This window comes from Microbacterium sp. NPDC057944 (assembly GCF_042887445.1).
GTDB classification, from domain to species: Bacteria; Actinomycetota; Actinomycetes; order Actinomycetales; family Microbacteriaceae; genus Microbacterium; species Microbacterium natoriense.
The window spans coordinates 150,544-205,580 of sequence record NZ_JBHVPJ010000001.1; the positions used below are offsets into that span (position 1 = coordinate 150,544).

Sequence of the window (55,037 nt, forward strand, 5' to 3'; positions counted from 1 at the left end):
TACGTCACGGTCTCCCCCGCGACCAGCTGCGTCTTGTCCGCCGACTTCACGATCGTGATCGCCGGAGACTGCGTCGCCGTGATGCTCACCGCGGACGGAGCCGACACGACGGGATCACCCGTCGGAGGAGTGCCCGTCGACGTCGCGGAGTTCGTGATGCGTCCGGCATCCACGTCCGTCTGCTGCACCACGTAGGTGGCCGTGCAGTCCATGAACTCGTTCGGCGAGAGCGTCCGATCCGCCGGGCAGTCGACGGCCGAGAGCGCCCCCGCGCCGGAGAACGTCCCCTCCACGACCGAGGCGTTCGTCAGCGTCACGTTGCCCGTGTTCGTCACACGGAACGAGTACGTCACCGTCTCGCCGGCCACCAGCGTGCGCTTATCGGCGGTCTTGACGATCGACACCGACGGCTCCGGATCGGACGGCGTGCGCGTCGTCGACGGGTCGGAGGTCACCGGGGTACCGGAGGGCGGAGTGCCCGTCGCGGTCGCGGTGTTCTCCATGGAACCCGCATCGACATCCGCCTGCTGCACCACGTAGGTCGCCGTGCACACCATCTGCGCGCCGGGAGTCAGCGTCCGGTCAGCCGGGCAGTCCACGGCCGAGATCGTGCCGGCGCCCGTGAAGGAGACGTCCTGCACGGCGGCATCCGTCAGGGTGACGTTGCCGGTGTTCGTGACGACGAACGAGAACGTGACGGTCTCGCCCACGACGAGCACGGCGGTGTCGGAGGACTTCTTGATCGAGATCGCCGGAGTCTGCGTTCCGGTGATGTTCGCCGCGGAGGGCGCCGAGGTCACCGGGTCGCCGGTGGGCGGGGCGCCCGTCGCGGTCGCGGAGTTGTCGACCGAGCCGGCATCCACGTCCGCCTGCTGCACCACGTACGTGGCCGTGCAGTCCATGAACTCATCTGGCGAGAGCGTCCGATCTGCCGGACACGTCACGGCGGAGAGCGAGCCCGCGCCCGTGAAGGTCCCCTCCACCACGGAGGCGTCCGTCAGGGTCACGTTGCCCGTGTTCGTCACACGGAACGAGTAGGTCACCGTGTCGCCCGCGACGAGGTTCGTCCGGTTCGCGGTCTTCGCGATCGTGATCGCGGGAGCCTGCGCACCCGTGACCTTCGCCTCGGACGGAGCGGAGACCACAGGGGTCCGCGACGGCGGGGTGCCCGTGGCGGTGGCCGTGTTGTCGATCGCACCGGCATCCACATCCGCCTGCTGCACCACGTACGTCGCCGTGCACTCGAGCTCCCCACCGGGGGCGAGCGTCCGATCAGCGGGACACGAGACGGCCGACAGGGCGCCGGCGCCGGAGAACGACCCCTCCACCACAGCGGTATCGGTCAACGTCACGTTGCCCGTATTCGTGATCGCGAACGTGTAGGTGATCGTCTGACCGACGACGAGGTTCGTCCGGTCCGCGGTCTTCACCAGCGCCACCGAGGGCGTCTGCGCCGCGGTGAGGTGCGCCGCCGAGGGGTCGGACGTCACGGGACCGCCCGAGGGCGGGGTGCCGGTCGAGGTGGCCGTGTTGTCGAGCACGCCGGCATCCACGTCAGCCTGCTGCACCACGTACGTGGCCGTGCAGTCCATGAACTCGTTCGGGGAGAGCGTGCGGTCGGACGGGCACGTCACGGCCGAGAGCGAGCCCGCTCCGGAGAACGTCCCCTCCACGACCGACGCGTTCGTCAGCGTCACGTTGCCCGTGTTCGTCACCCGGAACGAGTACGTCACGGTCTGACCTGCGACCAGGGTGGCGCGGTCGGCCGTCTTGACGATCGACACGGACGGGTCGGGGACCGACGGCGTGCGCGTCGTCGACGGGTCGGAGGTCACCGGGATGCCGGAGGGCGGGGTGCCCGTCGCGGTCGCGGTGTTGTCCATGGAGCCGGCATCGACATCCGCCTGCTGCACCACGTACGTGGCCGTGCAGACGAGCTGTGCACCGGGGGCGAGAGTCCGATCAGCGGGACAGCTCACCGCCGACATCGTGCCGGCGCCGGTGAAGGCGGTCTCGTTGACGCCGACGTTGTTCAGCGTCACGTTTCCAGTGTTGGTCACGACGAAGCTGAACTTCACGGTCTCGCCGACGACGAGCACGGCGGTGTCGGAGGACTTCTTGATCGTGATGCCCGGGGTCTGCGTCGCGGTGAGGCGGACGCTGGAGGGCGTCGAGGTCACGGCGATGTCGTCGGGAGAGACGGCTCGCGCGGTCGCGGTGTTGTCGACGGCTCCCGCATTGACGTCGGCCTGGCGCACCACGTACGACGCGGTGCAGGTGGTCGAGGCTCCGGTCGCCAGCGGCTGGGGCAGCGTCGGGCAGCTGATCGCCGACATCGCTCCGGCGCCGGTGAACGCGGTCTCCGCGACGGAGATGTCGTGCAGGGGCACGTTGCCGTCGTTGGTGACCTTGAACGAGTAGGTCACCGTCTCGCCGGCGACGAGGGTCGAGGTGCTCGCCGTCTTCTGCAGCGAGACGTGCGGCAGCCGGGCGCCGTTCGTGAACGTGCACACCGCGGCGACGCCCTTCGGACCGCCGTCCGGCACGATGAACGAGCCCGTGCTGCCCGTGCCGGAGGCCAGGACGTTGCCGGAGTTGCGGTCGACGCAGGTCCAGCTCGAGTCGTACTTGGGCCTGCCGGTTCCCGTGCCGGTCTCGGTCACGGTGATCTGCTGGCCGGAGAGCACGAGGACGGGCCCGGCTTCCTGTGGCTGGACGCCGGAGGCCGTGCCCGCGGTGGTCGCCGTGTTGCCCTTGGTGATGCCCGCGCCCGAGATCGTCATGGTGACCTGGTCGGTGGCGGTGTGACGCCCCGCCGGGAAGTCCTTGACGATGGAGACGGTGTTCGGGGAGGCGCAGGAGGCCATGTCGACCGAACCGGCGGTGGAGAAGGGGACGTTGCTGATGACGGCGCCGCTGGTCGGGTTGACCTTGTACATGCGGTTGCCGCCCGCCACGTACAGGTAGCCGTCGCCCGCGAACGCGATGCCGTTGAGCGCCGTGCCGCCCGCGTCGATGCGGACGAGCTCGGTGGCCGTGATCGCCACGGGGGTGCCGGCGGTGGCCGGGATCTTCTGGTCGATGACGCTCACGACGTTCACGGTGCCCGCGCCGCTTCCGCCGGCGACGACGTAGAGGTTGCCCTGGCTGTCGAAGGCCCAGTCGCCGTTGCCGCCGCCGTTGGGGATCGTGCCGGTGGCGACGAGGCCCATGGACTGGTTGGTGGTCGTGTTGAAGCCGTAGACGTTCAGGACGTTGCCGGTGAGGCCGCCGTAGTAGTAGTGGCCGTTCGCCTGGTTGATCGCGCCGTGCGTGACGGCGGTGTTGGCCTCTCCCGCGCCGAGCAGCGTGGTCTGACCGGTGATGCTGGAGTACTGGTAGATGGAGCGGGCCGTGCCGGTGTTGGCCGGGAGCACGCCGATGATGATCTCGCCGTAGCCGTCGCGGTCGGCGTCGTAGATGCCGGTCCCGTTGAGGTTGCCGGTCGCACCGGCGATCGAGAAGGACCCGACGGAGGTCTGTGCTCCGCCGGTGCGCTCGATCTGCCAGATGTTCCGCGGGCTCGCGCCCTGCTGGGTGTAGACGTCACCGCACGACAAACCGCCTGCGGCCACCGCCGTTCCCTGATCGACCACGACCACGTTGACCGCGGCGAGCGCGGTCACGACGACCGCCACCACCGCAGCTGCAATGGCCCTCGAACCCTTGAGCTGTGTTTTCCGGGCGCGCCCGAATCCCCACTTCATCGGCATCCCGTTCTCCCCCGGTTACCCGTTGCTAAACATCCCCTGAACCAGGGGACCCACAACCCCCCACCCTAGGGGTTTTGCGCAGATCTTTTCAGCGAACGCTTAGCTAGCATCCCAGTTAGACCGATATTTCAGCTCGAGGATGTCGAATCCGCCCTTCCGCGTTCGTGGTACTGGTGAGAGAAAGGAACTCATCATGAAGCTCACCATTAGCCTGCAGGTCACGCTCGACGGAGTCGCGCAAGCGAACGGCGGCAACAACGAGGAGATGGACCCCGGCTTCACCCGCGGAGGCTGGGCGATCCCCTTCGGCGACGCGGATGCGGCGCAGTACATCCTCGACACCTGGCGCCGCCCCGACGCGTTCCTGCTGGGCCGGAAGACGTTCGGCCTGTTCGAGACCTACTGGGGCGAACGCAGCGACGACGGCGGGTTCGGCGAGGCGATCAGCTCGGCGCCGAAGTACGTGGTCTCGAACACGCTGACCGCGCCCGCCTGGTCGGGAACGACCGTGATCTCGGGAGATGCGACCGCGGCGATCCGCGACCTGAAAGCACAGCCGGGAGGCGAGCTCCTCGTCGTCGGCAGCACAGTGCTCGCACGCTGGCTCCTCGAGGGCGAGCTGGTCGACGAGATCAACCTCGTGCAGTTCCCCGTGATCGTCGGCGAAGGAGAGAAGCTGTTCCCGCAGAGCGGTCGCGACTTCGCCCTGGAGCTGGTCGACTCGACGGTGTTCAGCACCGGGATCATCGCATCGACCTATCGAGTGGGCGGCCGACCCGTCTACGCGCAGTGAGAGGAACGACCGCATGCACTACCTGGTCAACGTCATCGACCATCGCAGCGAGTCCGGCACCGAAGAGGAGGCCGTGGCGATCGACGCGTTCAACGAGAAACTGGTCGCCGGCGGGCACTGGGTCTTCGCCGCGGGCCTGGCCGATCCCACGGCGTCGACGGTCGTCGACGGGCGCGGCGTCGAGCCGGTCTTCACCGACGGCCCGTTCGCCGAGGCGAAGGAATGGGCCGCGGGGCTCTGGATCATCCAGGCCGCGGACCTCGATGTCGCGCTCGCGCTGATGGCCGAGGGTTCGAGGGCGTGCAATCGCCGACTCGAGATCCGTCCGATCCTTCCGCCGCCCGTGTGAACGAGGTCCGCGACGCCCTGTCCCGCGCCCACCGCGAAGAGTGGGCGCGGGTCGTCGCGACTCTCGCCAAACGCTTCGGCGACCTCGACACGGCCGAGGATGCGGCGGCCGAGGCGTTCGCGACGGCAGCCGAGCGCTGGCCCGACGACGGGGTCCCTCCCGCACCGGGGGCGTGGCTGACGACGACGGCGGTCCGCAAGGCGATCGACCGCATCCGGCGTGAGAGCACGCGGGATGCGAGGCACAGGGAGGCGATGCTCGTGTACGACGGCGAGACGACGCCACTCGGCGTGATCGACGATGATCGGCTGCGGCTCCTCTTCATCTGCTGCCATCCGGCGCTGGGGATGGAGTCGCGCGTCGCGCTCACCCTGCGCATGGTCGGCGGCCTGAGCGTGCCGGAGATCGCGAGCGCGTTCCTCGTGCAGGACACGACGATGGGCGCGCGCATCACCCGGGCGAAGGCGAAGATCGCGGCGAGCGGCATCCCGTACCGGATGCCGACGGCGGAGGATCTTCCCGTGCGGACGTCGGGAGTGCTGGCCGTGCTGTTCCTCGTCTTCAACGAGGGGTACCTCGCATCGGGCTCCGCTTCTCCTCCCCTGCGTCGGGAGCTCACCGCTGAGGCGATCCGCCTCACCTGTCTGCTGCGCGAGCTGCTTCCAGCGAACGGCGAGGTCGCGGGGCTGCTGGCGCTGATGCTGCTGATCGACGCGCGGCGCGCAGCGCGCGTCTCTCTCGCGGGTGAGTTGATCCCGCTGTTCGAGCAGGACAGGATGCTGTGGGATGCCGCGCTCATCTCCGAGGGGCACGCGCTCGTGCGCGAACGGCTGGCCTCCGGCGTCGCGCCCGGTCGGTTTCAGCTGCTGGCCGCGATCAACGCGGTGCACACCGACGGGGCGGCGACCGACTGGTCGCAGGTGGTGGCGCTCTACGATCAGCTGGTGCTGATCGACCCCTCTCCGATCGTGCGGCTCAGCAGAGCCATCGCCGTCGGGGAGGCCGAGGGTGCGGTCTCTGGTCTGGCTCTGATGGACGGTCTCGCCGCCGACCTCGACGGATACCCCCCGTTCCCCGCGGCCCGCGCCCTGCTGCTCGCGCAGCTGGGCCGCGACGACGAGGCGCGGGTGGCGTACGACGCGGCGATCTCTCTCGCGCAGAACTCGGCGGAGGTCGCCTATCTGAGGAGGCGCCGGGCCGAGCTGGGATCCTGACGCCCTTGATGCCGGCACGAGTCGCGCCCTGACGCAGAAGGCACCCTCCCGGCGCCACGTGCCAGGCCCGGCGCGTGGCTCACTCCGACCGCTGGCCCCCGCCTGCGCGGACGTGGGCGCGCTCTCCCTGACGACCGAACAGACTCAGCACCTCCGCGGGAGCGCCGTCTGCGCTTCCGAACCAGTGCGGCACGTGCGTGTCGAACTCCGCGACCTCGCCCGCTTCCAGCGTCAGATCGTGAGCGCCGAGGATGAGCCGCATCCGCCCGCTCAGTACATACAGCCACTCGTACCCCTCGTGCGCCCGCGGCTCCGGCCTGATCTGACCGCCGGGAATCAGGATCTTCCACGCCTGCACCGATCCGGGCTGCGGAGTGAGGGGGATGACCACTCGCCCGTTCACCCGCCTCGGCTTCAGACGCACCCGCGGATCGCCCACCTCCGGCGCTCCCACCAGCTCATCCAGCGGCACCCGATACGCCTGCGCGAGAGGAAGCAGCAGTTCGAGGCTCGGCCGACGCTGCCCCGTCTCGAGACGTGACAGGGTGCTCGTCGAGATCCCCGTGGCCGACGACAGCGCCGCCAGGGTCATGCCGCGCTGACCGCGCAGCCACTTCAGACGCGGACCCACGGCGTCCAGCGCCGAGTCGATCATCGCAGACGGATCCATCCCGTCAGTGTGACCCATCCATCCCGGAAACGGCAACGAACTTTGCCGAAACCGGTGCCGTCGATCGATCCTTGCCTCATGAACGACTACGACGCACTGATCATCGGCGGAGGCGCCGCAGGGCTCAGCGCAGCCCTCGTCCTGCTGCGAGCCCGCCGCCGGGTCGCGGTGATCGACGCGGGTCACCCCCGCAATGCTCCCGCGTCGCACATGCACGGGTTCCTCTCCCGCGAGGGGATGCCGCCCGCCGACTTCCTCGCCGCCGGACGCGCCGAGGTCATCGCGTACGGCGGTGCGATCATCCACGACACGGTCGTGGCCCTCACGCCGGGGTTCGTCGCTGAGCTCTCCGACGGCACGTCCGTGCGGGGGCGCCGAGTGCTCGTGACCACGGGTCTTCGCGACCGGATCCCCGTCCTTCCCGGCCTCTCCGAACGGTGGGGCAGAGACGTGCTCCACTGCCCGTACTGCCACGGCTACGAAGTGCGCGACCAGCCCCTCGGGGTCCTCGGCGGCGACGCGGACGCGATCGCCCACGCCATCCTCATCCGCCAGTGGTCGGACGACGTGATCCTCTTCGTCGGCGACACCCCTCTGGGCGACGAGCAGCGCGAACTGCTCGACGCGCGAGGCGTCCGGATCCAGTCGGGAGAGGTCCGCGGGCTCATCATCGACGACGACGTGCTCACGGCGATCGAACTCGACGACGGGCAGCGGATCCCCCGACGAGCCCTGTTCGTCCGCCCCCTCTTCGTCGCGAACGACGTGCTGCTGAGAGACCTCGGATGCGGTGTCGACGAGGCCGGATGGATCGTTCAGCGCACCGGCGGCGCCACGACCATCCCCGGCGTCTACGTCGCCGGCAACGCCGCGGACCCCCGCGCCCAGGTCATCACCGCGGCAGGCCAGGGCTCTGCGACGGCCATCGCGATCAACGCCGACCTCGTCGCCGATGACCTGCAGACCGCGCTCTCCCGAGCACGCACCGCCTCACCGTCGGAGCCCGCCGACTGAGCCGCCCCGCACCGCCCACCGAACGACACTGAAGGAGCACCCCCATGACCGCACGATCCGACACCCCGCAGACACCCGGCGCACCGGCCGTCGCGCCGCCCTCGAAGCATCAGCTCGCCCTCATGATCTGGATCGCCGTGTTCCCCACGCTCACGATCCTCAATCTGATCCTCGGCGACCTCCTCGCACCGCTCCCGATGATCGTCAGGACACTCGTCCTCGTCAGCATCGCCGTGCCCATCGTGATCTACGGCGCGATGCCGGTGCTGCACCGTGCTCGTCGCGCGATCATCCTGCGTCGCCGCCAGCGGGTCTCGACCGTCGGGGCGTAGACGGCGGCGTCCTAGGCGCGCACCCGCTCGTACAGTCCGTTCGCGGCCGCGGTGAACACGGCGACGTAGTCGATGCGCTCCGGCAGCGTCGACCACTGATCGCGGATGCCCTCGTTGAGCGCCAGCAGCTCGAGGATCAGCTGCTGCGGATCCGTGCCCCTGGCGATCTCCCCCTCGGCGATGCGCTCCTCGACGAGCGGGATGAGGGAGTCGAGCGCGGCTTCGAGGGTGCGCTGCGCCCTGCCCTCGACGGGGTGCCCTGCGATGCGCGAGGCGCCGGTGAGCATGACGCGGAAGCGCAGCAGCTCCGGCTCCTCGGCGGCCCGACGCACGGCCGCGATGAACTGGTCGAACAGCGAGCGCACCGAATCCGTCGGCAGCGTGATGGTCTGGTAGACCTCCTCGCGGCGCTCGACCACGGCCATGAACAGGTCGTGCTTCGTGGCGAAGTGGTGCAGCACTCCAGCATCCGTCACCCCGGCGGCGCGCGCGATGTCGGCGATGCGGGTGCTCTCGTACCCCTTGCGCCCGAACTCCGTGGTGGCCGCCGCCAGGATCCGCGTGCGTCGGGCGTCGCCGCGGGCCACGCGCTTGTCGACGTCGGTGGAGGACTCGGAGCTGCTCACCCTAGAACCCTACGAGATGTTCGGCCAGCGGAGACCCTGCCCGAAGCGCCACAGCGGATCGGCCGTGTCGAAGGGCACGTCCTCCCGAGAGGCCTCCACCGCCGCCATCGACCGAGGCAGGTCGAACGGCAGGCGCCCGGTGGTCGCGGCGCGACCGGAGACGGCGTCGAGCAGGATGCCGTCGTCGACGCCGAACGTGCCGAGAAGAATCACCCCGAGTTCGGCGAGTGGAGTCAGCACGGCGGGCCGGTCGAGGAACACGTCGATCACGGTCGGAGTCTGCGCTGCGATGCCGGAGATCCGCGCGACCTCCTCGTCGGAGAACTCCAGGCTGCCGCTGTGGAACCCCTGCTCCAGCATCCCCTCGCGCTGCTCGTACGGGGCCGCGAGGCGGAGGATCACGAGATCGGCGGATGCCGGGTCGTCGACGACGAGCGCGCGTCCGGCGAGGGCGTCGGTGTCCATCCCCTCGACGTACACGCGGGTGGTGGGGGTCAGCGCGACGGGCTCGCCCTGCAGCGCCACGGCGGACGCCCGCTGCACGCGCTCCCCGATCGCGAGGTGCTCGGGGACCGCGATGCGTTCGCGGACCTCGGCGGGGGCAGCCACGCGTGCGGCCGCATCGTCGAACAGTCCCAGCCGCTCCTTCTCGCGCAGGACGCGCCGCACCGACTCGTCGATGCGCTCCTCCGACACGAGGCCGCGGTCGAGCGCCTCCAGCACGGGCGCGGGATCGTCCTCGCCGCCGAACTGGTCGACCCCGGCGTCGAGCAGCCGCACGACGCGCTGCACGGGGTCGGCGTCCAGCATCCCCCACGCCCGCACGGGCAGCTCGACGCCGAGGCGGGGCAGACGCATGCCGTTCACGATGTTGAAGTCGGTGACGACCACCCCGTCGAAACCGAGCCTGTCGCGCAGAAGATCCGTGATGAGGCGGCGCTCGAACGCGAAGCCGACCTCGTCGTACTCCAGCCCGAGCGGCGCGGCGTAACCCGGCATCACCCGTACGACGCCGGCGTCGATCGCTGCGGCGAAGGGGCGCAGGTGGTCGTCGAAGCGTCCGCCGGGATAGACGGTGTGGGCGCCGCGCTCGAAGTGGGCGTCCTCACCGCCGCGCTGGGGTCCGCCGCCGGGGAAGTGCTTCACGGTCGCGGCGACGCCCGACTCGTTGAGGCCGGTGACGTACTCGCTCACGAGGAGGGAGGCGAGCCCGGGGTTCTCGCCGAAGGTGCCGGAGACGCGGGCCCAGCGCGGCTCGGTGGCGAGATCGGCCATCGGGTGCAGTGCGATGTGGATGCCGGCCGCCCTGAGCTCTGCGCCGATCATCCGCGCCGCCTCGCGCACGAGCGCGGGGTCGTGGGTCGCGGCGAGGGCGATGGGCTCGGGGAACGGCGTGAAGCCGCCGCCGCTCATCGCGACGTCGTGATTGCGGCTGCGGCCGTGCACGGGGTCCGACGCGACGGAGACGGGGATGCCGAGCCTGGTCGACGCCGCGACGCCTCGGATCGCCTCGCCCCACCTCGCCAGCTCGGCGACGGGGGCGGGGTTCATCAGCGTCACGTGCGAGACATGGCGCTCGCGCAGCAGCGCGGTGGTGGGGGCGAACCCGAACGGCGACTCGTCGTCGGCGCCCTCCCAGAGCGTGCCGCCGGCGCCGGTCACGATGCGCGCGACGAGCAGGCTGCCGACCTTCTCCTCGATGGTCATGGCGGAGAGCAGCGCGTCGAGGCGCGTCTCTGCGGCGGAGATCGTGGTGTCGGTCATGTCGGCGTCCTTCGTCGGCTCGGCGGCTGCGGGCAGTGGCATCCGCTCCAGTAGACCATAAAACCTAGTGACGACTAAGTGAATTTACGACGACCTCTTGCGCAGGGAGGAATCCGCGCGTTATCTTCGGCTGAATTAACTTAGTGGTCACTAAGTTTTTACCCCTGGGAAGGGAACGGCTGGTCCAATGAGGGACCACACGGACCGAGGAAGGACCCATGCACACCACTCCCCCCACCCCGCAGACGCGCGTGCCGATGTCGCGCATCTACCTGTTCGCGCTCATCGAGCTCGCCGCACTCGGCGCTCTCGTCACCCCGCTCGTCGTCTCGCTCTCCCTGAAGGTGCTCCAGCTCGTGCCGGAGTCGCAGAAGGAAGGAGCGCTCGGTCTCGTCACGGCGCTCGGCGCTCTCGCCGCCCTCGTCGCCAATCCGATCTTCGGCCACCTCTCCGACCGCACGCGCAGTCGCTTCGGCCGACGCCGTCCCTGGCTCATCGGCGGCGTGGTCGGCGGCGTCCTCGCGGCCGCGCTCATGGCCGTCGCCCCCAGCATCCCCGTCCTCGTCGTCGCCTGGGTGCTGTCGCAGGCGGCGTACAACGCGACGCTGGCCTCGCTCTCCGCGCTGCTCGCCGATCAGGTCCCCGAGGAGCAGCGCGCCAAGGCATCCGGCATCTTCGGCGCGATCGGCTTCCTCGGGATGGTGCCCGCCATGCTGGTCGCGGCGTTCTTCGCGTCGAACCTCACGATCGTCGTCCTCGCGATGCCGATCGTCGCCGTGATCATCGTCGCGATCGTGTGCCTCGTCATCCCCGACCCGCCGATCGAGCGGGTCGACGGAGAGCGCGGCTCGATCGGACAGGTGTTCCGCGCCTTCCTGTTCAACCCGGCCAAGGCGCCGATGTTCACGCTGGTGTGGGTGCAGCGGGCGACCATGCAGTTCGGGTTCACCGTGGTGTCGACCTTCGGACTCTTCTACCTGATGATCCGGCTCGACATGGATCAGGTCGCCGCGGCATCCCTCACCTCCACGGCGGCACTCGCCGGGGCGGCGCTGAACTTCGTCGCCGCGTTCGCGTGCGGCTACCTCGCCTCCCGTCGGGGCGACTACGCGCCGTTCATCATCGGGTCGGCGCTGCTCATGGCGCTGTCGCTGCTGCTCAAGGCGTTCACGCAGGACCTCTCGGTGTTCTGGGTGAGCACGCTGCTCGCCGGGTTCGCGCTCGGCGCCTACTACGCGGTCGACCTCGCCCTCGCGATGCGCACGCTGCCCGTCGGCGAGGAGGGCAAGTACCTCGGCATCTTCAACGTCGCCAAGACCCTGCCGCAGTCGATCGCCCCGGCCATCGCTCCCCTCGTCGTGCTGATCGGCGGGAGCGACCCGGTCGTCGGAGGAGAGAAGAACTACACCGCCCTGTACCTCGTCGCGGCCGCCGCCGTGCTCGCTTCGCTGCTGACCCTGCCGGGTCTGCGCCGAGTGCTGCGGCGCGATGTGTACGACGCAGGGCGGACCACCGCCGCGGCCAGCGCCGCGCAGAAAGAGGAGGTCGCGTGAGCGCCATCATCGCCGGAACCTACAACTCCCGAGACACAGGAGGCACGCCGCTCGCCACGGGAGGCGTCACCCGTGAGGGCGTGCTCTACCGCTCCGACGCGCTCGCGGGCATCACCGACGACGGCATCCGCACCTTGAGCGACAGCCCCATCGGCACGATCGTCGACTTCCGCAGCGACTTCGAACGTGTGGACGCCCCAAACCGACTCGGCACGGAGCGCTCGTTCGTCGAGGTCGGCCTCCCTCTGCTCGAGGGGTCGATGACCGGGATGCCGTCACCCGGCGATCTCGGAGACCTCGGAGATCTCGACGGCGAGGCCGCGCGGGCGATGCTCTCGCGCATCCCGTCGCTGGCGGATCTCTACGTGGGCATGCTCGGATCGGCCGCGGCGTCGTTCGCCGAGGTCGCGCGGCTCGTCGCACGACCCTCCGACGAGAGCCGCGGAGCCGTGCTCGTGCACTGCACCGCGGGCAAGGACCGCACCGGCGTCGCGACGGCCCTGCTGCTCGACGCGGCCGGTGCGGACCGCGCCGCGGTGATCGCGGACTACGTGCAGAGCGAGACGAACCTCGCCGGCGACTGGGCGGATCGGATGCTGGAGCGCGCCAGGAGCTGGGGCATGCCGATGGTCCCCGCCCTCACCGATCTCGTCACCGCGACGCCCCCGCAGGCGATCGAGGCCGCGTTCGCGTGGATCGACGAGCACGGCGGGTCGGCCGAGTACCTTCGCGGCGGAGGGCTGTCGGACGACGACCTCGAGGCCCTGCGCGCTCGTCTCGCCGGCTGAGGGGTATGACCCTCCTCGACACGGGCGCCCTGCTCCTCACCGCCGCTCTGGCGGCGGGGCTGGGCGCCCTCATCGGCCTCGAACGGCAATGGCGCATGCGCACCGCCGGCATGCGCACGAACGCTCTCGTGTCGCTCGGCGCCGCGCTGTTCGTCATCCTCGGATCGCAGGCGCTCCCCGGCGAGACCGCTGATCCGACACGTGTCGCCGCCCAAGTGGTCTCCGGTATCGGGTTCCTCGGCGCCGGTGTGATCCTGCGCGAGGGACTCAACATCCGCGGACTCACGACGGCGGCGACGCTGTGGTGCGCGGCCGCCGTCGGCTCCCTCGCCGGAGCCGGGATGCCGATGCTCGCCGCCGGAGGGGCGATCCTCGTCTCGGCGACCAACATCCTGCTGCGCCCGTTGAGCACTGCGCTCAACCGGAGGCTGCGGCTCAACGCCGAGGACGAGTCGACGGAGGACGGCACCGACGCCGGCGCCCCGCAGGACTTCGTGCTCGAGGTCACGACGGGCGAGAAGAGCGAGCAGCGGGTCCGCGCCCTGCTGCTCCAGGCCGCGACGCACCCGGAGCTCACCCTGCGTTCGGTGCGAGTGCGCCACGGCAAGAACACGGAGGTGCACGTGCGCGCGGAGGTCAGCATCGACGACCCGGAGAGCGTGGACGTGATCGAGCGCGCGATCTCCCGCGTCGGCACCGACCCGAAGGTGATCGGCAGCCGCTGGTGGCCGGTCGAAGAGGCCGGGTGATGATGGGGCTCGATCTGACACATTCCGCCAAGCGTGTTAGATGGGCAGATGGAGCACTCCCCCGCACACGATCCTGACGGAGGCCCGTCGGCGCACACCCGTCGACGCTTCCTGATCGCTGCGGGCTCGGGCGTCGCCGTCACGGCAGCGGGAATCCTGCTCGCCACGATCCCCCCGGGCGCAGACGGCGGGGCGCCTGCCGCGGACCCGGACAATCCGAGGGGGCTGCCCGAGTACGAACCCGTCTACGATCGCGCGATCAAGGGCCTCGAGGCGCCCCTCGGGTTCGCGGACTGCCGGAACCCCACAGTCCGGTCGACGCGTGACACCGCAGGGAGCGACCACCACGCGGTGACGCCGATCATCGACCGCTTCGTCATCCACCACACGGGCACGACCGAGGAGCAGCTGGACTTCCTCTCGCGCTGCAACAGGCGCTCCTCCGCGCCCACCTTCTATCTGCGGAACGACGGGTCCGTCTTAGAGCTCATCCGCCCCGGTGCGAAGCCGTCATCGACCGGCGCCGACTGGAACTGGCGGTCGCTGGCCGTGGAGACTCTGGACGCCACGGGCGCGCCGGACTACACCGTGACGGCGGTGCAGCTGGAGGAGCTCGCCCAGATGATCGCGTGGCTCGCGACCTACGACGGCAGGACGCTGGACGGCGTGCCGGTGTCGTTCACGATCGACAGGGAACACGTCATCAGCCACAGGGAGACCTGGTCGGGGACCGAATGCCCCGGACCGTACCTGCAGTCCCGGCTGGATGACATCGTCGCCCGTGCCCGCGAGATCTTCGCCGCACGCTGACCAGGTCAGGCGCGCGGTGAGCGCGACGCGGATGCCGGCAGCGGATACCTCAGCCGCGGGTCGTCTCGCCCTAGCCGCCGACCCGGGACATCCACCTGCTGAGCTCGGCGGCCAGAGCGGCAGGCGCATCGAGCTGGATGAGGTGCCCCGCCCCCTCGATCAGCGTCACCGAGGCGTGAGGGATCGCTTCTCCGAGACGATGCGCGCGGTCGCTCGGGATCCAGGTGTCCTCCGCGCCCCACACGATGTGCACGGGTTCGGTGAGTTCCGCGTAGCGCTGCTCGATCTCGTCGGTGAACCGCTCGTCGGCCTGCGCGATCTGCCGGTAGAAGGCCGCCTGCCCGGCGGCGTCGGTCCACGGCTCGGTGAGCATGTCCAGGTCGTCGGGGCGCAGCCCCCGATGGCTGGCACCGCTGATGTACGCCCCGATCGCCCCCCGGTGCACCGCCGGAGGCAACTGCTCGAATACCGCGGCATGTTCTTGGACCAGCAGGAAGAACGGAGATCCCCACGGCGAGAGCGCGACGACGTCGACGAGGCAGAGCGATCGATACTCAGCCCCGTGCAGCAGGCGCGCGCGGAGTGCGACGGCGCCTCCGAAGTCGTGCGCGATGACATGAGGATGCTCGAGCTGCCAGTGTGTGAGGAGATCGGCGAACAACTCGCCCTGCACGCCGAGATCCACCGCGTGCGTCGGGTCCTTCGAAGATGCCCCGTACCCCGGCATGTCCCAGAGATAGACCGTGAACTGGCCGGCGAGAGTCTGGGCGATCGGCCCCCACAGGCGAGAAGACCAGGGTGTGCCATGGAGGAAGACGACGGCGGGACCGGTGCCGTGTCGATCCCACCGAACGGTCCGTCCCCGCCAGATGAACTCCTGCGTCAGGGGCATGCTCACCGTTCCATTGTTCACCGTCATCGGCCAGTCGAGCTCCTACCGTCACTCACACGGATGCCGACGGCGTCACGCTCCACGGGTCTCCCCCGTGTCACTCAGCGAAGCGAGCCGTGTCATCGCCGCCGTCTCGATCTCCGCGATGCGCCGGAGCATCTCTGCCGCCTCGACCAGTGACTCCGCATCCTGCCCTTCGCCTGCCCGCGCGATCGACTCCGAGGCCCGTGTCCACAGCAGCGCGGATTCCGCGAACAGGACCGCGCTCTCACGGATGACGTCGGCATGAGCCTCATGCACGACGAGTTCTGCGCTCTCGGCCAGGAAGTCCCGGTACATGTTGCGGAACAGGGCCCCTCCGGTGCCGGCCCGCTCCATGAGCATGGCGATGACGGGGAGGTCGCGGGCGGGTTCGTCGACCCGGTCGAGCCAGGTCGGAAGGCGCGCGGCCGTGGTGAGGATGCCGCGATTGCCGAGGTTGGCGATCGGAGGCGCGAGGAACTCGTCGGCGCAGGCGGTGATCGCCGGGACGATCGACTCGCGGATCCGCTCGGGTCGTGCGGCAGCGGCGGGAACATCCACGACGAAGGCGCGGTGCCGGGCAGACATCGGGCCCCGCGCTGCCCGAGCGCGCGCGAGGCTCTGCAGACTCGTCGAGACCTCGCCTCCCTGCTGGGCCGTGTCGACCAGGTACGCCCTGTCGTGGTCGTAGCCGTACATGGCCACGACGTGGCCGGCGAAATGCACCCGAGACCCGAAGTACTCCAGATCATGGCTGTCGAGCTGCAGGCCGACGGGTTTTCCCTGATCGATCTCCGTGCGCAACCGATCCCACGCCTTCCGAGGCGAGGTGGTCTCCTCGACCCGCAGCTCGATTCCCAGGCGCGAGGTCAGGTTCTGCGTGAGCTCGAAGGGCTTCACCCGTCCGCCGAGGAACGGGAGATCTTGCCGCGCGGAATCCCAGTAGATGAACGACAGACCCGACCCCAGCCCGAACAGCATCGCTTCGGAGAGCGAGAGCCCCGCGTGCTCCAGCAGCACGCCGAGGGCCGTCGTCTCGCAGTGCAGTCCTCCCGAGGCGTCGATCCCGTAGATGATGGTCGCATCATCCCGTTCGCCACCGTGGCCCTGCCGCATCTGATCACTCATCGGACACCTGGACTCGCGCCGCGAGCCACGACCTCTCCGCCTCGAGGAGGCTCAGCGAATAGGAGAAGACCTCGCGCGCAGCCAGAGGCAGAGCACCCTGCGAGCGCTCGGCCGCGATGACGCCGGAGATCCGCTCGTCGATCCAGACCAGCCGTCGCTGCAGCGCGTCCGCGTACTCCTGCTCCGGGAGCAGGGCGAGGTTGGCGAGCCCGACGAGGGCGGGATGTGCGACGGTTCGCCGCTCGCCGATGAACGCGATGGCAGCCTCCTCCGCCGCGCGCCTGCCTGCGTCCGTCGCGTGGAACACCTTCCTCGACCTGGCGCCGGCCTTGGCGCCCTCGGACTGTATGAGTCCGCGACCCTCCAGCTTCGAGAGCACGTAGTAGATCGACGAGAACCCGATGTCGGCCCACCTACGGATGCCGCGCTGCTCGATCACCTGCTCGAGGTCATAGCCGTGCCGAGGCTGCTCGGCGATGAGCCCCAGGATGGTCAGCTCGGTCGGGGTCAGGTTCATGACGGTTACTCTAGCACTAGAATAGCGCCGATGGGGGACGGCCCAGGCGACAACTGATTCGATGCTGACCGCTCGAGATTCAGACGATTCCGGAACCCAGTAGATGGTTGCTGAAGTCGCGGATGTCCGGCATGTCTCCGAACGTTCGGGCGAGTTGCATCGCCGCAGAAAAGTCGGCGTCGGTCACCTCAGCGACGCTCTCCAGAGCGACACCGGCCGGGCCTTCGAGCCCGATGACCGTCACGTTTCGAAGACCAACTGCGGTCATCTCCTCCTGGAGCTCTTGCGGAGTGTGGAAGTGACCGCCCGGGAAGCGGAGAGAGGGAACCGGTGCGCCGTGTCTCAACAGGTCCAGCCACGCGTCGAGGGAGGCGTCGAGGAGGTCAGGATCGAGGGCCGCCGCGGCGAAAGCCAACATCCGGGGAATCGCCGCAGCGTGCACGATTCCGCCGGGTCGACACGCTCGGCGTGCCTCGCTCAGCGCTTGCAGGCGTTCCTCGCGCTCGGCCAGGTGATAGAGGGGTCCAGCCATGAGAACCGCATCGAACGAGTCCTCCGGAAAGTCGAGCTGTCGGGCGTCTCCGACCGCAGCGGTGAACGTCCCGATCTGTCGTGCCGCAGCAACCTGACTCTCAACAGGGTCGATCAACACCACTTGGTACCCGCTGCGTGCCAGCGCGGCCGCGTGAACACCGGTGGCCCCTCCGACATCCAGCACTCGCGCCGGTGCAGGGGTGGCGGTTCGAACGACCTCCTGTGTGCGCTCGAACTCGAGTCGCCCCTGCGCGGACCGCGCGGTCAGCCGCGCATGCTCGTCAAAAACACTGCCGTAGTACGCCTGTATCGCAGCATCGATTCCGTCTTGGTCCATGCCTCATCATCCTGCAAGACAGCTCCAATCGGCCGCTGCAGTTACGCGGTCCCGGCGAAGCCCTGATCGGCGAGAATGAGAAGAACACCCTCACCCCTCACAGATTTCCGTGATCAAACCGTTGCTTTCGTTACCTCGCCGTTATAGAGTGATCGCACGGTGAATGTTTGCTGTGGCATCCACCTCATGTGATTGCAGGACCTCTTGGTGCAAGGGACAAGGGCCGGTCGGAAGCCTCTCCGATCGGCCCTTACTGCGTCCGGTCACGCCGCAGCGGATCCGCCTCGTCAGCCGGCGTCGATGAGCGCAGCGAGTCCGTCGAGGGTCCGCGTGAGACCGAACCGCCAGGCCCGCCCGGCATCCCACGCGCTCCCCTGCGCCTCACCCGCGGCTGCTCCGATGCGCGCAGCCCGGGGATAGACCGCAGGGTCGAACGCACGCGCGAGCAGGGGCTGGTTGGCGGCCCACCACTCGGCGTCGCTGAGGGCCGTGTCGGTCGTCGCGCGATCGGCGTCGTGAGCCGCGCGACAGTGCGACTGCACGAAACCGAGCAGGTAGGCGAGAGCCGCATCGACGTCGACGTCGGAGAGACCGGCGCCGTCGAACGCCGACAGTTCGTGCTCGTACTTCGCCATCACCCCGGGCCCGAGCGGAGGGCGGCTGAGCGCGGCGACCTCGGTCATCCACGGATGCGCGGCCAGCAGCATCCGGTTGGACTCCGCCACCGCCTCGAGCCGCTCGCGCCAGGACTGCGCACCCCAGTCCGGACGCTCCATCGACAGGTAGAGGGCGTCGACCATGAGGTCGAGCAGCTCCGGCTTTCCGGGGACGTAGGTGTACACCGACATCGTCGACACCCCGACCCGTTCGGCGACGGCGCGCATCGTGACGGCCGCGAGCCCTTCATCGTCGGCGAGAGCCAGCGCCGCCGCGACGATCTTCGCCGCGGTGATCGACCGGGCCGGCCCCTTGCGCGGCTCGACCGGCTGACCCCACAGGAGGGCGAGCGTCCTGCTGGGCTCACCGGATCCGGTGCGTTCTGACGTCATGGGAATGATCTTGCCACGTGTGCGTTGTACCAGCTACATTGTACGCCGTACAACGTTACCGAAAGGGAGATCCCCATGCAGATCACCTCATCCGCTCTCTCACTCAACGTCCCCGATGTCGAGGCCTCCGCCGCCTGGGCGCAGACCCACCTGGGCTTCTCGGTCGCCATGTCAGCCGACGGGTTCAGCTCCCTCAGTCACCCGCACGCCGGCTTCCACCTCATCTACCTGCGCACCGGACTCTCCACCTTCAGGCCCGCATCGCAGGCCGGATCGGCATCCGGCCTCCTCGTCGTCTTCACCGTCGACGACATCGACGCGGACTACGCGCGGCTGCGCGAGATGGGCGTCGACATCGTGACGCCCATCGAGACCGAGCCGTGGGGAGAGCGCTACTTCCAGATGGCCGACCCGAACGGCGTGATCTATCAGCTCGTGCAGTGGATGACTCCCGAGCACGACCAGGGCTGACCGACAGGGGCCGGCCGGACCCTTCCGGTCGGCCCCGCCCGTGTCGGCGGCTCCCAGTACGCTGTTCTCCATGACCGATCGCAAACTCGCTCTCGAGGCATGGGAGAGCCTGTTCCGCGCGCAGCACGAACTGTTCGACGAGATGGTCCAGGACTTCGACGACGCCCACCTCACCCAGGCCGAGTACGACGTGCTGCTCACGGTCACCCGCTCCCCCGAGATGACCTCGCGGCTGCGCGACGTCACGGGCAACATGTTGATCAGTCAGCCCAGCGTCTCCCGCCTGGTCGACCGCATGGTCACCCGCGGGCTCATCGCCAAGTGCCCCGACCCCGACGACGGCCGCGGAGCCCTCATCAGGGCGACGGATGCCGGCGCCAGGGCGTTCCGCGCCCTCGCGACGGTGCACGGCCGCTCGATCGCCGACCGCATGTCGCGCCTCGACGACGACGAGCTCCGCACCCTTCGCGACCTCGCCGAGAAGCTGCGTCAACGCTGACCCACTGAACCGGGCACGCCGGCACGCCTCTTCTCGCCGAACGCGCGACCCTCTCGCCGACCGCGCGACGCTTACACTGAACGACCCTTCAGCGGCCCCCGCGCATTTCTGGCAGGGTGGAACCGAGTGCCGACATCTCCGCGTCGGCATCGCAGACCACCCCCGAGGGGGGCAAAGGGAGGTCATCCATGGAGATCGCCGGAATCGTCGGCATCCTCATCATCGTCGGGATCGCGGTCGTCATCGTCGTCGTCCTGCTCCTGATCCTGCTGCTGTTCGCACGCAGCTGGATCAAGGTCGCCAGGGCTGACGAGGCTCTCGTCATCTCCGGGCGCAAGCAGAAGGTGCAGCGCGCCATCATCTCGGCCGACGGATCGAGCCACGCCGAGATGGAGGAGTCCCCCGTCACGGTCATCGTGAACGGCAAGTCGCTCGTCAACCCGATCACGCAGCGCCACGAGATCATCTCCCTGCGCTCACGGCAGGTGTCGCTCAACGCCGAGGCGCAGTCGCTCGACAGCGTCACCCTCAACGTCGACGGCGTCGCGATCGTGAAGATCGGCTCCGACCCGCTGTACGTGCGCCGCGCCGCCGAGCGCTTCGCCTCGCAGGACAAGGCGATCGAGCAGTTCACCACCGAGCAGCTCGAGGGCGCCCTGCGCGGCATCGTAGCCACGCTCTCGGTCGTCGAGCTCATGCGCGAGCGCAAGAAGTTCTCCGACCAGATCGCCGCCGACGTCTCCCAGGAGCTCGCCGAGCAGGGCCTCATCCTCGACTCGTTCCAGATCAAGGGCATCACCGACAAGGTCGGCTACATCCAGTCGCTCGGCGCCCCCGAGATCCAGGCGAAGCGACAGGCAGCGGAGATCTCGCAGACCAACGCCGACCGTGCGATCAACCAGAAGAACATCGCCAACCAGGAAGCGAACCTGATCGAGCAGACCGCGCTCGACACCAACACCGCGAACGCGAACGCCGGAATCGGCCGGGCCCGCGCCGAGGCCGAGCAGGCCGAGAACCTCACGCGCGCGCAGACCGAGCAGGCGGTGCTCCAGCAGCAGGCCGAGAACAAGCAGGCCCAGCTGGACGCCGACGTCAAGCGCGTCGCCGACGCGCAGCGGTACGAGGCGGAGACCCGCGCACAGGCCGAGCTGTACACGCGTGAGCGTGCGGCGGAGGCCGCGGCGATCGAGCAGGTCAAGCAGGCAGAGGCCCGCACCCGCATCGCCGAGCAGCAGGCCCAGGCCGACCAGGCGAAGGCCGCCGGTGAGGCCGCGGCCGCGATCGCCCGTGCGACCGGTGAGGCCGACGCGCTGCGCGCCCAGGCCGAAGCGGAGTCCCAGGCTCGTCGCCTGCGCGCCAACGCCGAGGCCGACGCCATCCGCGCCGAGGGTGAGGCACGCGCGGCAGCCGTCGAGGCTGAGGCGAAGGCCATCGCGTCGAACCAGGACGCGTTCCTCTCGCAGCGCGTGCTCGAGACCCTCCCCGCGATCATGGCCGAGTTCGCAAAGGGCTACGCCACGATCGGCAACGTGTCGATCATCGGCGGTTCCGGAGACGGCGCATCGGATCTCGTCGGCGCCGACAGCGCCAAGGCGCTGAAGTCGGTCTTCGACAGCGTCAGCGCGGCGACCGGACTCGACCTCGCGTCGATCATCCAGGGTCAGGCCGTCGGACGCGGGATCGGCGCCGGCGTCGCCGCAGCCGCGCCCGCGCCCGCCAAGCGCGAGCCGAAGCCGACCACACCTCCGCCGCCCGCAGCGGAGTAGTCGAGCAGACACGCAGAAGAGCGGATGCCGCGGCCGGATCGGTCGCGGCATCCGTCGTCTACGGGTCAGGCCGGGCATAACGCCGGAGATTCGTCAACGTTCGCGCCGAGACGACGCACTGGGAATCCGCCGCACCCGGTTCTCCGGAGTTCTGGAGAACCGGCGCCCCCGAACCGGCAGACTGGAGGGATGACCTCCGCCGCTTTCGACCTCGCCGCCCTCGGCGCGGGGCTCTCGTTCGCGGCAGCCCTCGGCGCGCTCTCCTCCGCTCTCGACGAGAGCACCGCGGTGGTCGTGAGTGCCCCTCCCGGTACCGGCAAGACCACGCTCGTGCCGCCGCTGCTGGCGAATCGCTCCGCAGGGCGCGTGATCGTCACCCAGCCGCGCCGGGTCGCCGCCCGCTCCGCCGCCCGACGGCTCGCGCAGCTCGACGGCACGGCCCTCGGCGGCCGAGTCGGGTTCACGGTGCGCGGCGAGCGCCAGGCCGGGCGGGACACGCGCGTCGAGTTCGTCACCGCCGGAGTGCTGCTGCGGCGGATGCTGGACGACCCCGGCCTCGACGGCGTCGACGCCGTGATCATCGACGAGGTGCACGAGCGCGCGCTGGAGACGGACCTCCTGATCGGCCTGCTCTCCGAGGTCCGCGAGCTCCGAGACGACCTCGCTCTCGTCGCGATGTCGGCCACGCTCGACGCCGACCGCATCGCCGCGGTCATCGGAACGGATGCCGCGCCCGCCCCGGTGGTCGATCACGACGTCCCCGCCTTCCCCCTCACCGAGCGCTGGGCCCCGAGCCCGGCCCCGCGTCTCGACGATCGCGGGGTGACGTGGGCCTTCCTCGATCACGTCGCACGCACGACGGCATCCGCGGCCAGGGACCTGACCCGTGACGACCCGACCGCCGATGTGCTTGTCTTCGCCCCCGGCGCCCGCGAGGTGTCCGAGGTCGCTCGACGCCTCAGAGACGCCGGGGGCGGGTTCGACGTGCGGGAGCTGCACGGGCAGCTGCGCGCGAGCGAGCAGGATGCCGTGATCCGCGGTCGCCGCCCGGAGGAGCCGCCGCGCGTCATCGTCACCACCTCGCTCGCGGAGTCCTCGCTCACGGTTCCCGGTGTACGTCTCGTCGTCGACAGCTGCCTGTCCCGGCATCCGCAGCGCGACGCGGCGCGTGGGATGACCGGGCTGGTCACAGCGGCGGCATCCAGGGCGACCTGCGTGCAGCGCGCCGGACGCGCGAACCGCCAGGGCCCGGGGACCGTGATCCGCTGCGTCGACGAACGCACGTACGCGGCCGCTCCCTCTCGCCCGGCCCCGGAGATCGCGACGAGCGATCTCGCCGACGCCGCGCTGCTGCTCAGCTGCTGGGGCGCACCGGGCGGGTCAGGCCTGCGTCTGATCGACCCGCTGCCCGCCGATGCTCTGGACGACGCCCTGTCCGTGCTGCGCGGGCTCGGCGCGATCGACGACGACGGCCGTGCCACTGACGACGGTCGCGCGCTCGCCGGCATCCCGGCCGATCCGCGGCTCGCCCGTGCGCTCCGCGACGGGGGCCCGCTGGTCGGCGGCCGGCTCGCCGCCGAGGTCGTCGCGCTGCTGGGCGGCGACGTGCGCATCGCGGACTCCGACATCGCCAGGGCGCTCATCGACCTCAGCGGAGCCCGCAGCCCTGAAGCCCGGAGGTGGAGCAGCGACGTCGATCGCCTGCAGCGTCTGGTCGCCCCGGCGCCTGATGTCCGCTCCGGTCTCGACGGCGCCGGACTCGTCGTCGCCCTGGCCTTCCCCGAGCGGATCGCCCGCCGCGTCGAGCGCACGGCCGAGGGCGCGACGTACCTGCTGGCATCCGGCACCCGCGCCGGGCTGCGCGGCCCCCTGGCATCGGCCGAGTGGCTGGCTGTGGCCGACGTCACGCGCGCGACCGGACGCGCAGCCGCGGGATCCGGCGCCATCGTGCGGTCCGCCGCCGTGCTCAGCGAACAGCAGCGGGACGAGGCCGCGAGCCATCTGCTGACCGATCGCGTCGAGGCGGAGTTCGTCGGCGGTCGGGTGCAGGCCCGCCGCGAACGCCGCGTCGGGGCGATCGTGCTCTCCTCCTCTCCGGTGCGCGCGTCGGCCGAGGCCGGGCGCGAAGCGGTCCGTCGGGCGATCGGGCGAGACGGACTGAGCATGTTCACCTGGTCGGATGCCGCCGACGGCCTGCGCCGCCGCCTGGCGCTGCTGCATCGCGAGTGCGGGTCGCCCTGGCCTGACGTCTCCGACGCCGCTCTGCTCGCCACGCTCGACGGGTGGTTCGCGCCGGAGCTCGACGCCTTGGCCAGCGGCACCCCGACCGCGAGAGTGAACCTGGCCCCCGCCCTCCGCCGCCTGCTGCCCTGGCCGGAGGCCGCGCGGCTGGACGAGCTCGCTCCGGAGCGTCTCGAGGTGCCCACCGGTTCCCGCATCCGCATCGCCTACCCGCCCATCGACGACCCCGGTGCACGTCCCGTCGTCGCCGTGAAGCTGCAGGAGTGCTTCGGCTGGGCCGAGACCCCGCGGCTCGCCGACGGCAGGGTTCCCGTGCTCTTCCACCTGCTCTCGCCCGCCGGGCGCCCGCTCGCGGTGACCGACGACCTCGCGTCGTTCTGGTCCGGTCCCTATGCGCAGGTGCGTGCGGAGATGCGCGGGCGCTATCCCAAGCATCCATGGCCCGAAGACCCGTGGGATGCCGCGCCTACCAGGCACACCAAGAACCGCGCCGCGCGGTGAGACCGCCCGGCCTCAGCCTCGACCCGGCCGACTCGCCTCGCTCGGACACCCGGGCACAGATTCGGAGATGGCCGCCGACACGCCGACGGGAGGCGCCCTGAACACGGAGTGTCGGCATCCGCGTCCGAAATCGTGCCCGCCCCTGCTCGACGTCGTTCGCTGCGCTCAGCGCGTGCGCCGCCGCAACGTCAGGGCCGCCAGCACCAGCGCGCCCACCGCGAACGCCGCGACCACGAGCAGCGGCCCGTACACGTCCCATCCCTCGTCACCGGCCGTGACCGCGCCGATCGCATCGATCGCATAGCTCAGCGGCAGCCAGTCCGAGATCGCGTGCAGCACCTCGGGCATCTGATCCCTCGGCATGAAGAGCCCGCCGAGGATGATCTGCGGGAACACGAGCAGCGGCATGAACTGCACCGCCTGGAACTCCGTCTGCGCGAAGGCGCTCGCGAGCAGTCCGAGCGCGGTGCCGAGCAGCGCGTCGACCACGGCGACGAGTCCGAGCTGCCACAGCGGACCCTCGACGTCGAGTCCGCACACCCCGACCGCGAACGACACCGTGATCACGGCCTGCAGCACCGCCATCAGACCGAACGCGAGCGCATAGCCCAGGATGAAGTCGGCCTTGCCGAGGGGCGTCGTCATCAGTCTCTCGAGGGTGCCCGACCGACGCTCGCGCAGCGTCGTGATCGAGGTGATCAGGAACATCACGATGAACGGGAACAGCGCGAGGATCGCCCCGCCGAAGCGGTCGAAGACGCCGTCCTGGTCGCTGAACAGCCACGCGAACAGACCCACCAGGAGGCTCGGCGCGATCAGCATCAGCGCGATGGAGCGCGGATCGTGTCGCAGCTGCCCGAGCACGCGAGCGGCGGTGGCGAGCATCCGCCGGCCGTTCACTCCGACACCTCCCTGCGGCTGCGGCGACCCGGCCCCTGGGCTGCACGGTCCCTCTCGATCAGGGCGAGGAACGCGGCCTCCGGATCGGACGTCCCGGTGTCGTCGAGCAGCGCCCGCGGGGTCGTGTCGGCGATGATCCGGCCGTCTCGCATGAGCAGCAGCCGGTCGCAGCGCAGCGCCTCGTCCATGACGTGACTCGACACGATCATCGTCACGCCGCGATCGGCCAGTGCGCGGAACAGCCCCCAGAGCTCGGCCCGGAGGACGGGGTCGAGGCCCACGGTCGGCTCGTCCAGCACGACGAGCTCCGGAGCGCCGATCAGCGCCATCGCGAGAGACACCCGCGTGGACTGCCCGCCGCTGAGCGACTCGACGAGCTGCCCCGCCTGATCGCGGAGGCCGACCTCGTTGATGACGCGGTCGACATCTCCCTTCGGCGCCTTCAGCAGCGCCGCGAGGTACGACAGGTTCTGCCGCACGGTCAGATCCCCGTAGACCGCGGCCCCCTGCGTCCCATAGGCGACGCGATCCCGCAGGCGTACCGAGCCGCCGGGCTCGCCGAGCACGGAGACCTCACCCGAGGCGATCCGCTGCACGCCGACGATCGATCTCATCAGCGTCGTCTTGCCGCACCCCGACGGGCCGAGGAGCCCCGTGATCTCTCCGCGCGGGATCGTCAGGTCGATGCCGTCGAACACGCGCGTCCGCCCCCGCCGCACCCGCAGCTGGGTGATCTCGACCGCCGAGTTATTCATCATGTGATGAATTATGCGCCCGGGCGCCGCCGAGGTCAATGGATGTCGTGGCGGGGGCGGACTCATCTGCACCCGGGCACAACTTCGGACCTCACCTCGGGCACAACTTCGGACCTCACCCCGGGCACAACTTCGGACCTCGATTCCGACACGCCGTACCCGGAGACCTGGCCGCGGCGTGTCGCCCACTCCACTCCGAAGCTGTGCCCGGGGGCACGGCATCCGCTCCGCACCGCTCCGCACCGCACCGCACCGCACCGCACCGGACGAATCGGCCGAGACGAGGGCGCCCCGGCATCCGCTCCGCACCGGGCGGGCCCGCCGAGACAGGGGGGATGCCGCGGCATCCGTCGCGTCAGTCGAAGAGGTACCGCTGCACCGTCGGTGCGACCCTGGCGACGAGCTCGTCGATCGGCGCCGCGGTCAGCGCAGGGAGCTTCACGACGTACCGTGCGATGAGGAGCCCCGCCACCTGGGAGGCGACGAGGCTGGCGCGCAGCTGCGCATCGTCGACGCCGAGGGTCTTGGCGATGCGTCCGATCAGCTCGCGCGAGAGGAACCCCGCCAGCAGCGGCGTCGTGAGCTTGCTGCCGATCGCGGTGCGGATGAGCATGACCCCGCGGCGGCGGATCTCCGGCTGCTCGAACGAGTCCAGCAGGTAGCGGATGAGCCGCTCCCCCACCTCGTCCTGCGGGCCGGCGAGGATCGCGGGCACGTCGATGTCGGGCCGGAGCGGGATGCCGACGGCCTCGGCGAACAGATCGGCCTTGGTGCCGAAGTAGTGGTGCACGAGCGCGGAGTCCACTCCGGCGCGCGCGGCGATCGAACGGATCGTGGAGCCGTCGTATCCGTGCTCGCCGAACTCGTCGACCGCCGCCCCGATGATCCGCTCCCGCGAGTCCGTTCCTCCGCGGGGGCGTCCGCGGCGCCGCGGCGCTCTCGACTCGGTCATGCTCGACAGCCTACGACCCGCCGATCGCGCTCCGCCGTCGGCACCTGCGTTCAGGTGACCGCGCCCCGCGGCCTGCGCCCCGCTGCCGGCGCCCGCCGCCCCACCGTCGGCACCTGCGTTCAGGTGACCGGCCCCCCGCGGCCTGCGCCCCGCCGCCGGCGCCCGCGGCCTGCCGCCCCGCCGCCGCACAAGCGCTCAGGCGAGGAGGTGCCGCAGGTAGCGCTCAGGCGAGTCGAGGAATGACCGCCAGTGGTTCACGAGCTCGAGGTCGTTCCACGCGGCGGGGCGGATGCCCCAGTCACCGACCTCGAGGATCTGCGCACCGGGAAGGGCGGCGAGCACCGGCGAGTGCGTGGCGCACAGCACCTGACCGCCGTCGTCGACGATGCGCTGGAGCACGGCGATGAGCGCGAGCGTCGACTGGAACGACAGCGCCGCCTCGGGCTCGTCGAGACAGTAGAAGCCGGGCTCGTCGAAGCGGCTCTCCAGTATCGCGAGGAACGACTCGCCGTGGCTCATCTCATGGAACGGGACGTCGGGACCCCTCGTCGACGGATTCTCTTCGAGGTACGTGTAGAACGAGTGCATCGTCTCGGCCCGCAGGAAGAAGCCCCAGCGGTTGGCCCCCACGCCGCGCTGCAGTCGGATCCAGTCCGACAGCGGCGACTCGGTCGGGCGGGTGCTGTGCATGGCCTGACGGGAACCACCCTCGGGCGAGAGCCCGTAGGCCACGGCGACCCCCTCGACGATGGTCGACTTGCCGCTGCCGTTCTCGCCCACCAGGAAGGTCACTCCTGGTGCGAGGTCGATGCCGTCACGCAGCACCTGCGCCACGGCGGGGATGCTGGTCGGCCACTGCCGGCTCGGCGCCGGAGCGTCGTCGGAGGGGCGCACCGCCACCACCGGCTGCTCGCGGCGACGCCTGCTGCCGGCCTTCCAGATCGACTCCATGTCACCTCCTCCGAGGAGGCTACCCGGAGCCGCTGACATGAGACGGGGATGCCGTCAGCACTCGATGACGTTGACCGCGAGGCCGCCCTCGCTGGTCTCCTTGTACTTCGTGGACATGTCGAGTCCGGTCTGGCGCATGGTCTCGACGACGGCGTCCAGGGAGACGTAGTGGCTGCCGTCGCCGCGCAGGGCGAGGCGGGTCGCGGTGACGGCGGTCGACGCCGCGATCGCGTTGCGCTCGATGCAGGGGATCTGCACGAGGCCCCCGATGGGGTCGCACGTGAGCCCGAGATGGTGCTCCATCGCGATCTCCGCGGCGTTCTCGATCTGCCGGTTGGTGCCGCCCATGACGGCGGTGAGCCCGCCGGCGGCCATGGCGCACGCCGATCCGACCTCGGCCTGGCATCCGCCCTCCGCGCCGGAGATCGAGGCGTTCGCCTTGAACAGTGACCCCAGAGCGGTCGCGGTGAGCAGGAAGCGGCGAATGCCACGGCGGCGGTTCGCCTCGGCGACGGCGTCGGGGTCTTCGATCGCGCCGACCGCGACGAGCGACGCCTCCGCACCGAAGCCGAGCAGGGCGCTGCCGACGAGCTCGCCGTAGGGGGTCACCGCGTTGCCCGCGCCGAGACCCGAGTCGGCGAGGAAGCGCCACCAGTACATCGCGACGGCGGGCAGGATGCCTGCCGCACCGTTCGTCGGGGCCGTGACCACGCGTCCGCCGGCGGCGTTCTCCTCGTTCACCGCGAGAGCGAAGGCGCCCAGCCATTCGCCGGGGAGCTCCCGGTGGCCGTCGGCCTCCGAGGCGTCGAGCTGCGCGCGGATCGTCCCAGCGCGACGCTTCACCTTGAGGATGCCGGGGAGGACGCCGTCGGCGTGCAGCCCCGCGTCGACGCATGCGGCCATCGCGTCCCAGATCGCGTCCAGCCCCGCGGCGACCTCCTCCTCGCTGCGCATGGCGGTCTCGTTGAGACGCGCGACCTCGGCGATCGTGAGTCCGTTCTCGTCGCACAGCGCGAGGAGGGACGCGGCATCCGCATACGAGTACGGCAGGGCGGCGGTGGAGAGCTTCGCCTCCTCGCCGTCGCGGCGGATGAAGCCGCCGCCGATCGAGTAGTAGGTCTCCTCCGCGACGGTGCCGCCGTCTGCATCCCAGGCCGTGATGGTCATGGCGTTCGGGTGCCCCGGGAGGCGCGTGCGGGGCGCGAAGACGATGTCGTCCTTGCTGAACGCCACCTCGTGCGTGCCGTTCAGGCGGAGCGACTCCCCCGCGGGGAAGTCGGTCCACGCCGAGCGGACATCGGCGGGGTCGCAGGTCTCCGGGGCGAGTCCGCGGAGTCCGGCGACGACGGCATCCGGCGTCCCGTGACCGATGCCGGTGGCGCCGAGCGAGCCGTAGAGCGTGCTGCCGACCCTGGTGACGCGGTCGATCGCGTCGGTCGCTCCGAGCCGCCCGGCGAACTCGAGAGCCGCCCGCATCGGGCCGACCGTATGGGAGCTCGAGGGCCCCACTCCGATGGAGAACAGGTCGAAGGCCGAGACGTACGCAGTCACCGTCTCAGCCTACGCCCCGTGCCCTCTGCGGCGGCGTGTCTCCGCGATCCCGACGCGCGTGTACCTCCCCCGGTCGACGCGCGCAAGGCCGTTCCCCTCACCGGCATCCGCACCTAGCGTGAGCCGTTCACGGACGACGTGACGACAGACCCACCACGAAGGGACGGCGACGCACATGAGCGCTGCAGACATCAAGAAGACCGGCAAGACCGCGACGAGATCGCCGCGGTCGTCCACCGCGCGGCGCACGGCGAAGGAGGGAGCCGAGTCGGCGTTCACCGCCTCGGCCGCGCTGACGGACGACCTCCAGCGCGTCCTGGTCGATCTCATCGAGCTGGCGAGCCAGGGCAAGCAGCTGCACTGGAATGTCGTCGGCAGGAACTTCCGCGACACTCACCTGCAGCTCGACGAGATCATCGATGCGGCGCGCGGCTTCGCCGACACGATCGCCGAGCGGATGCGGGCGCTGCACGCGCTCCCCGACGGGAGGAGCGCCGTCGTGGCGAAGAGCACCACGCTCGCCGACGCGCCGCAGGGGGAGATCCTCACCAGCGACGCCATCGATCTGATGACCGCCCGGCTCGACGCGGTCGCCGCGACCTGCCGCGATGTGCACGACGAGGTCGACGAGGAGGATCCGACGAGCGCCGACATGCTGCACGCCATCCTCGAGAGGGTCGAGCAGCTCTCCTGGATGGTCAGCGCGGAGAACCGCACTCCGAAGACGAAGTGACGACGTGCCGGAGGCGGCTGTCACCCGCCGCCTCCGGGCATCGGCGATACTGGGCGGTATGGGCAGGCTGAAGTACGACGGCACCTCGGGGCCGATCCCGATCGACGATGTCACTCTCGCGCACGTGAAGATCGTCATCTCGACGAAGCTGCGGCGTCAGGAGAGCTTCATGCTCACCTGGAGCCCGGAGGGCGACGGGCCGGACGCGCGTATGACCATCTGGATCCATCCGGCGATCCCCCTGCAGTTCGGCTACGACCACGCCGAGATCCCCGCGCTGGATCCGGTGCGTGTGACGGCCATGATGAATCGGCTCAACGCCTCGGGCGAGCTCAACCTCGATCAGCTCGATCTCCCCTGACCCGCGCCCGCTGCGCCTCAGATCGGCGGAGTGACCGGCACCTCGCCCGACCCCGGCTCCGAGCCGGCCTCCGCAGGCTCCGGCACCAGGTAGAGGCCGCTCGGCGCGTTGGCGGTGAACGCGAGAGCCTCGATCCAGGCACGGTTGATCGAAGGCTGCCTGCTGCCGAAGTACTTGAACACCAGGGCGCTGCCCGGCTGGATCCACACGGTCGTCCGCCCGCCGCCCACACTCGCGTCCTCACGCCAGCTGAACGGGAACGGCTCGCCCCGACGCAGCTTCGCCGTGATCACCAGCTGAAGGTGCGTGAGGGCGCGATCCTCGATCTCGGTCTTCACATCGCCCTCGTAGACGAACTTGCCCATCCGCTGTTCTCCTCGACTCGATGACAGAGGCCCGACGAATGCTGTTGGACCAAACCCTCTCTGCGTAGCGTAGAACGCATGGGCATGTTCTATTACGGCAACGCCGACGATCCGATCCACATCGACGACCTCGCCCTGGCGCACCTCAAGGTGGTCGTGGCGACCAAGCTCCGTCGCAACGAGAGCTTCACCCTGTCGTGGGCGCACCCGGAGGGCGATGTCCCCGGTCGCTCGACGATCTGGCTGCATCCGTCGATCCCGCTGCGGTTCGTGTTCGACGACCCCACTCCCCCTCCGCTGCAGCCGGAGTGGATCGCGGCGATGGCGAACTCCGCGAACTCCTCCGGCGGGATCGTCCTCGTCACCGCCGACATGATCTCCAGCGAAGACGCGATCACTGCGGAGGACTGAAGTCAACCCCCTGCGCCACAGCATCCGCGTCTGCCTAGCCTGAGGGCCGACACGGAGGAGGTGCGGTCCATGGACGCACGAGACGACCGCGGTGCAGACGACGCAGGCATTCCCGACGACGAGGGATACGTTCCCACGACCACTCACGCAGAGTGGGGAGCAGGGTCGCCGCGCCTGCGCATCACCCGCGACGACGACCGCGACGAGTACGCGATCGAGTCCGACCTGGTGCGGATCGGCTCGGCCGACGACAGCGACCTGCGCCTCGCCGACACCGAGCCGCTGCACGCCACCATCACGCACGACGAGCGCGACGAGTACGTCCTCGAGCTGCACGGCGAGGGCGAGATGAACGCCAGCCCCGACACGGATGCCACGCACGGAGGCGCCCGCACGGAGACGCTCCGCACCGGAGCCCGGTTCACCGCCGGACCGTGGAGCCTCGTGTTCGCCCGCGAGGAGTTCGCCGACCACGGACGCCCGTATGGAGGGCGAGAGGGCGGCGAGTACTCCGATCAGCCCGTGCAGCCCCCGCGGCCCGACTACTCGGACGGCCCGGAGCGGGATCCGCGCACCGGCGCCTGACACGGCGTCCGCGCACCACGGCGCATCGCAGGACATCAGGACGAACGATCGAGACGAGAGGGAAGACGATGACCACCGCACGAGAGATCATGACCCCGAGCCCGCGCTGCATCGGCGAGAACGACTCGCTGCAGATCGCCGCGACCGTGATGGCCCAGCTGGATGTCGGCGCCCTGCCGATCTGCGGGGAGGACAGCAGGCTGAAGGGGATGCTCACCGACCGCGACATCGTCGTCGGCGCGATCGCCGCAGGCCTCGACCCGGACACCACGCCCGCCGGTGCGCTCGCCAAGGGCAAGCCCGTGACGGTCGCCGCCGACGATGACGTGCGTGTGGCCCTCGACCTCATGCGGGAGCATCAGATCCGCCGTCTTCCCGTGATCGAGGATCACCTGCTGGTCGGCATCCTGAGCCAGGCGGACGTGGCGCTGTCGCTGTCGGCGGCCGCGACCGGCACGACCGTCGCCGACATCAGCCGCTGACGTCCCGCCCGCTCCGGGCTCGCTCCGGGCCCGCTCCGGGCTCGCTCCGGTCGCGAAAGATCCCGCTCCGGGGGTACCTGAGCGGGATCTTTCGCGACGGGAGCCGGCGGAGCGCCGGGCTACTCGACGAGCTTGCCCTTCGTGTCGACCTCGCGCATCAGCTCCGCGATCTCGGCGGGGATCGGCGGGATCTCCTCGCGCGTGATGCCGTCGCGCGGGCTCCAGATGAGGTTGACCTGCAGCGTCGGGTCGGTGTCGGGGAAGTCGCTGCGGTTGTGGCATCCGCGGGTCTCGCGACGCTCCAGCGCGGCCTCCATCGTCGCGCGCGCCGCCAGCGCCGAGGCCTTGAGGTCGAAGGCGTGAGCGAGGTCCTGGAACCCGGCGATGTCGGGGTGGATGCCGACGTCCTCCATGCGCCCCTCGATGAGGTCGAGCTCCGCGAGTCCGGTGCGGAGCCCCTCCTCCGAGCGGACCACTCCGGCGTAGGCGGTCATGGTGTCGCGGATCGCGCGCTGCAGGGCGCGCACGTTCTCCCGCCCGTCCGCCGCGAGGAGATCGTCGATCTCGGCCCGGGCCTGCGCCACGGCATCCGCCGAACGGCGCTGGGCGTCGAGGCCTGCGGCGTGCGCCATCGCGGCCTGTCCGACGATCCGCCCGTACACGAGCAGCTCGATGAGCGAGTTGCCGCCGAGGCGGTTCGCTCCGTGCAGACCGCTGGACGCCTCGCCGATCGCGTACAGCCCGTCGACGTCGGTCTGGTGATCCTCCGGCCGCACCCACACGCCGCCCATCGAGTAGTGGGCCGTCGGGGCGATCTCGATCGGGTCGGTCGTGATGTCGAGCATCTGCAGCTCCATCATCGTCTGGTAGACCCGGGGCAGCCTCGTCATGATCGTCTCGCGGGGCAGGTGCGAGACGTCGAGCCAGACGCCGCCGTTCTCGGTGCCCCGCCCCTCGGCGATCTCGGTGTACGCGGCGAGCGCGACGCGGTCGCGGGTGGACAGCTCCATCCGCTCCGGGTCGTACTTCGGCATGAAGCGCTCGCCGAGCGCGTTGCGCAGGACGCCGCCCTCGCCGCGGGCGGCCTCGGAGATGAGGGTGCCCGCCGCGTTCTCCGGCTCGATGATGCCGGACGGGTGGAACTGCACGAGCTCGGGGTCGCGCAGCCGTGCGCCCGCGTCGACCGCGAGACGGAAGGAGTCTCCGGTGTTCTCGTCGCGGCGGGAGGAGGTGCGCCGCCAGATGCGGTTGTGTCCACCGGCGGCGAGGATCACGGCATCGGCGTGGATCAGGTACCGCGTGCCGTCGGCCTGGTCGAAACCGTAGGCGCCGAACACGACGTTGTCGCGCACGAGGAGACGCGTGATGTAGACCCCGTCGAGGATCGGCACGTCGAGCTGCTCGGCCCGCCGCACGAGGGTGCGCTGGATCTCGAGGCCCGTGTAGTCGCCGGCGAAGGCGGTGCGTCGGAAGGTGTGCGCGCCGAAGAAGCGCTGCGAGATGCGGCCGTCGTCTTCACGGGCGAAGTCCATGCCCCAGCGCTCGAGGTCGCGGATGCCGCGCTCGGCGCCCTGGGTCACGATCTCGACCGTGTGCGGGTTGGCGAGCAGGTAGCTCTCCGTGATGGTGTCGGCGGCGTGCTGCTGCCAGCTGTCCTCGGCATCCATCGTGCCGAGGGCCGCGTTGATGCCGCCGGCGGCGAGCGATGTGTGCGCGTCGTTCCGGGGTCGTTTGCCGACGGCGACGACGTCGACGCCGTGCTCGGCGATCTCGATCGCCGCTCGCAGCCCCGATCCGCCCGTGCCGATGACGAGGACGGTGGTGGAGATCTGACGTTCGCGTGTGCTCATGTCGGCCACGCTAGTTAGGGTTGCCTAATAACTCCAATGCATAGTTCGAGTCAGAATCATGCGGCTAAGCTATGGCCATGAACCTGGAGCAGCTGCGCGGTTTCGTGGAGGTCGCCCGGCTCGGGCACTTCACCAGAGCCTCCGAGAGCCTGCACCTGGCGCAGCCCTCGCTGAGCCGGCAGATCTCCACACTCGAGCGTGAGCTCGGGGCCGAGCTGTTCCACCGGGCACGCGGACACATCGCCCTCACCGCCGCCGGAGAGACCCTGCTCCCCCGGGCGCAGCGGATGCTCGCCGAGGCCGACGCCATCCGCGAAGAGATGGGCGAGCTGGCCGGACTCCGCCGCGGACGCGTGCGCCTCGGGGCTCCGCCGACCCTGTGCATCAGCCTCGTCGCCGAGGCCCTCAGCGCGTTCCATTCCTCCTACCCCGACGTCGACCTCCATCTCACCGAGAGCGGCTCCCGCCTGCTCGTCGAGCAGCTCGCCGTGGGTGCTGTCGACATCGCCCTCATCACCGAGTCGACGGCGCAGCCCGTTCCGGGGGTGAGCCTCACCCGCACCCCTCTGCTCGCCGAGGAGCTGGTGGTCGTGTCATCCGCGGCCCATCCCCCGATCGCCGAGGATGCGGTGATCGACATCCACCGGCTGTCGACGCTGCCGCTCATCGTGTTCGACGACAGCTACTCCCTGCGGACGACGACGGATGCCGCCTTCCGCGCCGCCGACCTCACCCCGAACGTCGTGTTGGAGGGGGCGGAGATGGATGCCGTGCTCCGCTTCGTCGAGCGCGGAGTCGGCGTCGCCGTCGTGCCCGCCATGGTGCTGCTCGATCGACCCGAGCTGCGGTCGGTCCGCTTCGCGCACCCCTCGATGACGCGCACGATCAGCCTCGCCCACCGCTCTGACGTGACACCTGCGCTCGCGGTGGCGGCGATACGCCACGCGATCATCTCCACGGCGACCGAGGTCGCCCGCCGCGACCCCGCCATCACGAGCCTGCTCTAGCCCGCCCCCGTCCGGCCCGGTTCGGTCCGGCACGGCGCCGCGCGCCCGCTGTCCCGGCATCCGCGCACCCAGGCGCCCAACCGTCGCGAACGGCGGGGCCCTCGCGGAGAACCCAGCATCCGCGGCGGTTCGGCACCCCCACACGAGACGCCCCTCGCCCGAGAGGCTTCAGCGCGAAACCCGGGGTCAGGCGTCTTCCGGGAGCCCGACCTTCGCCTTGGCCCAGGAGCGGCCCCTGGTGTCCTTGAGGATGTCGTACTCGACGTCGACGTGCGGCTCGATCGCGCTGTACTTGTCGTTCGGCGCGCCGATGACGAGCTGGAACCCGAGCCCACGCCAGGCGCCGATCGCCCGCTTCGTGAAGTGCGCGTCGGCCTTGATGAGCGCCTCGTCCATGAACACCGGCGCGTAACGAGGACGCGGGGCGCCGGCGTCGCCGAGCTGGTAGCGCAGCGCGGCGCCGACGATGAACGCCACGAGCTCCTGCGACTCGCCTCCGGACTTCTCCCCGATGTGGTCGTAGAGGGCGACGTGCTCGCGAGTGACGGCGTGGATGCGCTCCGCGCTCACCCGCACGTGGTTGCGCACGTCGATGAGCTCCGCGAAGTCCGGAGCGGTGCGCCGCATCCGCCCGATGAGACGGCTCATCCTGCGGTAGACGGCATCGCGCTCGGCATCCGTGGAGGCAGCCTCGATCAGCTGCCTGACCTCGCGGAGCTCCCTGAGGAATCGCTTGCGCGCCTCGGACTGGTTCTCCCGCGGCGCGATCTGCAGACGGTGATCGTCGTCGTAGAAGGGCAGCTCGGCCATGATCCGGTTGATCGGCTCGATGCGGTCTTTGATCTCGCGACGGGAACGGGCGAGCGTGGAGTCGAGACTCGTGAGGTCGTTGCCGGAGAGCTTGAGGAGACTGTCCCGCCACTCGATCTCGAGCTCGTGCAGCCCGTTGGTCTGCAGCGCCTCCAGGATGCTCTCGAACTCGGCGACCGACTCGTCGGGGTCGGGGAGGATCGTGAGGTCGTTCCAGCGCTCCAGGAAGCCCGTCATGAGCCGGCGCATGCTCTCGCGCTGCTCGTCGTAGGCCTCCGCGGCGGCGCGACGATCCTCGAGCAGACGCTGAGCGGCGGTGCGCAGCGCGGTGTCGAGGTGCGCGAGCCGCTGCGCGGCTGTGGGGCTCGCCGCGTCGACGAGCAGGAAGCGGGAGTCGAGGAAGGACGCATGGCCGTCTTCCAGGGCGATGCCGCCGGCGTCGGCAGCATCGATCACGCTCTGGCAGGCGTCGACCTCGTCCGTGACCTGAGCCCAGTGCGCCTGCGCCTGCTCCAGGTCGCTCGTCAGCCGAGCCTCCTCCTGGCGGAGACGACCGGCGCGGACCTTCAGTTCGTCGGCCTGCCGCGTGAGCTGCGCGATCTCGGGGTTCCCCTCGGTGACCTCCGCCTCGACGGCGAGCCAGCGCGTGCGCTCCGCCTCGACCGCGGCGACGTCGATCTGCTCCCAGGTGAGATCCTCGATCCTCGCGAACGCCTTCGATCGCGCCTCGATGCGGTCGAGCGCGGTCTCGGCATCCTGCGCCGCCGACGCCGCCTCCTCGTACCGGGAGGCGAGCTCCTGCAGCTGCTCGTCGAGCTCGCGCAGCCGACGGTCGTTCGTGAAGCCGAGCAGGTTGCCGCGGCCCTGCCCGCCGTGCGCGCCACGGCTGCCCTGCGACACCTGCCCGGTGATCGTGAGCGCCTTCTGGTGGTCGCCGAGCTGCGCCGAGGAGTCGACGCAGACGTACCCGAAGCGCTCCTGCAGACGCTGCTGCAGCCATCCGGTGAACGGGGTCTTCTGGTGGTCGAGGCGACCCGGGAGCGTCTTCGCGTCTGCGGCGCGCAGCTCGGCCAGCCCGGTATGCACGCCCTCGTAGTTCAGTCGCTCCGGAGTGCGGATGCCGTTGATCGCCGCACGGAAGCCGTCGAGCTGAGCGACGTCGATCAGGAGGGTCCTCGCGAAGCCGCCGAGGGCGAGGTTGAACGCCTCGCGCCACGGCTCGAACTCGGTGCGCACCTCGACGAGCTCGCCGACGAAGGGCAGTTCGCTCGGATCGAGTCCGGCCGCCTCCGCCAGCAGGGTGCGGGACTCGTCCAGGTGCGCGGGGATGCTGCTGCGCATCCGGCTCGTGCGGTCCCGCTCACCCTGCGCACGATCCAGCTCGGACTTCGCCGTTCGGCGCGCGGTCTCGGCGTCGGCGAATTCCGCACGCAGGTCGCGCACCGACACACCGGGCGCCGCGCTGCGGGCTCCCTTCACGAGAGCCTCGAAGTCCGCCGCAGACGACACGTCGGCGCCGAGCTCCTTCGCGACGAGGTCGAAGCGCTCGCGCTCGCGGCGCACCTCCTCCAGACGACGCTCGGCGACCCTGAGCTCGCGCTGTGCCGTCTCCAACCGGTCTCCGCCCGACTGACGCAGCACGTCGAGAAGACCCTCGCGCTCCACGTCAGCCGCCTCGACGAGCGCGCGCTTCTCCCGGACGGAGAGCTGCAGCGAACGCGTGCGGTCGCCCAGCTCCGTCTCGACCTCGCGCAGCAGACCGAGACGACGCTCGGCGCTCCACAGTGCGGCGAGAGACGACGGCTCGGAGAACACGCCCACCTCGTCGATCACGCGCACGCGCTCGGCTGCCGCCGCGATCCGCTCCTTGATGCCGCGGATCGGCTCGAGCGCGCTCACCTGCTGCTTCGCGGTGAGCATGCGCGTCCGCGTGCTCTCGAGTTCGTCGAAGTGCGCGACCACGGCATCCGCCGTCGCCATCGTCTCCGGCTCTTCGAGCACGAGCTTCTTGTAGAGGTCGTCGACCGTGGTGATCTGCTGACCAGCCTGGATCCGCGCCAGGAGGCTGATCGCCTTCGCACCGGAGCCCGCGGCGCCGATGCCGAGCACGGCGTGCAGGCGCGCGGAGAACTCGCGATCGGTGGCGAGGGTCTCCAGCCCGGCGTCGCGGACGGCGGCGTCGGAGAGGCGCTGCGCCGCGGCCTGCTCCAGCCGCGCCAGATCGAAAGGGCCGTTCACGGTGGCGCGCACGCGGACAGTGTCTTCGAGGACGCGCGCGTCGGCGGGGATGTACCACGCCCGCACCGCGGTGAATCGGGTCCCGTCGTGGTCGAGCCACGTCGTCGCGATCGCGCTCCAGGTGTCTTCGCCGTCTCCGCGGAGGACCCGCAGCTTGGTGCCGTCCTCCGTGCGGGACTCGTCGATCTTGCCTCGACCGTAGGACAGGATGTTCCGCTGCTCGTCTCCGCGCGGGCGGCCGGTGACGCCGCCGTTCGATGCGCCGTTGAAGGGCGTCGTGTGCGGCATCATGAGCGCGATGTAGGCGTCCATCAGCGTGGACTTGCCCGACCCCGATCCACCGCAGAGCAGGGTCGCGTACGGCGAGAACCGCACGCGGTGCGGTCCGCCGTCGTATCCGCCCCAGTTGATCAGCTGCAGGTCTTCGGCGACCCACTGCTGCCCCCGCGAACCGGCGGGGATGAGCCCGAAGAGCGTGTCCACCATCGTCATCGCGCGACGACCTCCTGCGATCGCAGCCATTCTCGAAGCTCCTTGAGCGTCTCCGCGCTGAGGACGACCTCGACGAGGGCGCTGATCCGGTAGCGCCCGCTGGTCTCCTCGTGCACGATGCCCTCTCGGTCGAGGCGGTCCAGGGCGTTCCTGATCGCCTTCTGCTGCCTGGCCGTGCTGCCCTCGACCTCGGTGAAGTAGCTCAGCACGGTCTGCTCGACGTCTTCGACGTCGATGCGGACGGATGCCTCGCCCGCGGCCGACTCGCGCTGATAGACCGTGCGCAGATGCACGAGCACCAGGGTCTCGGCGCGCGAGTACGGGGTGTCCTTGAGGAGGACGGGCATGTCGATCTCGTCGGAACGCAGCTGCTGCTTGTAGGCGAAACCGCGGCCGTGGTCGACGACCAGACGGAGGTACAGGTCGTTCAGGCGCGACTCGATCACCTGCTGGTGGTCGAGCAGCAGCGTCCACTCCCGGCGGTTGCGCTCGGCGGCGATGAACCGGCGCTGGAGGATGTGCACGAGCACCCGTCGGATCTCGGGATCGAGCGTTCCGCGGTCGCCCGGGAAGTGCTCCTCGATGTCGTCTTCCATCGCGATCGGGGAGATGAACGGATCATCGACCGGCGCCGCCGTCTCGAAGTCTTCGTCAGTCATGTGCTTCTTCCTTCGTGGTGCGCGCCGTGACCGCGCCGAACGCGAACCGTCGCGTGGTGCCGTCCGGACGCAGGGCGACGACCACCGACACGTCGTCGCCCTCGCTCATGCCGTTGCGATGGGCGATCTCCAGCAGGCCGAGGAGGTCGACGGGGCGACGGGTGTCGTCCGCGGCGTGCGCGAACGCCGTGCCGAGGTCGAACTCCTCCCCGAGGCCCGCGACGTACTCCTCCAGCTCCGCGTACCGCGGCCCGCCCCAGGCCCTGGTGTCGGCGTCGACGAACTCGACGTCGACGGCATCCGCGAGCGGAGCCGGCGCTCCGGGCGGGCGGACATCGCTCGACGTCTGTCGGAGGTGGCCGAGATCGACGAGCGGCATGCTGCGCACCGGCTCGGCGACGGATCCCCCACCGCTCCATGCGTGGAGGCCGGCGATGACGTCGCGCAGCAGGTCGTCGATCTGGCGGTCCCGCAGGGGGTCGTGGGTCTTCACCTGTCCCGTGATGACGTGGGATGCGCGGCGCTGCGCCGCCAGCACCTCCTCGACGCCCAGTTCGACCCGCCGGCCGATCGCGTCGAGCTCGGCGCGACGGCTCCCGTCGAGCATCCGCGCGAACGGCTGCCGGAGCAGGGTGTGGAGCTGGTCGTTGAGCGCGTCGATGCGCTCCGGGTCGCCGATCAGCCGCAGCGCGCCGGAGAAGGCGCGCCCCTCGGGGGTCGACTGCATGACGTCCTGCGCACGCTGCAGGTACTCGCGGAGCACCTCGCCCGTCGGCCGTTCGTCACGGCGCAGATGGGCGACGACGTCGCGCTGCATCGCCTTGAGCGACTCCGCCACGCGGGTGAAGTCGGCCGGCAGCTCGCGCGCCAGATGGAGGACGTTCTCGGCCTCTTCGAGCAGTTCCTCGTCGTCGAGCGGATCGGCGCTGCCGGACTCGGCGATGCGCGCGATCTCGGCATCGAGCACCGCGCGCTCCTCGCGCAGCCGCGCGAGACGGCGCTCAGGGTCGGCCTCTGCACTGTCGGCAAGGTGCTCCACGGCCTCCAGCAGCGTGCGCACGCGCGAGTTCGAGACGCGCGTGCGCCCACCTCCCGTGCGGCCGGCGATCTCCAGCGCCTCCACGGCGTGCGCGGAGAGGCGGTACACCTCGACGTCGTCGTCGATCTGCTGCACGAGCCAGCCCAGACGGACCCAGTGCCGGCACACGTCGCGGCCGCTGCCCGCAGGAACCCGACGGTCGTCTTCGTCGTAGCCCGCCGCCCTCAGCTCATCGAGCACCTCGGTCAGCTCGGCATGGGCTTCGGCGATCGGGACGGAGGCGCGATCCGCCGTGAACAGGATCGAGAGGGAGGCGACGACGAACGGCGCGAATCGGCCGTGGAGAAGGTCGAGGGTCGGCGTGCTGAACGCCGTGACAGCGCGGGAGTACGCGGCCTCGGCTCGGGATGCAGTCACACCTTCGAGATTATCCTGAGCGGCGGACGGCGACCGCACGTCATGGAAGCAGGTCGAGCATCTGAGGCCGGGCCTTCATCGCGTGGATGACGAGTTCGTTACCGCTGTCGAACACGAGGACCACGGTTTCCAGCAGTCTCCCCTGGGTATCGAACCCGAGCCTCAGCTGGCGGGATGGCGTGTCCTCGTCAAGATCCTCGATCCACAGAGGCCAGGATGCCGCCTGCCGCGCGTCGTCCTCCGAGATGCCGTGCTTGCGCGCCGAATCGTGGATGTTCACGCAGCGTATGCGGCGAGCGCAGCCCGAATCAACTCAGACCGAGTCGTGTGGTGCCGTGCCGCACTCGCATCCAGCTCAGCGAGCTCCTCGCTCGTCAACCTCAGCGCGACGACCTGCGACGGTTCAGCACCCCGGCCAGGTCGTCCCCGTCCGCGCTTCTTCAGCTCGGCGACGTCATACCCGGCTTCTGCCTCTGCGGCCCAGTCGGAGATCTGCTGCTCTGTGACGGGAGCCCCGTTGATCGTCTCACCTGCGCTCATAAGATAAGCGTAATACGAAACTCACGCGTGAACCAGACCCGCCACTGCCACCTGCGGGTCCCGGCGACAGAACAGTCGGCAGTGCGAGCGACTACCGCTCTTCCCCTGATGCGGGCGCCCCTCCCGGGCGAACTGACGCGTCACCTCCACGGCGCCGAAGACGAGGGCCAGCACGAAGATGAGATCGAAGATCACGGCGAAGACCGTGAACGGGATCCTCTCCGCGTCCGCCTGAGTGATCTCGCCGAACCACCCCAACACGGCGACGACGGTGAAGCACGCGGCGATCGCGCCGAGAGGCACAAGAGTCACGACTCCCCACACGATGCGTCGTGCCGCCGTGCGCGGCGCTCGGCGCAGACCCTCGTGGAAGAGACCGGAGGACGCGCTGCCGATACTAGCGGCCATCCTCTGCCGTACGACGTGCGCAGACGGCGCTCCCGCCGCCCGAACCGTGGGACTCACATCCCCCGTCAACGCAGAAACGGCCCCCGCCGAAGCGGAAGCCGTCTCATCACTGTCTCAACACAGTGTGCGCCCGAAGGGACTCGAACCCCTAACCTTCTGATCCGTAGTCAGATGCTCTATCCATTGAGCTACGGGCGCCCAGCCCGCTCAGCGGGCCGTGGAACAGCCTACAACAGTCTCCGCCGGAAAGCGAAACGGGGCCTCAGTCGCCCTTCGACGCCCCCTTGGAGGCCTTCGCCGACTCCTTCTCGGCCGCCTTCTGCTGCTTCTTCCTGCGCTTCTCCTTGGCCCGCTGCTCCGAGGACAGGGCCTGCAGATCGACGAGCCTCAGCGCCTGCATCCGCGCCTCGCGCATGCGCTCGTAGTCCGGGTCCTGGTCGGGACGCATGCCCTCCACCTTGAGGCGACGATCGAGGTTGTGGCGCACGTCGGCCCACGCGGCCTTGCGGGCCTCCTCGACGATCACCCCGAGCTCTTCGGGGTCTTCCATCATCTCGCGCAGCTTCGCGGCGACGCCGTGCGACTGCCTGGCCCTGCGCTTGAGGTTGCGCACATCGCGATCGCGGTAGTCATGGGTGCCGACCGGGTCGGAATGACGGCCGCGAGCACGCTTGCGGAGCGCGTTCAGCGCCTTCTCCGACTCCTCGGCCTCCTCGGCCATCGCGCGGAGGGCCTCACGGGTGTCGGCGATGTACTTCTCGGTGTCGAACACGCCGTCCTCGGCGATCGTCCCGACGAGGATGTGGTTCTTCACGGCGAGGCGCGCGGCAGAGGTCGCGATCGCGACGCCCTCAGCGATGGCATCCGCAGTTCGTCCCACCGCAACCTCCTCTCTCACGAGCGTAGCGGTTCCCCTCCCCCGGCTGGTCGGTCAGAATGGATCACGATCAGGAACTCCCCGCCTGCGACGAAGCACGAGGGCGCACACCCGGAAACGCGCCAGGAGGAGGATGCATGCAGCGTCTCGCCCTTGCCGGAAGCACGACCGTCATCACCGGCGCCGCCAGCGGGATGGGCGCCGACATCGCGCGCCTGCTGGCCGCCTCCGGCGCGCATCTCGCGCTCATCGATCACAACGCGGAGGCGCTGGATGCCGTCGCCGCCGAACTCGCCGGCACGACCGTCACCACGCACGTCGTCGATCTCCGCGACGACGACGCCGTGCTCGCGGCATCCGCCGACATCGTCGCCGCCCACCCTCGGATCAACGCGCTGATCACCTGCGCCGGATCGTCGATGCTCGGCAGCCTCGAGCAGCTGACGATGGAGGAGATGCGCTGGCTCGTCGACGTGAACCTCTGGGGCACGGTGTCGATCACGAAGGCCCTGCTGCCGGCGCTCAGGTCGGCGCCGGCCGCGCACATCACGCACCTCGCCAGCGTGTACGCACTGGCAGCTCCGGCGGGGCGCATCCCGTACTCGCTGAGCAAGTTCGCCGTCCGCGGCTTCTCCGAGGCCCTGCGGCACGAGCTGGAGGGCACGTCCGTCACCGTCGGGGCGGTGTACCCCGCTGGCGTCCGCACGGGCATCATCCTGCACGGCCGATATGCGGCCGCGATCGACCCGGCGGTGGCGGCGAGGGCGGCGTCGGCGCAGGCGGCGATGTACCACACCGAGCCGGCGGATGCCGCGGCGCAGATCGTCCGCGCGACCGAGCGGCGCCGCGCGCGCACGATGGTGGGCAGGGAGGCCGGGCTCATCGACGTGCTCGTGCGCCTCGCGCCGCGCTCCTACTGGAAGGCGATGCGGCGGCCGCTCCGCGAGGCGATCGACACGACGACCCCGATCTCCTGACTCAGCGGACCGCGCCGACCCAGATCCCCGATGCCCAGGCCTGCTGGTCGGCGTCGCATCCGACCGCTCCGGGGAAGCCGCGGACGACGGCCATGCAGTTCGCGAGGAACTCCGGGTCGCTGCCGAACATGGTCCGATACGTCGATGACGAGGTCAGCGCACCCCACACCTGGAACTGGTAGATGTGCGCGAGCTCGTGCGCCATGGCCCAGTTCAAGCGGTCGGCGCTCCAGCCGACGATGCCGGCGCTGTATTTGATGTAGCCGTTGCTGTTGGCGCACGCCGCCGCGCTCCCGCCCGCGCATGAGGTCGACTCGTACAGACCGACTCCCGCACCGCCGACACGGTCGAGCGCCGCGCGCACCCTCGCATAGCCGTCCGGCCCGCTCGACGACCACGCCGGTCCCCCTGGTCCGCTCCGGGCCGACTGGGCCGCCTGCCACGTCGCCACGTCGCCCGTCACCTTCGCCGTGAGCGCATGCACCGTGGCGGTCGCGGCCTGCACGACCGCGGGGTCCTTGCGCTCGGCCAGCACGGACTGCTGCGCCGACAGCGCCGAGGCCCTGGTCGCCGAGGTATCGATCTTGCCCTCAGCGCCGCTCAGCGCCGAGGTCAGCGCGGCGACCTCCGTGGTGAACGCGGGCCTGACGGCGAGCACGGCCGCCCTGTCCGCAGCATCCTTCTCCGCGGCGTCGATCAACCCGTGCAGGTGGTCGGAGCGCCCCTGGGCGTCGTCCAGCGACGCCACGACGGCACGCAGCTGGGCGACGGTCTCGGCCCGCTCGGCATCGAGGGCGTTCGCCCGTCCGACGACGCCCGCGGCGACGACGACCGCGAGGGCCGCCGTGACCGCCAGCATCCGCCTCACTGCAGGAACCCCGTGACGTCGGAGAGCTGCGCGTCCTGTTCGGCGATCTGCGACTGCAGAGCCGCCAGCTTCTCGGACAGCCCGTGGTTCGCGGCCCGCAGCTCGGCGACCTCCCCGCGAGCATCCTCGACGGCGGCCTTGGCCTCCTGCAGAGCCGCCACGCGCTGCTGATCCGCGGACACGACGAGGACTCCGCCGCCGATCACCAGCAGCCCCCCGACGACCACCGCGATACTCCGCATCTCGCTCCCCAGAACGCATGACTTCCGGAAAGAATCCGTCTAGGGCCCAATATAGCCTCGTGCTGGGAGCGCTCCTAGGCCGTTCTCATCCCGGGCGCGGCGCTGCGGAACCGACGCAGCCGGAGGCTGTTCAGCACCACGAACACGCTGGAGAACGCCATGGCGGCACCGGCGAGCATCGGGTTGAGCAGACCGAGAGCGGCGAGCGGGAGCGCCGCGACGTTGTACGCGAGCGCCCAGAACAGGTTGCCCCGGATCGTGCCCAGCGTGCGGCGCGCGAGCCGGATGGCGTCGACCGCTCCCCACAGGTCGCCCCGGACGAGCGTCAGGTCGGATGCCTCGATCGCGGCATCCGTTCCCGTGCCCATGGCGATGCCGAGGTCGGACGAGGCGAGAGCCGCGGCGTCGTTCACGCCGTCACCCACCATCGCGACGACCCTGCCCTGCGCCTGCAGCGCGGCGACCTCGGCGACCTTGCCCTCGGGGAGCACTCCGGCGCGCACCTCGTCGATGCCCACCTGTGCGGCGACCTGCCTCGCGGCCTTCTCGTTGTCACCCGTGAGCAGCACGGGGGTGAGGCCGAGGCCCCTCAGAGCCGCGATCGCGTAGGCGCTGCTGGGTCTGACCTGATCGGCGACGACGAGGATGCCGCGCACCGCACCGTCCCACGCGACGGCCACGGCCGTGCGCGCCTCGGACTCCGCACGGTCGAACGCGGCGGCGAGATCGGCCGGGAGATGCAGCGCCCAGTCGGCGAGCAGCGACGGGCGCCCCGCGATCACGGCGTGCGCGTCGACGACACCCGAGACCCCTCGGCCCTGCGCGTTCTGGAAGTCGGACACGGCGGGGAGGTCGCCGAACTGCTCGACCGCAGCCCGCACGATGGCCTGCCCGATCGGGTGCTCGGATGCCTCCTCGACGGCGGCCGCCAGCCGCAGCACCTGCAGACGGTCTTCGCCGGCTGCGGGGACGACATCGAGCAGGGTCATGCGTCCGCTGGTCACCGTGCCGGTCTTGTCGAGCACGATCGTGTCGACACGACGCGTGGACTCCAGCACTTCCGGGCCCTTGATGAGCACGCCGAGCTGGGCTCCTCGGCCCGTGCCGACGAGAAGCGCCATCGGCGTCGCGAGACCGAGCGCACAGGGGCACGCGATGATGAGGACGGCGACGGCGGCGGTGAACGCCGCAGCGGCGCCGCCTCCCGCGAGGAGCCACACGGCGAGGGTCACCGCGGCGATCGCGAACACGATCGGCACGAACACGGCCGACAGGCGATCGGCGAGGCGCTGCGCCTCCGCCTTGCCCGACTGCGCCTCCTCGACGAGCTGCGCCATGCGCGCCAGCTGCGTGTCGGAGCCGATGCGCGTGGCCGTGACGAGCAGGCGCCCGCCCACGTTGACCGTGGCGCCGGTGACCGTGTCGCCCGGCGTCACCTCGACGGGGACCGACTCGCCGGTGAGCATCGAGGCGTCCACGGCCGACGAGCCGTCGAGCACGATGCCGTCGGTCGCGATCTTCTCACCAGGGCGCACGACGAACACGTCTCCGACGAGGAGCTGAGACAGCGGCATCCGCGTCTCGACGCCGTCTCGGAGGATCGCGACGTCCTTCGCACCCAGCTCTCCGAGTGCCCGCAGGGCGGCGCCCGCGCGGCGCTTCGACCGCTGCTCGAGGAACCTCCCGAGCAGCAGGAACATCGTCACTCCGGCGGCGACCTCGAGGTAGATGCTGCCGAGCCCGTCGCCGCGCTCGATCGTGAACCGGAACGGGTGAGTCATCCCCCACATGCCCGCAGTGCCGAAAAACAGCGCGTACAGCGACCAGAGGTAGGCGGCCGTGACGCCGACCGAGATCAGGGTGTCCATCGTCACGGCACGGTGGCGGGCGTTCAGCCAGGTCGCGCGGTGGAAGGGCCAGGCGGCCCAGGTGACGACGGGGGTGGCGAGCACGAGCGACGCCCACTGCCAGCCGGGGAACTGCAGCGGCTCGACCATCGCGAGGACGATCACGGGGATCGCCAGCGCCGCGGCGACGATCAGGCGCAGACGCAGGAGCCGGTACGCGGCATCGGGCTCACCGTCTTCCTCCTCGCGCGGGAGCGCGGCGGAGTAGCCGGTGCGCACGACCTCGGAGATGAGGTCGTCGACGTCGATGCCCGGAGCGGCCTCGACGTGCGCCTTCTCGGTCGCATAGTTGACGGAAGCCGTGACCCCGTCGATGCGATTGAGCCGCTTCTCGATGCGCGACGCGCACGACGCGCACGTCATGCCGCCGATCTCGAGATCGTAGGTCGCTCCTGCGCCTGCCATGATCGCCCCTCAGGCGCGCGCGGCGCGGTAGCCGGCCTCGTCGACCGCGGCCAGGACGGCCGCGTCATCGAGCGCGGAATCGGAGGTCACGACGAGCGTGCCCGATGCGGCGCTGACCTCGATGCCCGTCACTCCGTCGAGCTTGGCGACCTCGCTCCGCACCGAGCCCTCGCAGTGCCCGCAGGTCATCCCGGTGACGGCGTAGGTGGTGGTGTTCATGATGTGCTTCCTCTCGGCAGTGTCCCGAAGGTCGGAACCTATACCCCCTAGGGGTATCTACCTTTCGACAACGATACGCCCGAACCGGCTATTTCCGCAAAGTTCAGATCGCGTAGACGACGTTCCCGAGACGCGCCTCTGCGGCCGCCTGGCCGGACACCAGATGCTCCGGAACGAGTCGCCGGAGCGCCTCGACGTCACGCGCAGCCACCGCGTCGAGGAGGACCCGGTGCTCTTCGGCCATGGCCAGCAGGTCGTCGTGCTGACCGAACAACCACCTCAGCCGCGTGACGAAGACCCCGATGAGCTCGGCGAGCATCGAGTTGCCTGCGAGGTCGGCGGCGACGCCGTGGAAGTGCGCTGCCGCGATGCGGGCGGCCTCGGCATCGCCCGTCTGCGCCGCGAGGAGCTCGGTCGCGTAGGCGGCGCGCAGCCGGGAGAGCCCCTCGTCATCGTGGCGCTGGGCCGCGAAGACGAAGATCAGGGTCTCGATGGCCTCGCGGACCTCGCCGAACTCCTGGATGTCCTGGTGCGTGAACTCGCGCACCACGGCCCACGTGCGCGGCCTCGAGACGACGATCCCCTCGGCGACCAGAGCGCGGATCGCCTCGCGGACGGGCAGCCGCGAGACGTCGAGCTCGGCGGCGATGTCGCGTTCCACGAGCCGTGATCCCGGCACCCGCCGCCCCAGGATGATGTCGTCGCGCAGCACGCTCGCCACTCGCACCGACTCGAGTTCGCCGGCCCCCGCCTCCGTCATGCTCGAATTCTCTCACCATGCGGAAGCCGACGGCAATCTGGTATTCCAACGGCACGCATGGATCTTCCGCCCGGATACGAAGAAGGGGAGCGGATGCCGCAGCATCCGCTCCCCTTCTTGCCGCCGCCCGCTCAGGGCAGGCGGTTCGCGATCGCCAGGTTCGCCCGCAGCTCATCGGCGTTCTGCCGGACGACATACGCCGGACGGTCGCGCTCGACCCGCCAGGACTCGCTGAGCGGGCCGACGTTCACCGCGTCGAATCCGATCTCGTCGTAGAAGCGCGTGACGAAGGCGACCGCCTCCGCGTCGTCTCCGGCCACGGCGAGCGCACGACGGTCGTCCGAGCCCGCCGGAGCGCCGTCGGACGTGATGTCCGCCGCGAAGATGTGGTTGAAGGCCTTCACGACCTTCGACGTCGGCAGGTGCCGCTGGACGATCTCGGATGTCGTCGTCTCACCCTTGTCGAGCGCCTCGATGCGCCCGTCGCGCTCGAAGTAGTAGTTGTTGGTGTCGAGCACGACCTTGCCGGCGAGCGGTTCGACGGGGATCTGGTCGATGGCGCGCAGCGGCACCGTCACGACGACCGCGTCACCCGCCTCGCCCGCTTCGACCGCCGTTCCGGCCTTCGCACGCGGACCGAGCTCCGCGACGAGGTCGGCCAGCGTCTCAGGTCCGCGCGAATTGGCGATCACGACGTCGTACCCGTGCGCCACCGCGACGCGCGCGATCTGACTGCCGATGTGTCCTGCACCGATGATTCCGAGAGTTGTCATGCAGGGGGAAACCTCGCGCCCCTCCACGTATTCCCGTCTCAGAGATCAAGGAAATACGACTCCTCGACGCGTCGGTACCCCAGCCGCTCGTAGAGCTCGATCGCGCCGGTGTTGAAGCCGAAGACGTGCAGTCCGACCGAGTCGGCCCCGAACGCCCGAGCCTCCCGCTCGACGGCGAGCATGAGCGCCCGCCCGTATCCCCTGCGCCGCTGGTCGGCCGCCACCTCGATGTCGAGCACGAAGGCGTGCGGGCGGTCATCACGCAGGCGCGCGCCGATCCACAGGACCCCGACCTCTACCCCGTCGACGGATGCCGTGAAGAACGACTGGCCCGCCGAGTCGAGCCCGTCGGGGAGCTCGAGCTGCATCTGACGGTGGGACTCGGCGACCGCTTCCTCGGGGGTGTACCGCCCGGAGTCGACGAGGTCGCCGGCGAACGCCGCCTCCGAGGCCTCCGCGTATCCGGGGAAGCGCTCGGCCGTCATGGGTGACACTACGACGTCGTCTTCGGCTGCGCGCTCTGGCAGGGGTTCGAGGACCATCTGGATCGAGGCGAGGGCGAATCCCCTCCCGGCGATGAGTGCGTGGCCGGCCTCGTCCTCAGGGAAGAGCCCGGTGCTGAGCCGTGTGGCGCCCTGCTGTCGGGCGATGACCTCGATCTCCGCGAACAGCTCGTCGGCGGGGAACCCGCCCTCGACCGCGAGCTCGATGACGAAGAGCTTCTCCCCCGCCAGCGCCAGCCACAGCGTGCCGAGCTCGCGACCGCCCTCGGTGATGACGAGGACGCGGGCGGCCGGCGAGTCGACGCCTTCGGGGAGCACCTCCGCGAACACGCGCGCGGCGTACTCGACGGCATCCGCTCCGACCCGGTAGCCCGAACGCCGGGAGCGCTCCACGAGCCGCGCCTCGGCAGCAGCCCTCCACTCGTCGAACCGGTCGGCGGGCAGAGGAGCGAGCTGGATCGACATGACTCCATCATGTCGCGTCATGCCGTCGAACGGACGTCAGCTCGACGCGCGAGCCCCCTCCTCCACCACCGCGGCGAGCTGCGCGTCGAGCGTGCGCCAGGCGCCCAGTTCGAAGGAGAGCACGATCGCGACCGGCGAGATCACGACGACCAGCAGGCACGCCCACAGCGGCCAGCCGATCGCCGCGAGGACCACGGCGAGGACGGGGAGCGCGATCACCGTCGACTGCAGCGGGGTGTTCTTCGGCAGCGCGGAGACCAGCCAGGCGTGCAGCAGGTAGAGCGTGACCATGAAGATCAGCACGGGCACCGCGATCGAGGAGATCGCGACGAGGGTGCTCACGTGGTAGTGCTCGTCGTAGACGTAGCCGATCACGTGCAGCCCCGCGCCGACCGCGGCGATCGCCGCGAACAGCAGGATGTGGCCGTACCCCCACACGAGCGCCTTCGACCGCCGGACCGCGAGGATGGGCGCGCTCGGCACGAGGAAGTAGACCCACCACAGCGCGAACGCCATCAGGACGCCGAGGCCGACGACCATGATCGACGACACCGTCCAGCCCTCGGCCGCCGTGATCGACTGCGCCGCGGCGAGGGTTCCGAAGACCGTCTCCCCGAGAGCGATGATCGTGAGCAGGGCGTAGCGCTCGGCGATGTGGTGCGGATGCCACGGCGTCGCCCCGCCTCCGTAGTGGGCGCCCTTCGCCTCCGCGAGGATCGGGCTCGACCAGTCGATCGCGAGCACCACGATCGCGGCGAGGAGGAAGCCGAGCGGATCGAGCGGGAGGAAGATCAGCAGCACCCATCCGATCTGCGCGATGCCGATCGACACGGCGTAGGTCTTCGCGACCGCGCGGTACTTCGGGTTGCCGTGCGCCGCTCTGAGCCACTGCGCGATCACGGCGACGCGCATCACCACGTAGCCGGCGACCATGACCTCGTTCTGCACGGGCTGCCCGCGCTCGATCGACGCGAACATCGTCGGCAGGCCGATCGCGAGCACGATCACTCCCGCCATCTGCACCATCGTCAGCACGCGGAACAGCCAGTCGTCCGTGTCGAACGCCGACGCGAACCAGGAGTAGTTGATCCAGGCCCAGACGATCGCGACCATCGCGAAGGCGAACGCGCCGATGCCGGCGAGGATGTCGCCGTGGGCGATGGACGATGCGAGCGCGTTGCCCGCGACGCCGAAGGCCGCGACGAAGGTGAGGTCGAACAGCAGCTCCAGCGGCGTCGCCGCGCGATGCGACTCGGTGGAGTCGCGCCCCGTCATGCGCCTCAGGCCGTGTCGGTAGTAGCTCGGTGTGGACAAGATGAAACCCCCAGATGCCCCAGTGTGTGGGAACACGATACTGCGACTCCGGAAGCCGGGTCACACGGAGACGCGTGTCCAGTCCGCTGCAGGGCGCGGGAAGGCGAACTGGCCTGCATCGCCACCCCCTCGTCCACCCACTACCTGACTACCATCGGTCACAGACTGACCAGCATCAGTCTTCGCAGACCACGAAGAAGAGGATTGAACACACATGGGCGTTTCCGTCTACTACTCGCTTACCCGCGAACGCCCACTCACACCCGACGAAGCGCATGCTCTCAACACCGCATTCGACGGTGCGACACTGCCGAACGGCACCGAGCCGCTGGCGTTCTACGAAGAACCCGAGACCGTCGTGAGCACCGACGACTGGGAGCTTTCCGGCTCGAGCAAGCTCCCGTCCAACCTCTTCACCGCGCCGCGTGCGGTCAAGAAATTGCTCCGAGGGCTTTCCGCCGCCAGGCGCGCCGTCCCGGACGCCGACTGGTCAGTGCAGCTCGACGACGAACCAGTGGCATGGAACACCGAGACCACGGAGTACGACCTCAGCTCCTCACGCTGACGAACGCGCACCCTCTGCGACGTCGATGCGATGCCCGGGAAGGGGCTCCCGTCTCATATCCGGCTCCTCAGCTCTTGGCGAGCGCATCCTCCGCGGCGACCCAGGCCAGCATCGCGCACTTGACCCTGGCGACGTACTTCGAGACGCCGCCGAGCGCCGCGGCGTCGCCGAGCAGCTCCTCGTCGGGGAGGATCTTTCCGCGGGAGCGCATCGCCTCGCGGAAGGAGGCGATGCGCATCTCCAGGTCGTCGACCGTGAGCCCCTCGGCGAGCTCGGACAGCAGGGACGCGGATGCCTGCGAGATCGCGCAGCCGTGCCCCTCCCAGGCGATCGCCTCGACCGAGCCGTCGGCGGCCCGATGCACCTGCAGGGTGATCTCGTCGCCGCAGGTGGGGTTGAGCTGGTGCGACTGCGCCGCGATCTCGCCGCGCAGCCCGAAGCCGTGCGGGGTGCGCGAATGGTCGAGGATGAGCTCCTGGTACAGGTTCTGCAGGTCGCTCATGCGCCCCTCCGGAAGAAGTCGATGGCGCCGGCCGCGCCCGCGATGACGGCGTCGATCTCGGCATCCGTCGTGTAGAGATAGGTGCTCGCCCTCGTCGACGAGGTGATGCCGAGGCGGCGGTGCAGCGGCTGTGCGCAGTGGTGGCCCACGCGCACCGCGATGCCGAGGTCGTCGAGGTACTGCCCGACATCGTGCGAGTGGATGCCGGCCACGTCGAAGCTCGCGAGGCCCACGCGCGGCAGGTCGATCCCGGCGCCGAGGACGCGCACGCCCTCGATCGCGCTCAGCCCCTCGACGAGACGCGCGCCGAAGGCGGCCTCGTGCGCGGCGATGCGATCCATACCCACCTCGGAGAGGTAGTCGACGGCCGCGGCGAGCGCGATCGCCTGCGAGACGCGCTGCGTGCCGGCCTCGAAGCGCTGCGGCGGCGGCAGGTACTCGGCCTCGGTCGTCGTGACCGTCGTGATCATGGAGCCGCCGGTGAGGAACGGGGGCATGGCCTCCAGCAGCTCCCGACGTCCGTACAGCGCGCCGATGCCGGTCGGTCCGAGCATCTTGTGCCCGGAGAGCACGGCGAAGTCGACGTCGAGCGCCTTCACGTCGAGCGGCAGGTGGGGCGCCGACTGGCAGGCGTCGAGGAGCACGAGCGCGCCGACGGCCCTGGCGAGCCCGACGAGCCGGTCCACGGGGTTGATCACGCCGAGCACGTTCGAGACGTGCGTGAAGGCGACGATCCTCGTGCGCTCGGTGATGAGCTCGGCGGCGACATCGAGCCGCAGCGCGCCGTCGTCGTCGAGCGGGACGACCTTGAGCGTCGCTCCCGTGCGCGCGGCGAGCTCCTGCCACGGGATGAGGTTGGCGTGGTGCTCCATCTCGGTCGTGACGATCTCATCGCCCGCCCGCAGGCGCACGCGCTCCGCGGCCGCTCCCCCTCGCCCGAGCGAGGCGTTCGAGATCGAGTACGCGACGAGGTTGATCGCCTCGGTGGCGTTGGACGTCCACACGATCTCGTCGTCGGAGGCGCCGACGAACCGGGCCACCGTCGCGCGGGCGTCTTCGAACAGCTCCGTCGCCTCGGCCGCGAGGGTGTGCGCGCCGCGGTGCACGGCGGAGTTCATGGTCGACGCGAACTCGCGCTCCGCGTCGAGCACCGCGAACGGGCGTTGCGAGGTCGCTCCGGAGTCGAGGTAGGCGAGCGGGTGCCCGTTCACCTCGGACTGCAGAATCGGGAAGTCGGCGCGCAGTCGCTGCACCTCGGCCTCGGTCAGCGGGGCGATCGATCCGGTCATCCTTCTAGCTTCTCACCTGGCGCTGTGTGCGAGGGTCGTGTCACGCATGCCGGGAGCATCCGGTCAGAGCTGACGAGGAGTGCGCCCGACCGGCGGGCGTACCCTGGATCGACGAAACGAGGGGCGATGGCGGAGGGCGATCTGGACGAGGCCGTCACCGTGTTCGACGCTCAGCGACGGCGACTGTTCGGCATCGCGTATCGGATGCTGGGGACGGTGGCCGATGCAGAGGACATGGTGCAGGAGACCTGGATCCGCTGGCAGGGCGCCGATCGCTCCGGCATCCGGGAGCCGGGGGCGTTCCTCGCGACGATCATCACCAGGCTCTCGATCAACGCCCTGCAGTCGGCGCACGCGCGTCGGGAGACGTACATCGGACCGTGGCTGCCCGAGCCGGTGAACACGGACGACGACCCGACTCTCGGGGCCGAGACGGGCGAGGCGTTGCAGTACGCCGTGCTGATCCTGCTCGAGAAGCTCAGCCCGACCGAGCGGGCGGCCTATGTGCTGCGGGAGGCGTTCGACTACCCGTATCCGCGCATCGCGGAGATCATCGCGACGTCCGCCGTCAACGCGCGTCAGCTGGTGAGCAGGGCGCGCACCCACCTCTCCTCCGCCCGGAGGACGACGGCGAGCGCGCACGAGCAGCGCCGTCTGCTGGAGGCCTTCGTCACGGCCGCCCAGCGCGGCGACGTGGACGCGCTGGAGAGCCTTCTCGCGGAAGACGTCGTGAGCCGCACCGACGGCAACGGAGCGAAGCTCGCCGCACGCATCCCCGTGTCGGGACGCAGCAGGGTGGCGGCGTTCATCGCCGCGTTCTCCGGGCACTTCTGGACCGGCAAGCGGGTGGGCTGGGTCGAGGTGAACGGCCAGCCGGCCGCCACCCTCGCCGTCGACGGCGATGTCACCACCCTCGTGACGATCACGGCGGGCCCCGATGGCATCGAGCAGCTGCTCTGGGTCATGGCCCCCGACAAGCTCCGCAACGCGGAGCCGAGCAGGGCATGACCTCACGGCGAACTCCGGCGTGGTGGCGGCGTCGCAGCCGGGACGCACCGGATGCCGCGCTGATGCAGAACTTGGCGGCGGCTATCGGTGACGGCGACGCGACGGCGATGCGGATGCTGCTCGCTCCTGTCTCTCGCCTGGTGATCGACGGCGGGGCGGCAGTGGAGAGCGGAGAGCTTCGCGGTCGCGACGCGGTCGCGATCGCGCTCGCCTCCGCCCCCTCGGAGGTTGCGATCGTGAGTATGAACGGTGCGCCAGGTCTCACGATCCTCCAGCGCGGGCAGGTCGTGGCGACGCTGAGCGTGTCGGTTCATCGACGCCTCATCACGGCTGCGTGGTCAGTGCGCAATCCGGACAAACTGCGCCATTGGAACCGCTGACAGACTTCGAGACTTCCATCAACTACTTCACAAGTATCACTTAAGGGATACAATCGCAGCCATGAAGACGGTGAGCGTTGCAGCGCGAGTGTCAGAACTGGCAG

56 protein-coding genes, 1 tRNA gene and 1 pseudogene (1 of these 58 running past the window's edge) are annotated in these 55,037 nt (G+C 70.1%); 24 read left to right on the forward strand and 34 right to left on the reverse strand.

The genetic code is table 11. From position 1 onward, the window contains the following. Positions 1-3,665, reverse strand: a pseudogene (locus ACFVRO_RS00700) (hypothetical protein); the annotation flags it as partial. Between the two features lie 280 nt (positions 3,666-3,945). On the opposite strand from ACFVRO_RS00700, the gene ACFVRO_RS00705 reads away from it, so the two are divergent. From ACFVRO_RS00705 to ACFVRO_RS00715, 3 genes are read left to right on the forward strand one after another with little or no spacing between them, the layout of a single operon-like run. Next, the gene (locus ACFVRO_RS00705) at positions 3,946-4,545 is read left to right on the forward strand and encodes a dihydrofolate reductase family protein (protein WP_386948160.1); all 600 of its coding nucleotides are present in this window, start codon (positions 3,946-3,948) and stop codon (positions 4,543-4,545) included. A 13-nt stretch (positions 4,546-4,558) separates the two neighbouring features. Next, complete coding sequence (locus tag ACFVRO_RS00710) at positions 4,559-4,894, forward strand: YciI family protein (RefSeq protein ID WP_386948163.1); 336 nt, start codon at positions 4,559-4,561, stop codon at positions 4,892-4,894. Beyond that, positions 4,891-6,108, forward strand: coding sequence for an RNA polymerase sigma factor (locus tag ACFVRO_RS00715; RefSeq protein ID WP_386948166.1), 1,218 nt, complete (start codon positions 4,891-4,893; stop codon positions 6,106-6,108). Before ACFVRO_RS00710 ends, ACFVRO_RS00715 begins: the two co-directional genes overlap by 4 nt. Positions 6,109-6,187: 79 nt before the next feature. Here ACFVRO_RS00715 and ACFVRO_RS00720 read toward each other — a convergent pair whose 3' ends face one another. Next, positions 6,188-6,778, reverse strand: coding sequence for an XRE family transcriptional regulator (locus ACFVRO_RS00720; RefSeq protein ID WP_341940188.1), 591 nt, complete (start codon positions 6,776-6,778; stop codon positions 6,188-6,190). A gap of 78 nt (positions 6,779-6,856) precedes the next feature. On the opposite strand from ACFVRO_RS00720, the gene ACFVRO_RS00725 reads away from it, so the two are divergent. Then, a complete protein-coding gene (locus tag ACFVRO_RS00725; protein WP_386948169.1) occupies positions 6,857-7,792 on the forward strand; it encodes an NAD(P)/FAD-dependent oxidoreductase in 936 nt (311 codons plus the stop codon). A 44-nt stretch (positions 7,793-7,836) separates the two neighbouring features. Further along, complete coding sequence (locus tag ACFVRO_RS00730) at positions 7,837-8,124, forward strand: hypothetical protein (RefSeq protein WP_386948171.1); 288 nt, start codon at positions 7,837-7,839, stop codon at positions 8,122-8,124. 11 nt (positions 8,125-8,135) lie between these two features. Here the strand turns inward: ACFVRO_RS00730 and ACFVRO_RS00735 are convergent, their stop codons facing one another. Next, positions 8,136-8,750: a TetR/AcrR family transcriptional regulator gene (locus ACFVRO_RS00735; RefSeq protein WP_386948174.1), complete on the reverse strand. Its 615-nt coding sequence runs from the start codon at positions 8,748-8,750 to the stop codon at positions 8,136-8,138. A 9-nt stretch (positions 8,751-8,759) separates the two neighbouring features. Beyond that, on the reverse strand, positions 8,760-10,556 hold the full coding sequence (locus ACFVRO_RS00740; protein ID WP_386948177.1) for a glycoside hydrolase family 3 protein: 1,797 nt from the start codon (positions 10,554-10,556) through the stop codon (positions 8,760-8,762). 176 nt (positions 10,557-10,732) lie between these two features. On the opposite strand from ACFVRO_RS00740, the gene ACFVRO_RS00745 reads away from it, so the two are divergent. The 4 genes from ACFVRO_RS00745 to ACFVRO_RS00760 are packed head-to-tail and all read left to right on the forward strand — an operon-like array spanning position 10,733 to position 14,414. Further along, positions 10,733-12,067 (forward strand): MFS transporter, encoded by a 1,335-nt coding sequence (locus ACFVRO_RS00745; protein WP_386948179.1) that lies wholly within the window; start codon positions 10,733-10,735, stop codon positions 12,065-12,067. After that, complete coding sequence (locus tag ACFVRO_RS00750; RefSeq protein ID WP_386948182.1) at positions 12,064-12,855, forward strand: tyrosine-protein phosphatase; 792 nt, start codon at positions 12,064-12,066, stop codon at positions 12,853-12,855. Before ACFVRO_RS00745 ends, ACFVRO_RS00750 begins: the two co-directional genes overlap by 4 nt. Before the next feature lie 5 nt (positions 12,856-12,860). Then, positions 12,861-13,604 carry an MgtC/SapB family protein gene (locus ACFVRO_RS00755; protein ID WP_386948185.1) on the forward strand — a complete coding sequence of 248 codons (744 nt, stop codon included), beginning with the start codon at positions 12,861-12,863 and terminating at the stop codon, positions 13,602-13,604. 48 nt (positions 13,605-13,652) lie between these two features. Further along, positions 13,653-14,414 carry a peptidoglycan recognition family protein gene (locus ACFVRO_RS00760; protein ID WP_386948186.1) on the forward strand — a complete coding sequence of 254 codons (762 nt, stop codon included), beginning with the start codon at positions 13,653-13,655 and terminating at the stop codon, positions 14,412-14,414. 70 nt (positions 14,415-14,484) lie between these two features. Here the strand turns inward: ACFVRO_RS00760 and ACFVRO_RS00765 are convergent, their stop codons facing one another. The 5 genes from ACFVRO_RS00765 to ACFVRO_RS00785 all read right to left on the reverse strand — a co-directional run bounded on the left by ACFVRO_RS00765 (position 14,485) and on the right by ACFVRO_RS00785 (position 18,892). Further along, the gene (locus ACFVRO_RS00765; protein WP_386951570.1) at positions 14,485-15,306 is read right to left on the reverse strand and encodes an alpha/beta fold hydrolase; all 822 of its coding nucleotides are present in this window, start codon (positions 15,304-15,306) and stop codon (positions 14,485-14,487) included. A 72-nt stretch (positions 15,307-15,378) separates the two neighbouring features. Continuing rightward, positions 15,379-16,455 carry a BtrH N-terminal domain-containing protein gene (locus ACFVRO_RS00770; RefSeq protein ID WP_386948189.1) on the reverse strand — a complete coding sequence of 359 codons (1,077 nt, stop codon included), beginning with the start codon at positions 16,453-16,455 and terminating at the stop codon, positions 15,379-15,381. Continuing rightward, positions 16,448-16,972, reverse strand: a complete 525-nt coding sequence (locus tag ACFVRO_RS00775; protein WP_386948191.1) for a PadR family transcriptional regulator — start codon at positions 16,970-16,972, stop codon at positions 16,448-16,450. The genes ACFVRO_RS00770 and ACFVRO_RS00775 overlap by 8 nt, the downstream gene beginning before the upstream one ends. A gap of 79 nt (positions 16,973-17,051) precedes the next feature. After that, positions 17,052-17,843 (reverse strand): class I SAM-dependent methyltransferase, encoded by a 792-nt coding sequence (locus ACFVRO_RS00780; protein ID WP_386948194.1) that lies wholly within the window; start codon positions 17,841-17,843, stop codon positions 17,052-17,054. Between the two features lie 287 nt (positions 17,844-18,130). Continuing rightward, positions 18,131-18,892, reverse strand: a complete 762-nt coding sequence (locus tag ACFVRO_RS00785; RefSeq protein ID WP_386948197.1) for a TetR/AcrR family transcriptional regulator — start codon at positions 18,890-18,892, stop codon at positions 18,131-18,133. 75 nt (positions 18,893-18,967) lie between these two features. Here ACFVRO_RS00785 and ACFVRO_RS00790 point away from each other — a divergent pair, with 75 nt between their 5' ends. The 4 genes from ACFVRO_RS00790 (at position 18,968) to hrpB (ending at position 24,373) form a co-directional block, all read left to right on the forward strand. Next, the gene (locus ACFVRO_RS00790; RefSeq protein ID WP_386948200.1) at positions 18,968-19,363 is read left to right on the forward strand and encodes a VOC family protein; all 396 of its coding nucleotides are present in this window, start codon (positions 18,968-18,970) and stop codon (positions 19,361-19,363) included. Between the two features lie 70 nt (positions 19,364-19,433). Beyond that, entirely contained in the window at positions 19,434-19,862 is a 429-nt protein-coding gene (locus ACFVRO_RS00795) for a MarR family winged helix-turn-helix transcriptional regulator (RefSeq protein ID WP_386948202.1), read from the forward strand. Positions 19,863-20,050: 188 nt separating this feature from the next. Beyond that, positions 20,051-21,631, forward strand: a complete 1,581-nt coding sequence (locus ACFVRO_RS00800; RefSeq protein WP_386948205.1) for an SPFH domain-containing protein — start codon at positions 20,051-20,053, stop codon at positions 21,629-21,631. Between the two features lie 189 nt (positions 21,632-21,820). Next, on the forward strand, positions 21,821-24,373 hold the full coding sequence (gene hrpB / locus ACFVRO_RS00805; protein WP_386948208.1) for an ATP-dependent helicase HrpB: 2,553 nt from the start codon (positions 21,821-21,823) through the stop codon (positions 24,371-24,373). A gap of 165 nt (positions 24,374-24,538) precedes the next feature. Here the strand turns inward: hrpB and ACFVRO_RS00810 are convergent, their stop codons facing one another. The 5 genes from ACFVRO_RS00810 to ACFVRO_RS00830 form a co-directional block, all read right to left on the reverse strand. Beyond that, positions 24,539-25,273, reverse strand: a complete 735-nt coding sequence (locus ACFVRO_RS00810; RefSeq protein WP_386948211.1) for an ABC transporter permease — start codon at positions 25,271-25,273, stop codon at positions 24,539-24,541. Further along, positions 25,270-26,031: an ABC transporter ATP-binding protein gene (locus ACFVRO_RS00815; RefSeq protein WP_386948214.1), complete on the reverse strand. Its 762-nt coding sequence runs from the start codon at positions 26,029-26,031 to the stop codon at positions 25,270-25,272. Before ACFVRO_RS00815 ends, ACFVRO_RS00810 begins: the two co-directional genes overlap by 4 nt. 352 nt (positions 26,032-26,383) lie before the next feature. Continuing rightward, complete coding sequence (locus tag ACFVRO_RS00820; RefSeq protein ID WP_105674738.1) at positions 26,384-26,980, reverse strand: TetR family transcriptional regulator; 597 nt, start codon at positions 26,978-26,980, stop codon at positions 26,384-26,386. 195 nt (positions 26,981-27,175) lie between these two features. Beyond that, a complete protein-coding gene (locus ACFVRO_RS00825; RefSeq protein ID WP_344012291.1) occupies positions 27,176-27,931 on the reverse strand; it encodes an AAA family ATPase in 756 nt (251 codons plus the stop codon). Positions 27,932-27,985: 54 nt separating this feature from the next. Next, on the reverse strand, positions 27,986-29,482 hold the full coding sequence (locus ACFVRO_RS00830; protein ID WP_386948217.1) for an L-serine ammonia-lyase, iron-sulfur-dependent, subunit alpha: 1,497 nt from the start codon (positions 29,480-29,482) through the stop codon (positions 27,986-27,988). Between the two features lie 175 nt (positions 29,483-29,657). Between ACFVRO_RS00830 and ACFVRO_RS00835 the strand changes: the two genes are divergently transcribed. Both ACFVRO_RS00835 and ACFVRO_RS00840 read left to right on the forward strand, forming a co-directional pair. Further along, complete coding sequence (locus ACFVRO_RS00835) at positions 29,658-30,215, forward strand: DNA starvation/stationary phase protection protein (protein WP_341940226.1); 558 nt, start codon at positions 29,658-29,660, stop codon at positions 30,213-30,215. A 58-nt stretch (positions 30,216-30,273) separates the two neighbouring features. Next, a complete protein-coding gene (locus tag ACFVRO_RS00840; RefSeq protein ID WP_386948219.1) occupies positions 30,274-30,576 on the forward strand; it encodes a hypothetical protein in 303 nt (100 codons plus the stop codon). A gap of 17 nt (positions 30,577-30,593) precedes the next feature. Here the strand turns inward: ACFVRO_RS00840 and ACFVRO_RS00845 are convergent, their stop codons facing one another. Beyond that, the gene (locus ACFVRO_RS00845; RefSeq protein ID WP_105674748.1) at positions 30,594-30,941 is read right to left on the reverse strand and encodes an ATP-dependent DNA ligase; all 348 of its coding nucleotides are present in this window, start codon (positions 30,939-30,941) and stop codon (positions 30,594-30,596) included. A gap of 78 nt (positions 30,942-31,019) precedes the next feature. On the opposite strand from ACFVRO_RS00845, the gene ACFVRO_RS00850 reads away from it, so the two are divergent. From ACFVRO_RS00850 to ACFVRO_RS00860, 3 genes are all read left to right on the forward strand, one after another. Continuing rightward, complete coding sequence (locus ACFVRO_RS00850; RefSeq protein WP_386948222.1) at positions 31,020-31,352, forward strand: hypothetical protein; 333 nt, start codon at positions 31,020-31,022, stop codon at positions 31,350-31,352. Between the two features lie 69 nt (positions 31,353-31,421). Then, positions 31,422-31,937 (forward strand): hypothetical protein, encoded by a 516-nt coding sequence (locus tag ACFVRO_RS00855; RefSeq protein WP_386948225.1) that lies wholly within the window; start codon positions 31,422-31,424, stop codon positions 31,935-31,937. Positions 31,938-32,005: 68 nt separating this feature from the next. Continuing rightward, positions 32,006-32,419 (forward strand): CBS domain-containing protein, encoded by a 414-nt coding sequence (locus ACFVRO_RS00860; protein WP_386948227.1) that lies wholly within the window; start codon positions 32,006-32,008, stop codon positions 32,417-32,419. Between the two features lie 119 nt (positions 32,420-32,538). Here the strand turns inward: ACFVRO_RS00860 and ACFVRO_RS00865 are convergent, their stop codons facing one another. After that, a complete protein-coding gene (locus ACFVRO_RS00865) occupies positions 32,539-34,269 on the reverse strand; it encodes an L-aspartate oxidase (protein WP_386948229.1) in 1,731 nt (576 codons plus the stop codon). Positions 34,270-34,346: 77 nt separating this feature from the next. On the opposite strand from ACFVRO_RS00865, the gene ACFVRO_RS00870 reads away from it, so the two are divergent. Beyond that, entirely contained in the window at positions 34,347-35,276 is a 930-nt protein-coding gene (locus tag ACFVRO_RS00870) for a LysR family transcriptional regulator (protein WP_386948232.1), read from the forward strand. A gap of 186 nt (positions 35,277-35,462) precedes the next feature. On the opposite strand, the gene ACFVRO_RS00875 is transcribed toward ACFVRO_RS00870, so the two are convergent. The 8 genes from ACFVRO_RS00875 to ACFVRO_RS00910 all read right to left on the reverse strand — a co-directional run bounded on the left by ACFVRO_RS00875 (position 35,463) and on the right by ACFVRO_RS00910 (position 42,759). Beyond that, complete coding sequence (locus ACFVRO_RS00875; protein WP_386951572.1) at positions 35,463-38,816, reverse strand: ATP-binding protein; 3,354 nt, start codon at positions 38,814-38,816, stop codon at positions 35,463-35,465. Continuing rightward, positions 38,813-39,475, reverse strand: coding sequence for a DUF4194 domain-containing protein (locus ACFVRO_RS00880; RefSeq protein ID WP_105674756.1), 663 nt, complete (start codon positions 39,473-39,475; stop codon positions 38,813-38,815). The genes ACFVRO_RS00875 and ACFVRO_RS00880 overlap by 4 nt, the downstream gene beginning before the upstream one ends. Beyond that, complete coding sequence (locus ACFVRO_RS00885) at positions 39,468-40,931, reverse strand: DUF3375 domain-containing protein (RefSeq protein ID WP_386948235.1); 1,464 nt, start codon at positions 40,929-40,931, stop codon at positions 39,468-39,470. The genes ACFVRO_RS00880 and ACFVRO_RS00885 overlap by 8 nt, the downstream gene beginning before the upstream one ends. 40 nt (positions 40,932-40,971) lie before the next feature. Beyond that, the gene (locus ACFVRO_RS00890; protein WP_386948238.1) at positions 40,972-41,211 is read right to left on the reverse strand and encodes a toxin; all 240 of its coding nucleotides are present in this window, start codon (positions 41,209-41,211) and stop codon (positions 40,972-40,974) included. Beyond that, the gene (locus ACFVRO_RS00895) at positions 41,208-41,471 is read right to left on the reverse strand and encodes a ribbon-helix-helix protein, CopG family (protein ID WP_105674762.1); all 264 of its coding nucleotides are present in this window, start codon (positions 41,469-41,471) and stop codon (positions 41,208-41,210) included. Before ACFVRO_RS00895 ends, ACFVRO_RS00890 begins: the two co-directional genes overlap by 4 nt. Before the next feature lie 21 nt (positions 41,472-41,492). Further along, the gene (locus tag ACFVRO_RS00900; protein ID WP_386948241.1) at positions 41,493-41,879 is read right to left on the reverse strand and encodes a hypothetical protein; all 387 of its coding nucleotides are present in this window, start codon (positions 41,877-41,879) and stop codon (positions 41,493-41,495) included. Positions 41,880-42,004: 125 nt separating this feature from the next. After that, positions 42,005-42,077: transfer RNA gene (locus ACFVRO_RS00905), tRNA-Arg, on the reverse strand. Positions 42,078-42,141: 64 nt separating this feature from the next. Continuing rightward, positions 42,142-42,759, reverse strand: a complete 618-nt coding sequence (locus ACFVRO_RS00910; RefSeq protein WP_386948243.1) for an asparagine synthase — start codon at positions 42,757-42,759, stop codon at positions 42,142-42,144. 134 nt (positions 42,760-42,893) lie between these two features. Here ACFVRO_RS00910 and ACFVRO_RS00915 point away from each other — a divergent pair, with 134 nt between their 5' ends. Beyond that, a complete protein-coding gene (locus tag ACFVRO_RS00915) occupies positions 42,894-43,733 on the forward strand; it encodes an SDR family NAD(P)-dependent oxidoreductase (protein ID WP_386948246.1) in 840 nt (279 codons plus the stop codon). 1 nt (position 43,734) lies between these two features. Here the strand turns inward: ACFVRO_RS00915 and ACFVRO_RS00920 are convergent, their stop codons facing one another. The 8 genes from ACFVRO_RS00920 to ACFVRO_RS00955 form a co-directional block, all read right to left on the reverse strand. Further along, positions 43,735-44,592: a hypothetical protein gene (locus tag ACFVRO_RS00920; RefSeq protein ID WP_386948249.1), complete on the reverse strand. Its 858-nt coding sequence runs from the start codon at positions 44,590-44,592 to the stop codon at positions 43,735-43,737. 5 nt (positions 44,593-44,597) lie between these two features. Then, positions 44,598-44,843 carry a hypothetical protein gene (locus ACFVRO_RS00925; protein WP_386948251.1) on the reverse strand — a complete coding sequence of 82 codons (246 nt, stop codon included), beginning with the start codon at positions 44,841-44,843 and terminating at the stop codon, positions 44,598-44,600. A 74-nt stretch (positions 44,844-44,917) separates the two neighbouring features. Continuing rightward, complete coding sequence (locus ACFVRO_RS00930) at positions 44,918-47,155, reverse strand: heavy metal translocating P-type ATPase (RefSeq protein WP_386948254.1); 2,238 nt, start codon at positions 47,153-47,155, stop codon at positions 44,918-44,920. Positions 47,156-47,164: 9 nt separating this feature from the next. After that, positions 47,165-47,374, reverse strand: a complete 210-nt coding sequence (locus tag ACFVRO_RS00935; protein ID WP_181155899.1) for a heavy-metal-associated domain-containing protein — start codon at positions 47,372-47,374, stop codon at positions 47,165-47,167. Positions 47,375-47,477: 103 nt separating this feature from the next. Next, positions 47,478-48,134, reverse strand: coding sequence for a GntR family transcriptional regulator (locus ACFVRO_RS00940; RefSeq protein WP_386948255.1), 657 nt, complete (start codon positions 48,132-48,134; stop codon positions 47,478-47,480). A 131-nt stretch (positions 48,135-48,265) separates the two neighbouring features. After that, positions 48,266-48,907, reverse strand: a complete 642-nt coding sequence (locus ACFVRO_RS00945) for an NADPH-dependent F420 reductase (RefSeq protein ID WP_386948258.1) — start codon at positions 48,905-48,907, stop codon at positions 48,266-48,268. Positions 48,908-48,945: 38 nt separating this feature from the next. After that, positions 48,946-49,875 (reverse strand): GNAT family N-acetyltransferase, encoded by a 930-nt coding sequence (locus tag ACFVRO_RS00950; protein ID WP_386948261.1) that lies wholly within the window; start codon positions 49,873-49,875, stop codon positions 48,946-48,948. A gap of 36 nt (positions 49,876-49,911) precedes the next feature. Beyond that, on the reverse strand, positions 49,912-51,150 hold the full coding sequence (locus ACFVRO_RS00955) for a low temperature requirement protein A (RefSeq protein ID WP_386948264.1): 1,239 nt from the start codon (positions 51,148-51,150) through the stop codon (positions 49,912-49,914). Positions 51,151-51,403: 253 nt separating this feature from the next. On the opposite strand from ACFVRO_RS00955, the gene ACFVRO_RS00960 reads away from it, so the two are divergent. Next, positions 51,404-51,754, forward strand: a complete 351-nt coding sequence (locus ACFVRO_RS00960) for a hypothetical protein (RefSeq protein WP_386948267.1) — start codon at positions 51,404-51,406, stop codon at positions 51,752-51,754. Between the two features lie 67 nt (positions 51,755-51,821). On the opposite strand, the gene sufU is transcribed toward ACFVRO_RS00960, so the two are convergent. Beyond that, the gene (gene sufU / locus ACFVRO_RS00965) at positions 51,822-52,256 is read right to left on the reverse strand and encodes a Fe-S cluster assembly sulfur transfer protein SufU (protein WP_341940244.1); all 435 of its coding nucleotides are present in this window, start codon (positions 52,254-52,256) and stop codon (positions 51,822-51,824) included. Further along, on the reverse strand, positions 52,253-53,545 hold the full coding sequence (locus ACFVRO_RS00970) for an aminotransferase class V-fold PLP-dependent enzyme (RefSeq protein WP_386948270.1): 1,293 nt from the start codon (positions 53,543-53,545) through the stop codon (positions 52,253-52,255). The genes sufU and ACFVRO_RS00970 overlap by 4 nt, the downstream gene beginning before the upstream one ends. Before the next feature lie 126 nt (positions 53,546-53,671). Between ACFVRO_RS00970 and ACFVRO_RS00975 the strand changes: the two genes are divergently transcribed. From ACFVRO_RS00975 to ACFVRO_RS00985, 3 genes are all read left to right on the forward strand, one after another. Beyond that, positions 53,672-54,553, forward strand: a complete 882-nt coding sequence (locus ACFVRO_RS00975; protein ID WP_386948273.1) for an RNA polymerase sigma-70 factor — start codon at positions 53,672-53,674, stop codon at positions 54,551-54,553. Then, a complete protein-coding gene (locus ACFVRO_RS00980; RefSeq protein ID WP_386948276.1) occupies positions 54,550-54,933 on the forward strand; it encodes a hypothetical protein in 384 nt (127 codons plus the stop codon). Before ACFVRO_RS00975 ends, ACFVRO_RS00980 begins: the two co-directional genes overlap by 4 nt. Positions 54,934-54,994: 61 nt before the next feature. After that, positions 54,995-55,037, forward strand: partial view of a type IV toxin-antitoxin system AbiEi family antitoxin domain-containing protein gene (locus ACFVRO_RS00985; protein ID WP_386948279.1) — the 5' portion only. 989 nt of this gene lie beyond the right edge of the window; the window shows 43 of its 1,032 coding nt (coding positions 1-43); its start codon is at positions 54,995-54,997; the stop codon falls past the right edge of the window.

Bases quoted from the DNA above. Each gene is read 5' to 3' on its own strand.
- ACFVRO_RS00770 (WP_386948189.1), bottom strand. From the start codon at position 16,455: ATGAGTGATCAGATGCGGCAGGGCCACGGTGGCGAACGGGATGATGCG.
- ACFVRO_RS00725 (WP_386948169.1), top strand. From the start codon at position 6,857: ATGAACGACTACGACGCACTGATCATCGGCGGAGGCGCCGCAGGGCTC.
- ACFVRO_RS00765 (WP_386951570.1), bottom strand. From the start codon at position 15,306: ATGCCCCTGACGCAGGAGTTCATCTGGCGGGGACGGACCGTTCGGTGG.
- ACFVRO_RS00945 (WP_386948258.1), bottom strand. From the start codon at position 48,907: ATGACAACTCTCGGAATCATCGGTGCAGGACACATCGGCAGTCAGATC.
- ACFVRO_RS00835 (WP_341940226.1), top strand. From the start codon at position 29,658: ATGAGCGCTGCAGACATCAAGAAGACCGGCAAGACCGCGACGAGATCG.
- ACFVRO_RS00970 (WP_386948270.1), bottom strand. From the start codon at position 53,545: ATGACCGGATCGATCGCCCCGCTGACCGAGGCCGAGGTGCAGCGACTG.
- ACFVRO_RS00930 (WP_386948254.1), bottom strand. From the start codon at position 47,155: ATGGCAGGCGCAGGAGCGACCTACGATCTCGAGATCGGCGGCATGACG.
- ACFVRO_RS00935 (WP_181155899.1), bottom strand. From the start codon at position 47,374: ATGAACACCACCACCTACGCCGTCACCGGGATGACCTGCGGGCACTGC.
- ACFVRO_RS00775 (WP_386948191.1), bottom strand. From the start codon at position 16,972: ATGAACCTGACCCCGACCGAGCTGACCATCCTGGGGCTCATCGCCGAG.
- ACFVRO_RS00900 (WP_386948241.1), bottom strand. From the start codon at position 41,879: ATGGCCGCTAGTATCGGCAGCGCGTCCTCCGGTCTCTTCCACGAGGGT.
- ACFVRO_RS00825 (WP_344012291.1), bottom strand. From the start codon at position 27,931: ATGGAGTCGATCTGGAAGGCCGGCAGCAGGCGTCGCCGCGAGCAGCCG.
- ACFVRO_RS00850 (WP_386948222.1), top strand. From the start codon at position 31,020: ATGGGCATGTTCTATTACGGCAACGCCGACGATCCGATCCACATCGAC.
- ACFVRO_RS00840 (WP_386948219.1), top strand. From the start codon at position 30,274: ATGGGCAGGCTGAAGTACGACGGCACCTCGGGGCCGATCCCGATCGAC.
- ACFVRO_RS00755 (WP_386948185.1), top strand. From the start codon at position 12,861: ATGACCCTCCTCGACACGGGCGCCCTGCTCCTCACCGCCGCTCTGGCG.
- ACFVRO_RS00785 (WP_386948197.1), bottom strand. From the start codon at position 18,892: ATGACGTCAGAACGCACCGGATCCGGTGAGCCCAGCAGGACGCTCGCC.
- ACFVRO_RS00845 (WP_105674748.1), bottom strand. From the start codon at position 30,941: ATGGGCAAGTTCGTCTACGAGGGCGATGTGAAGACCGAGATCGAGGAT.
- ACFVRO_RS00790 (WP_386948200.1), top strand. From the start codon at position 18,968: ATGCAGATCACCTCATCCGCTCTCTCACTCAACGTCCCCGATGTCGAG.
- ACFVRO_RS00705 (WP_386948160.1), top strand. From the start codon at position 3,946: ATGAAGCTCACCATTAGCCTGCAGGTCACGCTCGACGGAGTCGCGCAA.
- ACFVRO_RS00915 (WP_386948246.1), top strand. From the start codon at position 42,894: ATGCAGCGTCTCGCCCTTGCCGGAAGCACGACCGTCATCACCGGCGCC.
- ACFVRO_RS00780 (WP_386948194.1), bottom strand. From the start codon at position 17,843: ATGGACCAAGACGGAATCGATGCTGCGATACAGGCGTACTACGGCAGT.
- ACFVRO_RS00820 (WP_105674738.1), bottom strand. From the start codon at position 26,980: ATGACCGAGTCGAGAGCGCCGCGGCGCCGCGGACGCCCCCGCGGAGGA.
- sufU (WP_341940244.1), bottom strand. From the start codon at position 52,256: ATGAGCGACCTGCAGAACCTGTACCAGGAGCTCATCCTCGACCATTCG.
- ACFVRO_RS00950 (WP_386948261.1), bottom strand. From the start codon at position 49,875: ATGTCGATCCAGCTCGCTCCTCTGCCCGCCGACCGGTTCGACGAGTGG.
- ACFVRO_RS00865 (WP_386948229.1), bottom strand. From the start codon at position 34,269: ATGAGCACACGCGAACGTCAGATCTCCACCACCGTCCTCGTCATCGGC.
- ACFVRO_RS00860 (WP_386948227.1), top strand. From the start codon at position 32,006: ATGACCACCGCACGAGAGATCATGACCCCGAGCCCGCGCTGCATCGGC.
- ACFVRO_RS00815 (WP_386948214.1), bottom strand. From the start codon at position 26,031: ATGATGAATAACTCGGCGGTCGAGATCACCCAGCTGCGGGTGCGGCGG.
- ACFVRO_RS00960 (WP_386948267.1), top strand. From the start codon at position 51,404: ATGGGCGTTTCCGTCTACTACTCGCTTACCCGCGAACGCCCACTCACA.
- ACFVRO_RS00880 (WP_105674756.1), bottom strand. From the start codon at position 39,475: ATGACTGACGAAGACTTCGAGACGGCGGCGCCGGTCGATGATCCGTTC.
- ACFVRO_RS00800 (WP_386948205.1), top strand. From the start codon at position 20,051: ATGGAGATCGCCGGAATCGTCGGCATCCTCATCATCGTCGGGATCGCG.
- ACFVRO_RS00940 (WP_386948255.1), bottom strand. From the start codon at position 48,134: ATGACGGAGGCGGGGGCCGGCGAACTCGAGTCGGTGCGAGTGGCGAGC.
- ACFVRO_RS00710 (WP_386948163.1), top strand. From the start codon at position 4,559: ATGCACTACCTGGTCAACGTCATCGACCATCGCAGCGAGTCCGGCACC.
- hrpB (WP_386948208.1), top strand. From the start codon at position 21,821: ATGACCTCCGCCGCTTTCGACCTCGCCGCCCTCGGCGCGGGGCTCTCG.
- ACFVRO_RS00875 (WP_386951572.1), bottom strand. From the start codon at position 38,816: ATGACGATGGTGGACACGCTCTTCGGGCTCATCCCCGCCGGTTCGCGG.
- ACFVRO_RS00925 (WP_386948251.1), bottom strand. From the start codon at position 44,843: ATGCGGAGTATCGCGGTGGTCGTCGGGGGGCTGCTGGTGATCGGCGGC.
- ACFVRO_RS00895 (WP_105674762.1), bottom strand. From the start codon at position 41,471: ATGAGCGCAGGTGAGACGATCAACGGGGCTCCCGTCACAGAGCAGCAG.
- ACFVRO_RS00855 (WP_386948225.1), top strand. From the start codon at position 31,422: ATGGACGCACGAGACGACCGCGGTGCAGACGACGCAGGCATTCCCGAC.
- ACFVRO_RS00795 (WP_386948202.1), top strand. From the start codon at position 19,434: ATGACCGATCGCAAACTCGCTCTCGAGGCATGGGAGAGCCTGTTCCGC.
- ACFVRO_RS00730 (WP_386948171.1), top strand. From the start codon at position 7,837: ATGACCGCACGATCCGACACCCCGCAGACACCCGGCGCACCGGCCGTC.
- ACFVRO_RS00980 (WP_386948276.1), top strand. From the start codon at position 54,550: ATGACCTCACGGCGAACTCCGGCGTGGTGGCGGCGTCGCAGCCGGGAC.
- ACFVRO_RS00955 (WP_386948264.1), bottom strand. From the start codon at position 51,150: ATGACGGGGCGCGACTCCACCGAGTCGCATCGCGCGGCGACGCCGCTG.
- ACFVRO_RS00870 (WP_386948232.1), top strand. From the start codon at position 34,347: ATGAACCTGGAGCAGCTGCGCGGTTTCGTGGAGGTCGCCCGGCTCGGG.
- ACFVRO_RS00975 (WP_386948273.1), top strand. From the start codon at position 53,672: ATGGCGGAGGGCGATCTGGACGAGGCCGTCACCGTGTTCGACGCTCAG.
- ACFVRO_RS00760 (WP_386948186.1), top strand. From the start codon at position 13,653: ATGGAGCACTCCCCCGCACACGATCCTGACGGAGGCCCGTCGGCGCAC.
- ACFVRO_RS00920 (WP_386948249.1), bottom strand. From the start codon at position 44,592: ATGCTGGCGGTCACGGCGGCCCTCGCGGTCGTCGTCGCCGCGGGCGTC.
- ACFVRO_RS00720 (WP_341940188.1), bottom strand. From the start codon at position 6,778: ATGGATCCGTCTGCGATGATCGACTCGGCGCTGGACGCCGTGGGTCCG.
- ACFVRO_RS00740 (WP_386948177.1), bottom strand. From the start codon at position 10,556: ATGCCACTGCCCGCAGCCGCCGAGCCGACGAAGGACGCCGACATGACC.
- ACFVRO_RS00745 (WP_386948179.1), top strand. From the start codon at position 10,733: ATGCACACCACTCCCCCCACCCCGCAGACGCGCGTGCCGATGTCGCGC.